General features: G+C 63.9%; 40 protein-coding genes and 1 pseudogene. 14 read left to right on the top strand and 27 right to left on the bottom strand.

What is annotated here, in order from left to right:
* Positions 1-123 precede the first annotated feature (123 nt).
* The 4 genes from ACYVH8_RS14110 to ACYVH8_RS14095 are packed head-to-tail and all read right to left on the bottom strand — an operon-like array spanning position 124 to position 7,666.
* Entirely contained in the window at positions 124-750 is a 627-nt protein-coding gene (locus tag ACYVH8_RS14110; protein ID WP_460489447.1) for a response regulator transcription factor, read from the bottom strand.
* 9 nt (positions 751-759) lie between these two features.
* On the bottom strand, positions 760-2,772 hold the full coding sequence (locus ACYVH8_RS14105; protein WP_460489446.1) for a two-component system sensor histidine kinase NtrB: 2,013 nt from the start codon (positions 2,770-2,772) through the stop codon (positions 760-762).
* A complete protein-coding gene (locus ACYVH8_RS14100; RefSeq protein WP_460489445.1) occupies positions 2,769-3,599 on the bottom strand; it encodes a carbon-nitrogen hydrolase family protein in 831 nt (276 codons plus the stop codon). The genes ACYVH8_RS14105 and ACYVH8_RS14100 overlap by 4 nt, the downstream gene beginning before the upstream one ends.
* Positions 3,596-7,666: a YhdP family protein gene (locus ACYVH8_RS14095; RefSeq protein ID WP_460489444.1), complete on the bottom strand. Its 4,071-nt coding sequence runs from the start codon at positions 7,664-7,666 to the stop codon at positions 3,596-3,598. The genes ACYVH8_RS14100 and ACYVH8_RS14095 overlap by 4 nt, the downstream gene beginning before the upstream one ends.
* A gap of 94 nt (positions 7,667-7,760) precedes the next feature.
* Between ACYVH8_RS14095 and glnE the strand changes: the two genes are divergently transcribed.
* Entirely contained in the window at positions 7,761-10,529 is a 2,769-nt protein-coding gene (glnE, locus tag ACYVH8_RS14090) for a bifunctional [glutamate--ammonia ligase]-adenylyl-L-tyrosine phosphorylase/[glutamate--ammonia-ligase] adenylyltransferase (RefSeq protein ID WP_460489443.1), read from the top strand.
* Between the two features lie 9 nt (positions 10,530-10,538).
* Here glnE and rfaE2 read toward each other — a convergent pair whose 3' ends face one another.
* Positions 10,539-11,060, bottom strand: coding sequence for a D-glycero-beta-D-manno-heptose 1-phosphate adenylyltransferase (gene rfaE2, locus ACYVH8_RS14085; RefSeq protein WP_460489442.1), 522 nt, complete (start codon positions 11,058-11,060; stop codon positions 10,539-10,541).
* A gap of 125 nt (positions 11,061-11,185) precedes the next feature.
* On the opposite strand from rfaE2, the gene ACYVH8_RS14080 reads away from it, so the two are divergent.
* Positions 11,186-12,427, top strand: a complete 1,242-nt coding sequence (locus ACYVH8_RS14080) for an HD-GYP domain-containing protein (RefSeq protein WP_460489441.1) — start codon at positions 11,186-11,188, stop codon at positions 12,425-12,427.
* On the opposite strand, the gene ACYVH8_RS14075 is transcribed toward ACYVH8_RS14080, so the two are convergent.
* Both ACYVH8_RS14075 and ACYVH8_RS14070 read right to left on the bottom strand, forming a co-directional pair.
* Positions 12,413-13,270 carry a ferritin family protein gene (locus ACYVH8_RS14075; protein WP_460489440.1) on the bottom strand — a complete coding sequence of 286 codons (858 nt, stop codon included), beginning with the start codon at positions 13,268-13,270 and terminating at the stop codon, positions 12,413-12,415. The genes ACYVH8_RS14080 and ACYVH8_RS14075 overlap by 15 nt on opposite strands.
* 102 nt (positions 13,271-13,372) lie before the next feature.
* On the bottom strand, positions 13,373-13,987 hold the full coding sequence (locus ACYVH8_RS14070; RefSeq protein WP_460489439.1) for a glutathione S-transferase C-terminal domain-containing protein: 615 nt from the start codon (positions 13,985-13,987) through the stop codon (positions 13,373-13,375).
* Positions 13,988-14,081: 94 nt separating this feature from the next.
* Here ACYVH8_RS14070 and purB point away from each other — a divergent pair, with 94 nt between their 5' ends.
* The gene (purB, locus tag ACYVH8_RS14065; RefSeq protein WP_460489438.1) at positions 14,082-15,461 is read left to right on the top strand and encodes an adenylosuccinate lyase; all 1,380 of its coding nucleotides are present in this window, start codon (positions 14,082-14,084) and stop codon (positions 15,459-15,461) included.
* 101 nt (positions 15,462-15,562) lie between these two features.
* Entirely contained in the window at positions 15,563-16,123 is a 561-nt protein-coding gene (locus tag ACYVH8_RS14060; protein WP_460489437.1) for a YaeQ family protein, read from the top strand.
* Between the two features lie 14 nt (positions 16,124-16,137).
* Here ACYVH8_RS14060 and ACYVH8_RS14055 read toward each other — a convergent pair whose 3' ends face one another.
* Positions 16,138-16,569, bottom strand: a complete 432-nt coding sequence (locus ACYVH8_RS14055; RefSeq protein WP_460489436.1) for a DUF3717 domain-containing protein — start codon at positions 16,567-16,569, stop codon at positions 16,138-16,140.
* 380 nt (positions 16,570-16,949) lie between these two features.
* On the opposite strand from ACYVH8_RS14055, the gene ACYVH8_RS14050 reads away from it, so the two are divergent.
* Genes ACYVH8_RS14050 through ACYVH8_RS14040 form a run of 3 tightly spaced genes read left to right on the top strand, consistent with a single transcriptional unit; the run spans position 16,950 to position 18,554 of the window.
* Positions 16,950-17,648, top strand: a complete 699-nt coding sequence (locus ACYVH8_RS14050) for a TerC family protein (RefSeq protein WP_460489435.1) — start codon at positions 16,950-16,952, stop codon at positions 17,646-17,648.
* Between the two features lie 50 nt (positions 17,649-17,698).
* On the top strand, positions 17,699-18,157 hold the full coding sequence (locus ACYVH8_RS14045) for a hypothetical protein (RefSeq protein WP_460489434.1): 459 nt from the start codon (positions 17,699-17,701) through the stop codon (positions 18,155-18,157).
* Between the two features lie 43 nt (positions 18,158-18,200).
* On the top strand, positions 18,201-18,554 hold the full coding sequence (locus tag ACYVH8_RS14040; RefSeq protein ID WP_460489433.1) for a phage holin family protein: 354 nt from the start codon (positions 18,201-18,203) through the stop codon (positions 18,552-18,554).
* Here ACYVH8_RS14040 and ACYVH8_RS14035 read toward each other — a convergent pair.
* Both ACYVH8_RS14035 and tfpZ read right to left on the bottom strand, forming a co-directional pair.
* Positions 18,522-19,994, bottom strand: a complete 1,473-nt coding sequence (locus tag ACYVH8_RS14035) for a M48 family metalloprotease (protein WP_460489432.1) — start codon at positions 19,992-19,994, stop codon at positions 18,522-18,524. The genes ACYVH8_RS14040 and ACYVH8_RS14035 overlap by 33 nt on opposite strands.
* A gap of 59 nt (positions 19,995-20,053) precedes the next feature.
* Positions 20,054-20,827: a TfpX/TfpZ family type IV pilin accessory protein gene (gene tfpZ, locus ACYVH8_RS14030; protein ID WP_460489431.1), complete on the bottom strand. Its 774-nt coding sequence runs from the start codon at positions 20,825-20,827 to the stop codon at positions 20,054-20,056.
* A gap of 51 nt (positions 20,828-20,878) precedes the next feature.
* Between tfpZ and moaC the strand changes: the two genes are divergently transcribed.
* On the top strand, positions 20,879-21,367 hold the full coding sequence (gene moaC, locus ACYVH8_RS14025; protein WP_460489430.1) for a cyclic pyranopterin monophosphate synthase MoaC: 489 nt from the start codon (positions 20,879-20,881) through the stop codon (positions 21,365-21,367).
* Positions 21,368-21,377: 10 nt separating this feature from the next.
* Here moaC and ACYVH8_RS14020 read toward each other — a convergent pair whose 3' ends face one another.
* From ACYVH8_RS14020 to sucC, 10 genes are all read right to left on the bottom strand, one after another.
* On the bottom strand, positions 21,378-22,943 hold the full coding sequence (locus ACYVH8_RS14020; protein ID WP_460489429.1) for a PglL family O-oligosaccharyltransferase: 1,566 nt from the start codon (positions 22,941-22,943) through the stop codon (positions 21,378-21,380).
* Complete coding sequence (locus ACYVH8_RS14015) at positions 22,886-24,586, bottom strand: PglL family O-oligosaccharyltransferase (protein ID WP_460489428.1); 1,701 nt, start codon at positions 24,584-24,586, stop codon at positions 22,886-22,888. The genes ACYVH8_RS14020 and ACYVH8_RS14015 overlap by 58 nt, the downstream gene beginning before the upstream one ends.
* A gap of 70 nt (positions 24,587-24,656) precedes the next feature.
* Positions 24,657-25,145 (bottom strand): pilin, encoded by a 489-nt coding sequence (locus tag ACYVH8_RS14010; protein ID WP_460489427.1) that lies wholly within the window; start codon positions 25,143-25,145, stop codon positions 24,657-24,659.
* A gap of 187 nt (positions 25,146-25,332) precedes the next feature.
* Positions 25,333-27,753, bottom strand: coding sequence for a GspE/PulE family protein (locus tag ACYVH8_RS14005; protein WP_460489426.1), 2,421 nt, complete (start codon positions 27,751-27,753; stop codon positions 25,333-25,335).
* A complete protein-coding gene (locus tag ACYVH8_RS14000; RefSeq protein WP_460489425.1) occupies positions 27,750-28,541 on the bottom strand; it encodes an MBL fold metallo-hydrolase in 792 nt (263 codons plus the stop codon). Before ACYVH8_RS14000 ends, ACYVH8_RS14005 begins: the two co-directional genes overlap by 4 nt.
* A 64-nt stretch (positions 28,542-28,605) precedes the next feature.
* Positions 28,606-29,229: an FHA domain-containing protein gene (locus ACYVH8_RS13995; protein WP_460489424.1), complete on the bottom strand. Its 624-nt coding sequence runs from the start codon at positions 29,227-29,229 to the stop codon at positions 28,606-28,608.
* A gap of 41 nt (positions 29,230-29,270) precedes the next feature.
* Positions 29,271-30,056 carry a Stp1/IreP family PP2C-type Ser/Thr phosphatase gene (locus ACYVH8_RS13990; RefSeq protein WP_460489423.1) on the bottom strand — a complete coding sequence of 262 codons (786 nt, stop codon included), beginning with the start codon at positions 30,054-30,056 and terminating at the stop codon, positions 29,271-29,273.
* Between the two features lie 407 nt (positions 30,057-30,463).
* On the bottom strand, positions 30,464-31,150 hold the full coding sequence (locus tag ACYVH8_RS13985) for a TerC family protein (RefSeq protein WP_460489422.1): 687 nt from the start codon (positions 31,148-31,150) through the stop codon (positions 30,464-30,466).
* Between the two features lie 134 nt (positions 31,151-31,284).
* Positions 31,285-32,178, bottom strand: coding sequence for a succinate--CoA ligase subunit alpha (sucD, locus tag ACYVH8_RS13980; RefSeq protein WP_460489421.1), 894 nt, complete (start codon positions 32,176-32,178; stop codon positions 31,285-31,287).
* 19 nt (positions 32,179-32,197) lie between these two features.
* The gene (gene sucC, locus ACYVH8_RS13975) at positions 32,198-33,367 is read right to left on the bottom strand and encodes an ADP-forming succinate--CoA ligase subunit beta (protein WP_460489420.1); all 1,170 of its coding nucleotides are present in this window, start codon (positions 33,365-33,367) and stop codon (positions 32,198-32,200) included.
* Positions 33,368-33,532: 165 nt separating this feature from the next.
* Here sucC and argC point away from each other — a divergent pair, with 165 nt between their 5' ends.
* Positions 33,533-34,465 carry an N-acetyl-gamma-glutamyl-phosphate reductase gene (gene argC, locus ACYVH8_RS13970; RefSeq protein ID WP_460489419.1) on the top strand — a complete coding sequence of 311 codons (933 nt, stop codon included), beginning with the start codon at positions 33,533-33,535 and terminating at the stop codon, positions 34,463-34,465.
* Here the strand turns inward: argC and recX are convergent, their stop codons facing one another.
* Together recX and recA are read right to left on the bottom strand one after the other, a co-directional pair.
* Complete coding sequence (recX, locus tag ACYVH8_RS13965) at positions 34,466-34,936, bottom strand: recombination regulator RecX (protein WP_460489418.1); 471 nt, start codon at positions 34,934-34,936, stop codon at positions 34,466-34,468.
* Positions 34,937-34,958: 22 nt separating this feature from the next.
* On the bottom strand, positions 34,959-36,014 hold the full coding sequence (recA, locus tag ACYVH8_RS13960) for a recombinase RecA (protein WP_460489417.1): 1,056 nt from the start codon (positions 36,012-36,014) through the stop codon (positions 34,959-34,961).
* Between the two features lie 141 nt (positions 36,015-36,155).
* On the opposite strand from recA, the gene ACYVH8_RS13955 reads away from it, so the two are divergent.
* The 3 genes from ACYVH8_RS13955 to ACYVH8_RS13945 all read left to right on the top strand — a co-directional run bounded on the left by ACYVH8_RS13955 (position 36,156) and on the right by ACYVH8_RS13945 (position 38,896).
* Positions 36,156-36,635 carry a MarR family winged helix-turn-helix transcriptional regulator gene (locus ACYVH8_RS13955; protein WP_460489416.1) on the top strand — a complete coding sequence of 160 codons (480 nt, stop codon included), beginning with the start codon at positions 36,156-36,158 and terminating at the stop codon, positions 36,633-36,635.
* Between the two features lie 61 nt (positions 36,636-36,696).
* The gene (locus tag ACYVH8_RS13950) at positions 36,697-37,371 is read left to right on the top strand and encodes a response regulator (protein ID WP_460489415.1); all 675 of its coding nucleotides are present in this window, start codon (positions 36,697-36,699) and stop codon (positions 37,369-37,371) included.
* Positions 37,372-37,456: 85 nt separating this feature from the next.
* Positions 37,457-38,896 carry a sensor histidine kinase gene (locus ACYVH8_RS13945; RefSeq protein ID WP_460489414.1) on the top strand — a complete coding sequence of 480 codons (1,440 nt, stop codon included), beginning with the start codon at positions 37,457-37,459 and terminating at the stop codon, positions 38,894-38,896.
* 15 nt (positions 38,897-38,911) lie between these two features.
* On the opposite strand, the gene ACYVH8_RS13940 is transcribed toward ACYVH8_RS13945, so the two are convergent.
* The 3 genes from ACYVH8_RS13940 to ACYVH8_RS13930 are packed head-to-tail and all read right to left on the bottom strand — an operon-like array spanning position 38,912 to position 40,751.
* Entirely contained in the window at positions 38,912-39,571 is a 660-nt protein-coding gene (locus ACYVH8_RS13940) for an SPOR domain-containing protein (RefSeq protein WP_460489413.1), read from the bottom strand.
* A 10-nt stretch (positions 39,572-39,581) separates the two neighbouring features.
* Positions 39,582-40,340, bottom strand: coding sequence for a biotin--[acetyl-CoA-carboxylase] ligase (locus ACYVH8_RS13935; protein ID WP_460489412.1), 759 nt, complete (start codon positions 40,338-40,340; stop codon positions 39,582-39,584).
* 3 nt (positions 40,341-40,343) lie between these two features.
* Positions 40,344-40,751 (bottom strand): SET domain-containing protein, encoded by a 408-nt coding sequence (locus tag ACYVH8_RS13930; protein ID WP_460489411.1) that lies wholly within the window; start codon positions 40,749-40,751, stop codon positions 40,344-40,346.
* A gap of 170 nt (positions 40,752-40,921) precedes the next feature.
* Between ACYVH8_RS13930 and ACYVH8_RS13925 the strand changes: the two genes are divergently transcribed.
* Both ACYVH8_RS13925 and ACYVH8_RS13920 read left to right on the top strand, forming a co-directional pair.
* Positions 40,922-43,894: a DNA topoisomerase III gene (locus ACYVH8_RS13925; protein ID WP_460489410.1), complete on the top strand. Its 2,973-nt coding sequence runs from the start codon at positions 40,922-40,924 to the stop codon at positions 43,892-43,894.
* Between the two features lie 22 nt (positions 43,895-43,916).
* The gene (locus ACYVH8_RS13920; RefSeq protein ID WP_460489409.1) at positions 43,917-44,762 is read left to right on the top strand and encodes a protein NO VEIN domain-containing protein; all 846 of its coding nucleotides are present in this window, start codon (positions 43,917-43,919) and stop codon (positions 44,760-44,762) included.
* 78 nt (positions 44,763-44,840) lie between these two features.
* Here the strand turns inward: ACYVH8_RS13920 and ACYVH8_RS13915 are convergent, their stop codons facing one another.
* The gene (locus tag ACYVH8_RS13915; RefSeq protein WP_460489408.1) at positions 44,841-45,974 is read right to left on the bottom strand and encodes an ABC transporter substrate-binding protein; all 1,134 of its coding nucleotides are present in this window, start codon (positions 45,972-45,974) and stop codon (positions 44,841-44,843) included.
* A gap of 140 nt (positions 45,975-46,114) precedes the next feature.
* Positions 46,115-46,386, bottom strand: a pseudogene (locus ACYVH8_RS13910) (type I glyceraldehyde-3-phosphate dehydrogenase); the annotation flags it as partial.

Genomic DNA, 46,386 nt, shown 5'->3' with positions numbered 1-46,386 from the left:
CTACGTCGCCCATCACAACATCGAACCCAAGCCGTTTATCTGGACCAAGAGCGCGCGCGACATCCTGCAAAAGGTCATTCGAGCCAATAGCCGATTAAGTTCCAGACAGAATGAAACACTACACTAGTTTTCACGCAGCAGATTGGCCAGCTCGACGGCCGACTTGACTTCCATCTTGTCGAAGACACGGGCGCGGTGCACCTCCACCGTGCGCACGCTGATGTCGAGCTGGTCGGCGATACGCTTGTTGGGCAGACCTTCGACCACCAGTTGCATCACGGCACGCTCACGGTCGGTCAGTTCTGCCAGGCGCAGGCGCAGACGTGCGCGCACCTGCTGGGCCTGCACGATGGCCGCCGACTGGGCCAGCGCCTGTTCGATGCGGTCGACCAGCGCATTGTCGGAAAACGGCTTCTCGCAAAAGTCGAAGGCGCCACGTTTGACGGCGCTCACCGCCGTGGGCACATCGGCATGACCGGTCAGGAAGATCACCGGCAGCACCAGGTGCAGGCCGCGCTCGACCAGGCGGTCGAACAGGGCCAGGCCACTCATGCCGGGCATGCGCACGTCCGGCAGCAGGCAGGCCGGACGCGAGGGCAGATGGGCGCCCTCGATCATCTCGAGAAAGGCCTCGGCGCTGTCAAACACCTGGCTGCCCAGGCGGCGTGAGCGCAGCAGCCAGGCCAGCGCTTCGCGCACGCTGGCGTCATCGTCCACGATGTATACGGAGGCGTCGATCACGGGTTGCATGGCGCGATGTTAAGGCAGGAGCGGCCCGGGACCCGCAAGCAGCGTGAAGCTGAAGACCGTGCCCTGGGGCTGCTTGGGCGCAAAAGCCAGGGTGCCGCCATGCTGTTCGATCACGGTGCGGCACAGGCTCAGGCCCAGGCCCATGCCTTCGGCCTTGGTGGTGAAAAAGGGCGTGAACAGCTGCTGCGCCACCTCGGGCGTGATGCCCAGTCCGACGTCGGTGACGGAAAACTCGATCCAGCGTGCGTCTTCCGGTGAGCGCTTCACGCCCAGCTGCAGCACGCGCCGACGGATCTCGGGCCGGTCCATGGCCTGCATGCCATTGCGCGCGAGGTTGAGCAGCACCTGCTCGACCATGGTGCGGTCGCACAGCACCGGCGGCAGGCCCGGGTCCAGGCGCAACTGCACCTGCACACCCAGCTTGCGCGCCTGCAGATTGACCAGGGGCAGGATGGCATCGAGCAGGACCTGCGGCGCCACGGTCTCGCGCGCCTGATCGCGCCGGCGCACGAAGTCGTGCACGCTCTTGATGATCTTGCCGGCACGTTCGGCCTGCTCGGCGATGCGGTGCATGGCCAGTTCGACGTCGGACACGGTATGCGCCCCCTGCTGCAGCAGATTGCGCATGCCGGTGGCGTAACTCGCGATGGCCGCCAGCGGCTGGTTCAGTTCATGGCTGAGCAGCGAAGCCATCTCGCCTACCATGGTCAGGCGGGCCGTGGCCTGCAGGCGGTCCTGGCTGGCGCGGGACAGCTCCTCGATGCGGCGCTGCTCGCGGATGTCGAGGAAAGCGCTCATCCAGCCGGTCTGAACATTTTGTGCGTTGATCAGCGGCGCCTCGATGATGAGCACCGGGAAACGCGTGCCGTCCTTGTGCATGAAGACGGATTCATACCCCTCGCGCGGCGGCACATTGCCGGCCAGCCGGATTTCCTGGCGCTTCTGGTACTCGTCGGCCAGCTCGGGCGGCCAGTAGGGGAAATTCATGCTCTGCCCCGTGAGCTCCTCGGCACTGAAGCCCACCATCTGGCAGAAGGCCGGGTTGACGTAGGTGATACGACCCCGCAGGTCGCGCGCGCGCAGGCCCGTGACGAGCGAGTCCTCCATGGCCTTGCGAAAGGCCAGCGCGTCGGCCAGGTCGCTCTCGGCCTTGAGCCGGCGGCGCATGTCCTTGCCGAGCAGCAGCAGGATGGAAACCAGGGCGATCGACATGGTCGTGACCAGGGCCGTGAGCACATTGGGGAAGACCTCGGGCGCGCCACGCCAGCTGTCCATGCGCAGCACCAGGGTCGTGCCCGGCAGGTCCAGCAGCTGCTGGGCCGAGAACACGCGGCTGGTGCGGCGTGCCGTGCCGCGCATGGCCAGGCGTGTGCCATCGCCTTCGGTGAAAGACACCTCCTGGCTGCGCGTGAGCTGGCGCGCCAGATCGTCCAGCAGGTCCTGCAGGGAATAGGTGGCCACCAGATAACCCATGACCACGCCGGCACTGGCCAGCGGCAGGCACACCTCCATGACCTCCAGCCCCAGGCCATCGGTCATGGGCACGAAATAGCTGCCCGAATAGGCCGGCCCGCTGATGCGCCGCGCGACATTGCAGACCTGGGTCACCTCGGATTGCACGCTGTCGCGGCCCAGCCGGGCAAACACCGGCGGACGGTAAGGCGTGCCGGCCTGGGCCAGGATGTGGTGCTGGCTGTCGCGCCATTCGATGCGCAGCAACTCGCGCCGCGCCCGCAGCAGGGTCGTGGCCTCGGCCGCCCAGGCCGCCGGTTTGGGTTCGCCGAACTGCAGGGCCTGCAGGCTCTGCAGATTGCGCGTCAGGCGCGAACGGATGTCACCAACCGCGTCGGCCGCGTCCCGCTCCAGGCGGCTTTGCACCTGACTGGCCTCGTAACGCCCGGCCAGCCACACCAGCGTGATCAGCAGGGCCACCACCAGCGCGGCCAGCGCCGACCACAGCACACGGCGGCGCCAGTGAGCCCGCCAGCGCTCCCGGCGCGATTCGAGCAGAGGGATGTTCACAGGACGCGGTGCTCCAGGGCCGGCAGTTGCTGGCGGCACTGCCGCAGCTGGACCGCATCGAGCTCGGCCAGCACCACGCCCTCGCCTTCCGGTCGCACGCCCAGCACGCGCCCCCAGGGATCCACCAGCATGGAATGGCCCCAGGTGCGCCGCCCGTTTTCGTGCAGGCCGCCCTGCGCCGCTGCAGCAACGAAGGCCAGGTTCTCGATGGCGCGCGCGCGCAGCAGCAACTCCCAGTGCGCCTGGCCGGTGGTGTGCGTGAAGGCGCTGGGCACCAGCAGCAGTTCGGCGCCGGCCTGGGCATGGGCGCGGTAGAGCTCGGGAAAACGCAGGTCGTAGCAGACGCTCAAGCCCACGCGCCAGTGGTGGCCGTCACGCGAGGGCAGATCGAACGTGACGGGCTCGCGCCCGGGGTGCAGGGTGCGGGCCTCGTCGTAGCGTTCGCGCCCGTTGTCGAAGCGGAAGAGGTGGATCTTGTCGTAACGCGCCACCCGCTCACCACCGGCTGCGTAGACCAGCGTGCTGTTGTAGGCGCGCGGCGGTTCATCACCCGCCGGCGCGCCGTCATCCAGCGGCAGGGTGCCGCCGACGATCCACAAATCCAGTTCGCGTGCGGCCCGTGCCAGGAAGTCCTGGATCGGCCCCTGGCCCAGAGATTCGCGCAGGGCCAGCTTGTCGCTGTCCTGCCGGCCCAGCAGACAGAAGTATTCGGGCAGCACGGCCAACTCGGCGCCCTGGCGCGCCGCCGCTTCGAGCAGCGCCCGCGCGCGCAGCAGATTGGCGTCGCGCTCGACGCCGGAAACCATCTGGAGGGCCGCCAGCTTCATGGCGTGTTTCCGGCCGGCCGGCCGGGCGCGGGTGCGGGTGTCTCGACCTTGTTCATCTGCGGGTCGCTCCAGCTGCCGGTGATGCGGAACTCCTGCGTGGTTGCGGCGATCATCGGCCCCCGCAGCAAGACCTGGGCGAGGAAGGTGCCCAGACCAACCGCCGGGTTGATCCAGGTGGCGATCAGCGAGGCGGTGCCGGCGTTGATCTCGGGCACCACCACCACACGCAGATCCTGCGTCTCGCGCGCCAGATCGGCCTGGCCGTCCATCAGAACGGCGGCGTTGACGCCCTTCATCTGCAGATTATTGGTCCGGGCGATGCCCTGCTCGATCTGGACGTCGCCCCGCACGAAGTCGAAGGAAAAACCTTCGGTGAACACGTCACGGAAATCCAGCGCCAGGCGCCGCGGCAGGGCCTGCAGACTGAGCACGCCCATGAGCTTGGCGATGCCGGGTTCGGCCTTGAGGAATTGACCCGTCTCGACATTGATGTTGAAACCGCCCCCCAGGCTCGGATAGTCCAGCCCCAGGGGTGAGCCGATCCAGCTGGCCTGGCCCTCCATGCGGCCCTTGCCTGCACGGATCAGGCCGGGCATGCCCAGGCGCGTCAACAAGCCGCCGGCATCCGCCATATCGAGCCTGAAGTTCATGACGGTGCGCCGCCGCTCCGTGCGCACGGCGCCCGGGGTCGATCGCGGTAGGCTCACGCGGCCCTCCGGCTCGCTGGCCTCCTGGTACACGGCCCAGTTCCCGCTGGCCGTGAACTCGGCTTCAGGCATGCTGATGTTGAGTTTGCTCAAGCGCCATTCGCGCGTCCCGGTATCGCGTTGCGCCAGGCCGCGGTTGACGGCCTCGATCTCCACGCGTCCCAGGTTCTTGCCACGCAGCTCCAGGTTGTTGATCACCACATCGAGCGCCGGGATGCTGACCGGCTGTTCGTCCAGCAGGTTTTCCATGCCGCTGGCGTTCTCCTGGGCCAGCACCAGGCGCGCCAGGCGCGCGTAGACGCTACCGGCACCAACGCTGGTAGGCATGCGGTATTCGAGGTAACCGCTGAGTTCGCGCGCGTCCAGGTTGACGCGCCAGGTCTGGCCTTCGCGTGTACCGCCAGCCACCAGCTGGCTGAACTTCTGGCCGCCCATCCGCAGCGTGGTGCCCTGCACCATCAGGCTGGTGGGCAGGTAATCGTGCAAGGCCGCCGGTACGGGCGGGCCGCTGGGCGGCGCTACCGAGCTGCCAGGAGACGCGGCCGCCGCCAGACGCCAGGCATCGAGATCGAGGTCTTCAAAATGGATGCTGGCCACCACGCCGGCCTCCGGCATGGGCAGGCTCTCGCCCGCCGGCAAGCCGACGCCGATGGTGCCGCGCAGGACCTGCGTCGTCTCCACGCCGTGTTCACGCACATAACGCATGGCTAGCAGGCGCCCGAGGTCGAGCTGCAGCAGATCCTGGCGTGCGCCCTGGGCTGCCCCCGGCTCGGCGCTCATCAGCGTGGCCTGCAGGCGCAGGGGCAAGGCTGCTTCGGCCGGCTTGGCCAGAGGTGCCGGCAGGTTCAACGCGAGGCCCTGCAGGGTGGACGTGAGCTGGAATTCGGGCACACCCTGGCGCAAGCCGAATTCGGCCGCGTAAGTCGTGCTGCCGTTCATCTGCCGCGCCAGACGGGCCACGACACCGAGCTGCGTTTCCTGGCGCAGACCCTGGGCCGTCAGGGTGCCCTGCAGACGCAAGCGCGGTGCGCCATCGGCCGACGTCCCCGGCACGGCGATGGTGCCCCCCTCGGCGCGAACATCCCCCCCCAGCAGGCGGCCCTGCACACCCGCCAGTGCAAAACCACGTTCGCTGAAATGCAGGATGCCGCGGGTACGGGTCAGACGCGGGAGTTCGGCAGCAAGCTGCAACTCGTTGCCGGCCAGCTTCACCTGCCCCTGCACCACCGAGTCATCCAGGTGCAGCAGGGGCAGGTCGAGTCGCAATTGCCCCTCGGTATTGCCCGTGGCGCGGGCCTGACCCAGCACGCCGCCGGTCATCGCGTCCAGCGGCGAGGCCACGATGAGCCCGCGCAAGAGATCGTCAAGCGGGCCACCCAGTTGCATGCTGGTCAGCACCCGCGCATCGTGGCCCATGTCCGGAATGCGGGCCTCACCCTGGCTGATGCGCAGCTGCGGCGCGCCTTCGAGCCGGGCGTTGATGTTGCGCAACTGCAGGCTGGCGTGGTCGATCAGCAGGTCACCGCGCACATCGGTCAGCGCCGGCCAGGGTTTCTGCCCGGCGGGCTGCAAGCCTGTTGGCACGTAGACAAAACGTGTGTCCTGCACGCTGGCCGTGATGCGGAACTCGCCCTGCCCGGGGCTGCTGAAGGGGAAATCACGCAGATCGCCCCGGACCCGGAAACGCGCCCCGCCGGCCCAGCCCTGGGGCAAGGCCTTGCGCAGATAGTCCCGGACATCGGCGTCGATCGCCTGAGGCAGGTAACGATGCAGGGCCGACAGTTCGGCCCTGCTCATGCTGCCCTGCAGGTCCAGCACGCCGGGCAGGCTGGCGCCGGGCGCATCTCCTGTGTGCCATTTGAGCTGGAACTCGCCCTGGGCCTCGGTGTTGGCAAAGCGCGCATTGTTGATCTGCAGGCTGGTCTGACCACCTTGCAGCTTCCACTGCAGCTCGGCCGCCAGTTGGTCCAGCGCGATGCGCGGCTGCTCGAACACACCCGGCAGCTCCAGATGCCCCTGCTGCACCACCACACTGGCGCGGCCGCCGTCCTGGTTCAGATCGAAATCGACGGTCAGGCCACGCACACCGGGCGAGCCCAAGGTGCCGGGCGGCGTCGCACCCTCGGCCAGCGGCTGCAGTTGCGGGCGCGCGGCCACGTCCAGCTGGCGCAGCCGGCCGCGCGCATCGAAGCGCTCGGGCGCCTCCCAGGGTCCCTGCCAGCGGGCCTGCAACTGCTCGACCTGTCCCTTGGGTGCATACAGCACCAGTGCTTCATGCACGCGTCGCCCCAGCGGCAGCCTTTGGGCCAACTGGGCCAGGGTCGCAAGGTCGATGCCGCTGGCGCGGATCTCTCCACGCGCCTTCACCTCGCCCCCCGGATCGGCATAGCTGAGACGCACATCGCCGCCGGGCCAGCGCAGACCGTCGACCGTGTCGAACTTCAGACCCTGGGTAGAAACCTCGAAGCCGCCGTCGAGTCTGCGCCCGCCCAGGCGGCCGCTGAGACGGGTCAGGTCCAGCGCCGGCAGCTCGGGCCCCAGCCTGAGGCCCAGCCGCGACAGCGTCACATCCGCCGTGACATTGCTCACACGACCCTGGTCCACATCCACCCAGGCGCGCAGGGCGCCGCTGCCGCCCGCCACATCCAGCTGCAGTGGAACATGGCGGCGCAACTGGGCCATATCGACGCGCTCGAACACCGCATAAAACTGCCCGTACCAGCGCTGCCACTCGCCGGCCCGGGTGAACAGCAGGGGCTGGTGAAAGCGCCCGCGCAGGCTGAAGCGGCCACCGAGTTCGGCCGGCGGCGTGGCATCCAGCCTGAATTCATGCCGGCGCGCGCCGTTGTGCATGCGCAGATCGACCTCCTGCAGCTGCAGCTGCGGCGTCCCGCGAAGTTCATCACGCCACTGCACACGCCCCCCGCGGATGAGCCATTCCGTCTGCGAGAACACCCAGTCGGCCGCACGGCCATCCTCCTGCTGCTGCGGAATTTCGATACCGGCCACAAAGATCCGGCCGTCGGCCGCACGCCAGACATCGAGTTCGGGCCGTTCGATGGCCAGCTGCTCGAAACCCAGGTTCCAGAGCGAACGCGGCGAGATCGTGGCCGTCACGCGCGGCAGCTGCAAGGCCGCCTTGCCTTCGCGGTCCAGCAGCCGCACATCGCTCAGCTCGAAAGAGGGGAACAGGCGGTCGGCGTGTGCGACGATGGCGCCGATGCGCACCGGCACGCCCAGGGCCTGGCTGGCCCGGCTTTCCAGCTCCGGGCGCAATTCGCCGATTCGCGGCACAATGACCAGGTGCAACGTCGCCCAGGCGGCGCTGAAGATCAGCCAGGCCAAGAGGATCAGCCACAAAAGGGCACGCGTCGAAATCGTCAGGATTTTGAGCGGCAGGGATGGGCGGCGCGGCAGGGTATCCATTGTGAAGATCGAGAGCTCGACAGGAATTATGACCCGCAACGATGCATGCGGCCTGATGCAGGGCGCGACCAAGCCGCCGACCGCATCCCCCGTCTGCGCCGACCATTCCCGTTTCGTCCAGCGCATACGGCGCCGTCATGCCGGGCTGCTGGCACAGCTGCGCCCTGGCCGCCCCGGTCTCCTGGCCCTGCAAGCGCTTTTGACCCAGTTGCGCAGCTCGGGTCATGACAGCGGCGCAGCCTTGCGCACGATCCGTCAGCTGGTCATGGAGCGTCTGGTCGTCCTGGACTGCGAGCAGCAGGCCTCTTTGCACGACATCACGGCCAGCATGACCGAGTTGGCCGAATTCGCGCTTGACGTGGCCTGCACCGAAGTCATGCAGGCCCTGGACGACAGCCATGGCATGCCGCTGACACCGGCCGGCAACCGCGCGCTGTTCTGGGTGGTGGGCATGGGCAAGCTTGGCGCGCGCGAGCTCAACGTCTCCAGTGACATCGACCTGATCTACGTCTACGACCAGGACGGCGAGACCGCCGGCAATGCCGAGGGCCGCAACCGCATCTCCAACCACGAGTACTTTGCCAAGGCGGTGCGCGCCATCTACAACCTGCTGGGAGACACCACGGAACACGGTTTCGTGTTCCGTGTCGACCTGGCCCTGCGGCCCAACGGCAACTCGGGTCCGCCGGCGGTGTCCCTGGGCGCCCTGGAGGAATATTTCCACGTGCAGGGCCGCGAATGGGAGCGTTTTGCCTGGCTCAAGAGCCGCATCGTGGCGCCCAAGCGCCAGTTGCAGGACGGCTCGGTCATGGCCTTGCGCAGCCTGGTGGTGCCCTTCGTTTTCCGTCGTTACCTGGACTACAACGTTTTCGATTCGCTGCGCGTGCTGCACCGGCAGATCCGCGAACACGCGGCCAAACGCAGCGCCGGCCACCCCGAGCGCAGCAACGACGTCAAGCTCTCACGCGGCGGCATTCGCGAGATCGAATTCACCGTGCAGCTGTTGCAGGTGGTGCGTGGCGGCCAATACCCCGAACTGCGCACACGCCCCACGCTGGATGCCCTGCAACGCCTGGTCAAGGCCGGACTCATGCCGCAGGCCACGGCCGAAGCGCTGGCCCAGGCTTACGAATTCCTGCGCCGGGTCGAACACCGCATCCAGTACCTGGACGACCAGCAGACCCACGTGCTGCCCACGCGCGACGAGGATCTGGACTGGATCGCACGCAGCATGGGCTACCCCGATGCCTGTCGCTTTCTGACCCAGCTCGACGCCCACCGCGAAGTCGTGGCCCAGGAGTTCGACATCCTGCTAGGCGGCTCGGGCCAGAAGGAGTGCAAGGGCTGCGGCAACGGGAACGGCAAGAACGGCAGCGGCCCCGCCACGCCCGATTTCGACGGCCTGCTGGAGCGCCTGCCGCCGCAGTTTCGCGAACGGATCAACGCCTGGCGCGCGCACCCGCGCGTGCTGGCCCTGCGTGAAGAGTCACGCGCCCGCCTGATCCGTCTGGTGGTGCGCACGGCCGACTGGCTGCGCGAAGAGCGCGCCAGCGAAGAAGCCGCCTGCCGCCTGGTGGACTGGATGGAACCGCTGCTGCGACGCGAGAGCTACCTGGCCATGCTGCTGGAACGCCCGGCCGTGCACGAACGCCTGCTGCGCCTGCTGGGCGCGGCGCGCTGGCCGGCGCGTTACCTGCTGCAGCACCCGGGTGTGATCGACGAACTCGCCAGCCGCACCATGATGGACGAGCGCTTCGATCCGCTCGCCTTCGAGGCCGAACTCGACGTCCGCCAGAAGGCCCTGCAGGCCGCCGGCGACGACGACGAGGAGTCCCTGCTCAACCTGCTGCGCCGGGCCCACCATGCCGAGGTCTTCCGCACCCTGGCGCGCGACGTCGAGAGCGTGCTGACGGTGGAGCAGGTGGCCGATGATCTCTCGGCACTGGCCGATGCCGTGCTGCGCATCACCACCCGCTGGTGCTGGGCGCGCATGAAAAAGAAGCACCGCGAAGAGCCGCAATTCGCCATCATCGGCTACGGCAAGCTCGGCGGCAAGGAACTGGGCTACGGCAGCGACCTGGACATCGTCTTCGTCTACGAGGACGAACACGAGGACGCCCCCGAGAGTTATGTCCTGCTGGTGCGCAAGCTGATCAACTGGCTGACCGTCAAGACCGGCGAAGGAGATCTCTACGAGATCGACACGGCCCTGCGCCCCAACGGCAACTCAGGCCTGCTGATCACCACCTTCGAGGCCTACGCCAACTACCAGCAGCAGCGCGGCAGCAACACCGCCTGGACCTGGGAGCATCAGGCCATGACGCGCGCACGCTTCGTGCTGGGCAACGATGATTTGCGCCGACGCTTCGACGACGTGCGCCGGGCCGTGATCACCGCGCCGCGCGACGCGTTGGCACTGCGTCAGGAGATCGTCGCCATGCGCGACCGGGTGCGCCATGCGCACCCGGTGCGCGGCGAGCAATTCGACGTCAAGCACAGCGTGGGCGGCATGGTCGACGCCGAGTTTGCGGTGCAGTGCCTGGTGCTGTCGCAGTCGATGCACCACCCGGAACTGGTGGCCAACGTCGGCAATATTGGCCTGCTGCGTGTGGCCGAAACCGTGGGCCTGCTGCCGCCCGGGGCGGGCAGCGCGGCCGCCGACGCCTACCGTGAACTGCGGCGCGTGCAGCACCGCGCGCGTCTCAACGAAGAGCCGACCCAGGTCGCGGTCGAGTCCGTGGCCGCAGAACGCGCTGCCGTGCTGGCCTTGTGGACGAACGTGTTCGGCCCGGCCTGAAGTCCACGATCAGACAACGCCGCGGATCTTGCGCACCAGGGCCGTGGTGGAATAACCGTCGACAAAAGGCAGGGCCAGCGCCTGGCCACCCCAGGACGCCACCAGGGCCGTCTCGGGCAGCTTGCGCATGTCGTAGTCACCGCCCTTGACCAGGATGTCCGGGCGGATCTCCGCAATCAGGGCCTGGGGCGTGTCCTCGTCGAACCAGGTCACCAGGTCGACCGCGCCGAGTGCCGCCACCATGGCCGCACGGTCCTGCTCATTGTTGAGCGGCCGCTCGGGCCCTTTGCCCAATCGGCGCGCCGAAGCATCGGTGTTGAGCGCCACAACCAGGCTGGCCCCCAGGGCACGTGCCTGCGCCAGGTAGATGGCGTGGCCGCGGTGCATGACATCAAACACACCATTGGTGAAGACCAGGGGCCTGGGCAGGCTTGCCCGCCGTGTGGCCAGCCCGCTGCGCGGACACAGCTTGTCAAGAAAAGCCGGCAAGGGGAAAGGGCTGGACGGGTTCGGGGCGTGCGCTTGCGTCATGGCCCGCATCCTAGCAGTCGCTGCGCAGGCCGGCACAGCGGGCGGGGTATCGGGGGAAAACGGCGGCTCTTCACCCCCTAATCCCCCGTCCCCACCCAATCCGCAGGGGCATAATTGCCAGACCCATGTCGACCAAACTTGTCGCTGTCAGCCTTGATTCACTGCGGATCGGTGAGCCCCTGCCTTTTCCGCTGATGGACGCCGACGGCACCTTGTTGGCCAGCAAGGGTTACGTGATCGCCTCGCGCAGCGAACTGCAGTCTCTGGTCGGTCGTGGTATTTCACTCTACATCGACCTCGTCGACTCCGAAGCCCACCACCGAGCCTATGTGGGCATGCTGCATGATCTGGTGCGCAAGGAAAAAACCCTGGGCCAGATCGCCGGCACCCACATCTCGCGCGCCGAACTCGATGCGGGACGCGCCGACCCGGACCTGGCCGATGGCCCGGTCGACTGGCTGGACTACCAGGTCCAGGCCAACAGCATCCTGCGCGACTGCGGTGCACCGCAGTTCCTGCAGCGCCTGGTGCGCCTGCAAAAGCAGCTGCGCCAGCAGTCCATCGGCAACGCGGATGGCGCCCTGTTCGCGCTCTTCCACCTTTCGGCCAGCGAGATCCGCATGTACAGCGCCACGCATGCCATGCTGGTCAGCGTGATGTGCGGCCTGGCAGCACGCGAGGTGCTCAACTGGCCGGCGGAACAGGAGCAGGTCTTGTGCCTGGCGGCGCTGACCATGAACATCGGCATGACCGAGCTGCAGGACAAGCTGGCCCAGCAGTTGACCCCGCCCTCGCCGGAGCAACGCCAGCAGATCGACCAGCACTCGCTGCGCTCGGTGGCGCTGCTGCAGAAGATCGGTGTCAACGATGCCGGCTGGCTGGAGGCCGTGCGCCACCATCACAGCGTTCCGCCGGGGCCGCTGGCCGCAAAATCGGAGGGGCAGCGCATGGCGCGCCTGATCCAGCGCGCCGACATGTTCGGCGCGCGGCTGGCGCCTCGAGCCTCGCGCACCCCTACCGCCCCGGCAGCGGCCATGCAAGCCAGCTACTTCGACGAAAACCGGCAGGTGGACGAAGCAGGCGCGGCCCTGATCAAGGCCGTGGGCATCTATTCACCGGGTTCCTTCGTGCGGCTGCACACCGATGAGGTGGCGACCGTGATCCGGCGCGGAGTCAACACCACCACACCCAAGGTGGCCGTGCTGATCAACCGGGAAGGCATACCGGTGGCCGAGCCGGTGATACGCGACACCAGCGCGCGCGACTACCGCATCGTGGCCAGCGTACCGCACCGCGAGGTCAAGGTTCAGCTCAACCTGCAGCGCATGCTGGCGCTGACGACCACCACCAGCTCAGACCGCGCCTGAAGAGACGAGCGGCGCCGCCGGCACCATCAACTCCTTGCGGAAACGGTTGAGCTCCTGCACGGTCTGGAAACTGCGGCCGAGCAGCAGGCTCAGGTTGTGCAGGATGCGCTCGACCACCTTGCTTTCCCAGGCGGCGTCAAAGTTGATCTGCCGGTCCAGCCAGTGCTCCAGCCACTCGGGGTTGGGCAGGCGGCTCTGGATCGTGTCGCGCGGGAACAGGTTCTTGTTGACGTGCAGATTGGTCGGGTGCAGGGCCTGGGCCGTGCGCCGGGCGCTGGCCATCAGCACACCCACCTTGGCAAACGCCGTCTTGGCTTCAGCGCCAAAACGACCTATGGCGCGGCGCATGTACTTGAGGTAGGCGCCACCATGCCGGGCTTCGTCCTGGCTCAGTGTGGTGTAGATGTGCTTGATGACCGGCTCGGTGTGCCATTCGGCGGCGCGCCGATACCAGTGGTTGAGCCGGATTTCGCCGCAGAAGTGCAGCATCAGCGTCTCCAGCGCAGGCGCCGGGTCGAATTCGAAGCGGATATCGTGCAGCTCCTGCTCGGTGGGAACGAGCTCGGGTCGGAAGCGCCGCAGATACTCCATGAGGACCAGGGAGTGCTTCTGCTCCTCGAAGAACCAGATCGACATGAAGGCGGAAAAGTCGCTGTCGTCGCGGTTGTCGCGCAGGAACATCTCGGTGGCCGGCAGGGCCGCCCACTCGGTGATGGCATTCATCTTGATGGTCTGGGCCTGCTCATCGCTGAGCAGGGAGGCGTCGAACTTGTCCCAGGGGATGTCCTTCTCCATGTCCCAGCGCACGGCCTCCAGCTGTTTGAACAGTTCAGGGTAAAGCATGGCGTTCCTTCGTGGTGAGACGATTTTAGGACAGCACGATGACAAATGCCTGACGGGGCTGCGTTTCCGCACGCCAGCCCGGGGAAATGGCGCCGCGCCGCCTCAGTGCGGCAGGGTGTCGGCAAAGCTGGGGCGCTGCATGAGCTTGTCCTGCAGGCGCACCAGACCGGGATGCGCATCACGCCAGGCAATCTGGGGGAAACGGAAATCCAGATAACCCAGGGCAGAACCGACGGCCACATCGGCCAGGCTGAAGTGGGTCCCCGAGCAGAAGGGCTTGTCGCCCAGGCCCTGGCTCATGGCATCCAGGCTGGCTGCGATCTTGCCGAGCTGGCGGTCTATCCAGGCCGGGCTGCGCTGGGCCTCGCTGCGCTGGGGCCAGATTGCCTCCATGCGAGCCAGCAGGGCGGCGTCCATGACGCCGTCGGCCAGGGCCTCCCAGGTCTTGGCTTCGGCACGCTCGCGACCGACCGGGGGGATCAGCTTGCCCACCGGCGACAGGGTGTCCAGGTATTCGACGATCACGCGCGAATCAAACAGGGCTTCCCCGCCTTCCATGATCAGGCAGGGGATCTTGCCCAGGGGATTGGCGTCCACGATGCGGGTCTGTTCCGACCACACATCCTCCAGCACAAAGGTGTATTCCAGTTTTTTCTCGGCCATCACGATGCGCACCTTGCGCACGTAGGGGCTGGTATGGGAGCCGATCAGTTTCATGGGTCTTTTGGTAGTCCAGGGGGCGGATTCTAACGATTCGCACCCGGTCTGCCCGTTTCCTCCGCGTCACAGGCCGTCAAACTACAATCCGGGCATGACTTTCTCCACGATTTCGGCCCTGTCCCCGCTGGACGGGCGTTACGCCGCCAAGCTCGCCGCCTTGCGCCCGCTGATGAGCGAACAGGGTTACATGCACCGGCGCGTCCAGGTCGAAGTGGCCTGGTTCATCAGCCTGAGCGACGCCGGTTTCAAGGAGTTCCCGCCGCTGTCGCCCGGCGCTCGCACCTATCTGCTCAATCTGGTGAAAAACTTCTCCGAAGCCGATGGCCAAGCCATCAAGGAGATCGAGAAGACCACCAACCACGACGTCAAGGCCGTCGAATACTGGATCAAGTCCCGCTTCGAAGCCCGGCCCGAACTGGAAAAGGCCAGCGAATTCGTGCATTTCGCCTGCACCAGCGAGGACATCAACAACACCAGCCATGCCCTGCAGCTGCGCAGCGCGCGCGACACCGTATTGCTGCCGGCACTGGACAAGCTGCTGCTCAAGCTGCGCGACATGGCCCAGGCCCATGCCGAGGTGCCCATGCTCAGCCGCACCCACGGCCAGACGGCCAGCCCCACCACCGTGGGCAAGGAAATCGCCAATGTGGTGGTCCGCCTGCAGACCGCCTGCGACCGCATTGCCGCCGTCAAGATTCTGGGCAAGATGAACGGCGCCGTGGGCAACTACAACGCGCACCTGGCCGCCTGGCCCGCGTTCGACTGGGAAGCCTTCGCCCGCCGCGTGGTGGAAACACCCGAACCCCTGGGCCTGGGCCTGAGCTTCCAGCCCTACAGCATCCAGATCGAGCCGCACGACTACATGGCCGAGCTGTTCGATGCCATTGCGCGCGCCAACACCATCCTGATCGACTTCTCGCGTGACATCTGGGGTTATGTCTCGCTGGGCTACTTCAAGCAGAAGCTCAAGGCCGGTGAGATCGGGTCCTCGACCATGCCGCACAAGGTCAACCCGATCGACTTCGAAAACGCCGAAGGCAATCTGGGGCTGGCCAATGCCCTGCTGCGCCACCTCAGCGAGAAACTGCCGGTCAGCCGCTGGCAACGCGACCTGACCGACTCCACCGTGCTGCGCAATATGGGCGTGGCCATGGGCTACGCCGTGCTGGCCTACCAGTCGCTGTCCATCGGACTGGGCAAGCTCGAACTCAACAGCGAGGCATTGGCCGCCGATCTTGACGCGGCCTGGGAAGTGCTGGCCGAACCGATCCAGACCGTGATGCGCCGTTATGGCGTGCAGGGCGCCTACGAGAAGCTCAAGGAGGCCACGCGCGGCCAGACCGTGACGGCCGAAGACCTGCACCAGCTGATCCGCGGCCTGGCGATCCCCGAGACTGACAAGCAGCGCCTGCTGGCCATGACCCCGGGCAGTTACACCGGCAAGGCGGCCGAACTCGCGAAACGGGTTTAACCCCCTGAGCGGCTGACGCCGCTTCCCCCCAAGGGGGACAACGCCAGCGGCCCGGCAAAGCCGGTTCCGCGGCGTTCCCCGCAATAACCCTTCGCATCACCATGGCCATCAAATCCACCATCTTCAAGGCCAATCTGCAGATCGCCGACATCGATCACGGTTATTACGCAGACCATGCGCTGACACTGGCACGCCACCCCAGCGAAACCGATGAACGCATGATGATCCGGCTGGTGGCGCTGGCGCTGCAGGCCCACCAGTTGCAAACCCTGTGCGGCGGCGACGGCACGCTGGCCTTCGGCGCCGGACTGTCGGACCCCGACGAACCCGACGCCTGGCTGCGCGACTACACCGGTCAGACCCGGCTGTGGATCGAGGTCGGCCAACCCGAGGACAAGCCCCTGGCCAAGGCCTGCAGCAAGTCCGATGCAGTGGTGGTCTATTGCTTCGCCCACGCCGCCGAGGTCTGGTGGCGCGGCATCGAGAACAAGCTCACGCGCCTGGACAAGCTGCAGGTCTGGCGTGTTCCCTCCGAAACGTCCCAAGCCCTGGCCGCCATGGCCGAGCGCAGCATGCAACTGCAGGCCACGATTCAAGAAGGAGCGCTGATGCTGGGTAATGACCGGCATCAGGTGGACATCGAAGCGTTGCGCTGGAAGTGAGCGCGGGACTGGCTCTAGGCTTCGGTGGACGTCACCATATGCCCCTCGGCCGCCCGTTCGGCATAGCGATTAAAGCGCCAAGCCCCACCGTGCAGCGTGATGCGGCGCCAGGTCTGCCGCTTTTGCGCAGGCCGCATCTCGGTCCATAGCTGCACCTCGTCAAAGGTCCGGCCACACCCCTTGCACTCCGGGTCGCCCTGGCTGGTGGAACAGATCGCGATGCAGGGCGTGTCGGGCGTGCTGTCGTACCACTGCATCCAGGCTTGCATGGCCGATGCAGGCATGCTGAGCTCGTCGGCCTCCTGCTCGCGGAAATAGACCATCAGGGCATAGACCTCGGCCAGCGCTCGCACCGGTTGGGCCAGTGTGATGCCGTCGGGTGAAGGTTCGCGTTCGCGCCAGTAGTTGATGGCCGCTTCGATATCAGTGATGTGTATGCCTGCCATGGTCCCTTCGGATGGGACAGGGATCATAGCGTCTGCCCGCCCGTCGTTGTTCCAGCGCTTCACCTCAAAAACCATATCAGTTGCATGGTTGACACCATCCGTGCTTCAATGTGTCTCACGAAGGGGAGTAGCTCCCACTTGCTGCAGCACAGGGAGGTAGCCACCAAGGCTATCGTTGCAACGAGTATCAACAAGTCGTCATTACGAAGCATGACTTCCGGCTTGTTGGGCAAATATCTGCATGACACCATGCCGAGCAAGACCTTCGATTGGAGCCTGTTTCAGGTTTCGTCGAAGCACGTCTTGGACCATCTCGGCCCCAAGACTCCATTGACGTCAGCTGATCCAGGTTGTTGATCGAAACAACTCGGAGTTTTGTCATGGAGTTTTTATCCGCCCCGTGGTGGTCAGCGCTGCTGGCCATCATCCTCATCGACCTCGTGCTCGCCGGCGACAACGCCATCGTGATCGCGTTGGCCGCGCGCAGCCTGCCCTCCCACCTGCAAAGAAAAGCCATCGTCTGGGGCACGGTGGGCGCCATCGTCGTCCGCTCCCTGATGACGATAGGCGTGGTCTGGCTGCTGCAGATCCCCGGCCTCATGCTGGTCGGTGGCCTGGGCCTGGTCTGGATCGCCTACAAGTTGCTGACCGACAGTGAAGGCGACGAAAGCCACGGCCCCGTTGCCCAGACCTTCTGGAGCGCCATGAAAACCATCATCGTGGCCGATGCCTTGATGGGCGTGGACAACGTGCTGGGCGTGGCCGGCGCCGCACACGGCTCCTTCGACCTGGTGGTCCTGGGCCTGCTCATCAGCGTGCCCATCGTGGTGTTTGGCAGCACGATGGTCCTCAAACTGGTACAGCGCTTCCCCATCATCATCCAGCTCGGCGCTGCCGTGCTGGCCTTCACGGCAGCCAAGATGGTCGTCAACGAACCGCTGCTCGACCCGGTGTTTGATCCGCACACCGGTGCTCGCTGGGCCCTCTATGCACTCGCCGTTGTTGGCGTCCTGGCCGCCGGATGGTGGAACACCCGCCGTCAGACGACACAGGCCAGCCATTCGGGCCAGGCCGCCTGAGAGACCCGCACACCTGTTTCCCCCGTCCCTTAATCAACAAGGAGTAGATCATGGACAAAATCATTGTGTATGTGGACGATGCAGAGTACGCACAGCACCAGCTGGTGCCCATGGAGGGCAAGCTGCCCGGTCAGCGCCAGCCCACCCACTGGATCGTGGTGGCCTGCCCGCCCCGCATGACCCGGCACATCAGCAAATGGGTCAACCATACGGCGCGCGAGAACTGGCGCAACAAATGGGCTGAAAAGCTGTTCGCACAGATCACCCCCGGACTGCAGGCCCTCGGTGACCAGGTCACGCCGGTGTTATCCCACGGTCCGTTGCTGGAGATGACGCGCGAACTGCTGGAGAAGCACGGTGTCGCGCGCGTCCTGGATGCCCGGCGCCCGAAATTCGGCCAGGACATGGCACCCGTCACGCCCGATCAGCCCGCCAGCCAGGATGCGCGCTGGGCCGTCCCGGGCGCCGTGGCCGGCATGGGCGCCTTCCTGGTGCTGGCCAGCGAATAAGTCCTTCGGCCTCCTTCATGCGCGGGTGCTATGCTTCCCCGCCATGAAACTCCTGGCCAAATGGCTGCTGAGCGCGACCGCCTTGCTGGCGGTCGCGCATCTTTACAGTGGCGTCGAACTGCACAGCTTCACCACCGCATTGCTGGCGGCTTTTGTGATCGGGCTTTTTAATGTCTTCCTGCGGCCCGTCCTCATCCTGCTGACGCTGCCGGTCACGCTGGTGACCCTGGGCCTGTTCTTGTTCGTGATCAATGCCCTGCTGTTCTGGGCTGCGGCGAGCTTGCTGGACCACTTCCAGGTGCGCGACTTCGCGGCAGCCCTGCTGGGTTCGCTGCTGTACTCGGTTTTCAGCCTGGTGATCGACTCAGCGCTCGAGCGCCTGTTCCCGCAGCAATGACTCGATTTCTCGACTGCGCGTGTCGATGATCGACGCCTCGATGTGATCCACGTTGGGGCCCTGCCGGGCCAGTTCCTGCGCCGCACGCAGGCGGTCGCGCGCGGCCGCATAGTCCAGGCGAGCTGCATGGACCTCGGCCTCGGCCCGCACAGCCCGCAGGGTCTGGCCCTGGGCCGCATAGGCTGCTGAAAGCAGCTGCCAGGCCTGCGCATCACGCGGTCGGCTGGCCAGCCAGACCTGCAACTGCTCAGCAGCCTCGCGTGCCTGACCGGTCTGCGTCCAGGCGCGCGCGCGCAGGAAAAGCAAGGGCCGGGTCACCGTCTGGCCCGCCTCGGGCGTCTCCGCTGCCAGGAGCTCGCTGGCACGCCGCGGATTTGCCATTGCCAACGCCAACTCAGCACCCAGCATGCGCGTCTGGTAAGCGGCCCGTGCGTCGCCGCGCACCAGGGCCTGCAGGCGCTCCAGCCAGCGCTGTGCCTGCTCGAACTCACGCAAACCCATGGCGCCCAGGACCGCTGCGTAGTACACACCGGCCTGCTGCGCAGGCGGCATGGCCGCCGCCGTCGCGCCCTGCGCCGACAGCAGCGCCGCGCGCAAACTGTCGACCTCCGGATTGGCCAGCATGCGCGCGCGCGCCGACAGCATCGCATGCGCCATCGTCAGCTGGGGCGGGGCCGCCCGCTCCTGCAACTGCTGGCGCGACTGCATGTCGGCGATGCGTTCGGTGGTCAGCGGATGGCTGCGCAGGTAGGGAAAAGCACCCGTGTCATTGAAGCGGTTGGCCTGCTGCAGCTTTTCGAACATGCCGACAAAACCCCGGGCATCGAAACCGGCCTGCGTCATCACGCCATAACCCACGCGATCGGCTTCACGCTCCATGTCACGCGAGAAATTGAGCTGGCCCTGGACCGCCGCCGCCTGCCCCCCGACGATCATGGCGCCGGCCGCACCGGGGTTGCTCGCTGCGGCCAGCGCCCCCAGGATCATGGCGCCGAGCAGCCAGGGCGCCTGGTTGCTCTGGCGGCTGATGATGCGCACGATATGCCGTTGTGTCACGTGGCTGAGCTCGTGCGCCAGCACCGAAGCGAGTTCGTCTTCGCTGCTCACCACCGCGATGAGACCCAGATGCACCCCCATATAACCCCCGGGCAGCGCAAAGGCATTGACGCTGCGCTCCCGTCCGAGCACCACATCCCAGGCAAAACGCTGGTCCAGCTCCGGCGGCAACTCACCGCGCTGGCGCGCCGCGGCCATCAGGCGCAACCAGATGCCCTGGACGTATTCACCCAGGATGGCATCGTCGATGTAATCCGGATCGCGGTAGAGCTCGCGTGCAATGCGATCGCCCAGCCGTCGTTCGGCGCTGATGCTCATTTCCGCACCATCACCCAGGGACGGCAGGGCGGTCTGGGCGGCAACAGGGGCCAGCACTTGCGCCATGGCAAGAATCACTGCTACCCAGGGCCGCCCTCTCCAGGCGTGAGGAGTCTGCTGTCTTTTCAAAACGAGTCCAAGGCTACAAACCCACGCACCTCGGCACTCTGCGCATCGAGCAGCACCGTCCAGAAAGAATTTCGCGCGACCATAGGCAGGTACACCAAGTCCTCCACACGCTTGCCGGTTTGCGCCACACCAGCATCGATCACTGAGCCCTGCTGCGTAAAGCGCTTTCTCAATTCTCCCAAGGGCTTGGCGGCCGCCAGCACGCGCGGTCGTGCCGGGAGATAGTCCTGCCAGAGATCGGGGCGGGCACTCAGCGATACCCCACTTAATGCCATCAGTGTGGCCGTGCTCTCCTCGTTCACATCACGGAAAGGCCGCAGAGCCAGTACCGTGGGCCCGGTGAATGGCATTTTTCGCACCTCCTTTGCAGCCTGGTCCAGAAGCTCTTCCGGGACCTCGATGGCATGCACCACTCGAAACCGGTCGTATTCGAAGACCAGATGCACCGGCCGGGCCACGCTGACCGTCCACAGCCCGTAAGTCAATGCGGCCATCTGGATCAATCCCACCACCGTCAGATCCCGCACCAGTTCACGACGCGGCTTGTTGCGGTTGAAAACGGCCAGGGTGATCAGCGGGCCGAGAATGACATCGACCGTGATGATGATCAAAAACAGCTCACGCCCCCCCGAGGTTTCGCGATAAGGATAGGGATACCAGAGTCCGAACACCAGCAACGCTGCCAGGCTGGCGGCGACCAAACTAAGACCTAGATGGATCGCGCCGGCTTTGAATCGGTCTTGCCACTGAAATGCTCGGGTCGCTGTCATGGACGTATGATGCTTGTGTAATGTAGAGGTTTCGTAAATCCGGGATTTTCCATGAGTTCTCTGACCCACTTTGACGCCCAGGGCCAGGCCCACATGGTGGATGTGGCGACCAAAGCCAGCACCCACCGCATCGCTGTAGCGGCCGGCCGCATCGAGATGCAAGCGGCTACTCTGGCAATTATCCAGTCAGGGACTGCCAAGAAGGGCGATGTGCTGGGCATTGCCCGCATCGCAGGCATCCAGGCCGCCAAGAAGACCAGTGACCTGATTCCCCTGTGTCACCCGCTGGCGCTAACCCGCGTGACAGTCGGCTTTTCGGTTCACCCTGCTGCCACTGCTGCGCCAGCGCATGTACTCTGTACCGCCCAGGTGGAAACCGTTGGCCCAACTGGTGTCGAGATGGAGGCCTTGACTGCCGTGCAAGTAGCCCTGCTGACCATCTATGACATGTGCAAGGCCGTGGACCGCAGCATGATCATGACTGGTGTGCATCTGCTGGAAAAGCACGGCGGCAAGTCCGGCAGCTATTCAGCCTCTTGAAAAGTCATCTTCACTGCAGGGTTTGCTCATATCTATGCCGCGCAGACCAGCGCGCATAGTCTTGCGGATAAGCCGCCTTGTAGCGCGATAAATAAAAACGCGCTTCTTCGTCCCTTTCCAATACGACGGCGCTTTCGATCAGCTTTTCCACTACCCTAGACTCTGGGGAAAAATGCAATAGCTTCAAACCCAGCTCATGGAGATGCGCAGCATTTTCTATGGTCATTGACGTCAAGGTGTATTCGGCAAACCGAACTTGGTCGGCAAACAACCAAGAACCACGGATTTTCTCCAGCGTATTTTCTCTATAGGCTTCAGCTCTTTGCTCGGGGGGTAGATATATCTGGCTGATGCGGTGGTATTCCCAGGCCGCGTACATCGAAACGCCCACCAGGCACAAGCCCCCAAGAAGCGCTCCTATCTTTGCGATTCTTTGAGATTGGCTACTTCGCCCTTCCAGTGTTTTTCCTATTCTCGGCCATAGCAGCAGACCCACACACATCACCAGCGCCAACTGAAATGGTCCGTACCACAAGGGATACTCCAGCATGCTGTGCAGCAGAATCAGGATCAGGATCCCCCAAGCCAGTTGGCGATTGCTGTTCGCTTCACGCCAGGGTCGTTCGTACAGTATCAGCCCGATTGATGCACCGCACACCAACAGCGCAACTGGAACGCCCAACTCTACCGCCAGATGCAGGGGAAGATTGTGCGCGTTATCCAGCAGCTCGCAAAATCGTGGCCCTTGGTAAACATTCATGAAGTGCGCGTAATCGAGTTCGCCCCAACCCCAACCCAACCAAGGTTTCTGCCCGATCAGTTGCAACACATTGCTCCAGAGCGTCAAACGACTGGTGCACACTTCTCCTGGGCTCTGAAATCTTCCAATGATGCTGACAGTATCGGATCCACTCAGCAAAGGGAGGAAGAGGCTTGCCAGTGCATAGCCAAGTAACGCTGCTATCAGTATCCGCCTGGTGCATTGATCTTTCGGTTTCCAATACAACGCCAGTGCAGCAGTCAATAGCAATTGCACCAAACCGGTTCTAGATACGGATGCGGCGTTTGCAACAGCGAACAGAACCGCCATGACTTGCAGCAGCCATGGGCGTAAGCAGTGAGGCCTGTTCAATGCCGGTTGTCCACCCCACCAAAGCAGGGTCATCAATCCTATATTGGTCAGAGTAGCGAATTGATTGCGCTGTCTCAGGTTTCCATAGGCTTCGCCAACATCAACCGAGCTCCTGAAGGCATCAAGCGCTACACCGAAATACTGGAGCAGACCGATTACCGAGCTGACCAGTGCCGCAGCAAGCCATGCACTTGCCGGCAAGGCGTCAAGATTCCCTTCGGATGGCCTTTGAAGCCTCCAGACCGCACAACACAGCAGCAGCCCCAGGCAGCCCAAACTGAACAGTACCGACACCAGCGATGGACTCGGCCCATTCTGAGGCGGTATGAGCCAGGGCGCCACCAGAACAGGCAACATGCCCCAGCCGAGATGAAACGGTCCCGTCTTCACGGAAGCTTCAGTTTTTTCAGTTGCGGATATTTTTCTTTCGCCATCAATTCCCAAGTTACCTTGACGGCCTCGTAATGTTTGTCGCCATGCATGGCACGTATCACCTGCATCTGGCGTACGGCTTCTTCCGGATGTCCATTCAAGGCAAGAGACAGTGCATAACGATTCTGAATAGCCGTCCACGGAAAGCGACCGGCAGCGCGGCGCAGCAAGTCGATGTCACTTGTCGACATCCCGGGAGCAGGTCTGGTACGGGTGGCCTTCAGCATCGCGTCCAGCTGAGTCAGAAGCATCGACTCCGGCACCGCGTATTCACTGGGCGTTTGGCCCACGCGCAAGGCCTCGAACCGCGCCACCCGGAAATCTTCTTCAATCGCCACATACTCCACGGCACTCCAGGCCATGAGCAGGAAGAGCAGGAATGCGCTTGCACTCGCATAGGACACCCTGATTTTCAGTACAGCCCCTTGCGCGGCACCAGCTTCCAGCACCCCGATCGCCAATAACACTGGGATCAGGAAATAGACGTACGAATGAGGAAACTCCAGCATGCTATGCACCACCAGCGGGATGGTCAAAGCCATACAGTACCAACCTGCCGGCGTATGCACCCACGTCATCCGGCGCCAGAACCATCGGGCGGACACGACCACCACTACCAGCGTCAGTGGAAAGCCAATGCCGACCGCCAGATCCAACAGCACATTGTGGGCGTAAGTGAAAGGTGCACTCTCGCGGTGAAGATGCAGAACCGCGTTATGCGCTTGAGACACCTCACGCAAACCCCAGCCCAGCCAGGGATGTTGCAGCGCCGCCTCCAACAGCTGCGCCCACACCACGCTGCGCACACCGACGCCGGCATGGGCCCGACTGACACCCTCGGTGCTGGCGTAGTGCCAAGCCGAGATGAATATTGGCCAAGCCCAGACCAGAAGCAGGAGTCCGATCCAGGCATACACGACAGCACGTACTGACTGCACATCAGCAAACACCTTGCGGCGCAAGAGCCACCAGCCTGTCAGCACCACGGCACTCAAGAGGCCGGTCCTCGACTCTGTCATGGCCAGCCCCAGGATCAGCAATGGTTGCATCACCACCGCCAGCCTCGAGCTCAAGCGGTCGGTCTTGTGCAGCCAAACCACCGACGCCACACCCATCAATATCAAGGTCGCCATGTGATTCGGCTGCCCGATATTCCCGCCCGGTCTGCGGTATCCCTCCGTTCGCGAAACCCAGTCTGCCGTATTCCATACGTCGAAGGCCTGGGCCAGCATGATGCTTACGGATAAGAGTGCCCCCGCCAGCACCGTCATGGCAAGCTGCTCGAGATTCACTTCGCTCGCCCTTTCCTGTGACGTTAGCGCAGGCTCAGCGCCCCACTGATAGCCAACTGTGAGCGCCATGCAACATGCACCCATATAGAGTGCGATCATCAGTGCATCGCCGAAATACACGATCTGTCCCAGACCGAACTGAATTAGCGCATACACGCCCAGCGCCAGCGGTAGCCATATGAGCCGTGGAACTGCAAGCTGCGACTCCCCCATCACACCCCTTTTTCCCAGCAACTGCACGGCCACGAACCAGGCCAGAGCGGCCAGCGCCAGCAACTCACTGTGCCAACTCGCCCAGGGCAGGACATGCATGGGCTGCAGCCAACTGGCAAGCAGGAGCAGGAAGCCCGGTAGATATTTCATTTGTCTAGTATCCCGCCAGAAAGCAAAACGCCCCCAAGGGGGGCGTTTCAGAACTCAGATCTGATCTGAATCAGTTACCGCGGCAGGAACCCGGCAGGAACTTCGCATCGACCGTGGTGCCGTCGCCCGGGAGACCACAACGCCAAGCATAAATACTGACACCGAAGTCGGCATTGGTCAAAGGCGTGTTGGCAGCTTTCAGGGGACGCAACGTCACGACACCACCGGCGGTCGTGCCATTGCTGGTGTTCTTCACGCCTTGCGTCGTGACAGTAACCTTGCCGGTGTTGTCGGTAGCCACGCTAGCAACGTACTGCGACGTGGGAGTGGACGACTCACAGCCCCAGGCGCCGGCAGCCGGCAACTGGCTGGAAGCCGACTGGACGGTTTCGGTGATGGAGGTGCGGCAGCCCGAAGCAGCCAAAATGGCTTCAGACATCTTGGCACGGACTGTGTAGTCCTGGTAAGCCGGCAGGGCGACGGCGGCCAGAATGCCGATGATCGCAACCACGATCATCAGTTCGATCAGGGTGAAACCCTTTTGCAGTGAACGCTTCATGTAAAGCTCCTTGGTTAAAGAAATGGATACAGCGGGGCTGTATGTCTTGGATCAGCAGTTTCCGTGCCAAGCCGGAACCGTGAATTATGTTGTTGTTTTGCGGTGAAATCCAGGAAATGCGGCAGATTTCAGCTTCATTTCTGTCTCACCAGCCCTTGGGGCTGACATTTTTGTTCGACCAGGCTTGTCATTTGATGCAAACCTGCCGCACCTGCTTCAGGTCCGTCACGCCCAGCATGATCTTTTCCATGCCATCCATTTTCAGGGTCCGCATGCCGCTTTCCACCGCGGCGGCGAAGATCTCTGCCACCCGGGCGCGCTCCTGCACCAGCTTTTTGATGTTGTCGTCGGCAATCAGCAGTTCGTGCAAGCCCAGCCGGCCTTTGTAGCCGGTCTTGTTGCATTTGTCGCAACCCACCGGCTTATAGAAGCGCAGTTTGCCGTCCTCGCCGTAGTTGACCACCCACTCTTCGTAGAGTTTCTGGGCTTCTCCGCTGAAGTCGGCCTTCCAGGCCTTGGTGTTGCGCAGCTCCTGGGCGTATTCGGAGATGAAGCTGTTGACCTCTGATGTGCTCGGGTTGTAGGGCTCCTTGCAGTCGCACAGCTTCTTGGCCAGACGCTGGGCCAGGATGCCCAGCAGGGCGTCGGCAAAATTGAACGGGTCCATGCCCATGTCCAGCAGACGTGTGATGGACTCCGGCGCGGAGTTGGTGTGCAGGGTCGAGAACACCAGGTGACCTGTGAGCGAAGCCTCCACGCCCATGGACACGGTCTCCTTGTCGCGCGACTCGCCCACCATGATGATGTCCGGGTCGGCGCGCAGGAAGGCGCGCATGATCAGCGCGAAGTCGATACCGGCTTTCTTGTTGATCTGCACCTGGCGCAGACCCTTTTGCGTGATTTCCACCGGGTCCTCGGCCGTCCAGATCTTGGTGTCCGGCGTGTTGAGGAATTTCAGGATGGAGTGCAGCGTGGTGGTCTTGCCGGAACCCGTCGGGCCACAGACGTAGAACAGCCCGTAAGGCTTGCTGACCGTGGACTCCAGCCGCTCGCGGTTGTGCGGCGTCAAGCCCAGCTTCTCCAACGGTATCGGCTCGCCGGCGGCCAGAATACGCATGACCACGTCTTCCACACCACCGGCAGAGGGGATGGTCGCCACCCGCAACTCGATGTCCAGCGGGCCGTACTTCTTGAACTTGATCTTGCCGTCCTGGGGCTTGCGGCGCTCGGAGATATCGAGGTCGCACATGATCTTCAGACGCGTGACCATGGCCTGGCGGAAGTGGGCCGGCACCTCGATGTAAGGCATCAGCGTGCCGTCGATACGGAAACGGATGCCGGTCTTGAGCTTGCCCGGCATGGGCTCGATGTGGATATCGGAGGCCTTTTGCTGATAAGCCTCGATGATGACCTTGTTGACGAACTTGACCAGCTCGTTGTCAGCTGCGGCCGACTCCAGCGAATCGTCGTTATTGCCCTCGTCGTCGAGCGGGCCGCCCATGTCGGCCAGCAACTGGTCGATCGAAGTGCCATCGGCCGTCGCGCCGAAGAGTTGCTCCAGTGTCTGCTCGAACTCGGTCTGTGTCGTGACGCGGTAGGAAAACTTGTTGATGCGCGAGAACACCTGCGGCACCACACGCGCACCGCGGGTGGCCTCGGGGTCCAGGCAGATGATGACCAGGCCCTCAGGCGATTCTTCCAGGGGGATCCAGCCCTGGCCTTCGGCGAACTCGCGCTTGAGCGAGCCGTGCAGCATTTCAGAACGGATACGCCCGGCGTTAAACGGCTCGTAAGGCACGCCGAAAAACTTGGCCAGCGAGGGGCCGATCTGGGCCGGCGTGATCTGGTGTTTGCTCAGCAGCAAATACTCAACCGGCTGGCCCTCGTTGCGCGCTTCCTGCACACAGTCCTGCAACTGAACGCCACTCAACAGGCCATCGGCGACCAAGCCGTCATACTTGGTGGCCCGGATGCGCTGCGGCTCATCCACCTTCTGCAGGCGCTGACGGATGGCTGTGGCCAGCGTCTTGCACAGCTGTATGACACCCTTGACGTCCAGCTCGCTGAACGACTGGTCGCTCTTGTTATTGATGACCTGCAACACACCATACAGATTGCCCCCCTCGATGATGGGGGACACCAGCATCTGCTTGGTCCGGTAGCCGGAGCGCTTGTCGACTTCCTTGAGAAAGGCCAGCGAGGGATGAATCTGCTTGAGGGTGTCCTCGTCATAGACATCCGCCAGATTCAGCAGCTTGCGGCTGAAGGCCACATAGCCAGCAATACTCTGGGGGCTGATCGGCAGCTTGAGTTCTCGGCTGCTGGTCAGGCCGGTCTTGATCTTGGAGACGATGGAGGTTTCGTCATCGCTGATCGCATACAGGGTCAGCCGGTCGGCGTTGAACAGCTTGCAGATCTCGGGGCTGACCTCGAGCATGATCTGTTCGACGTTTTCGGTCTCATGAATGCGCAAGACCACCTGCTTGAGCTGGCGCACAAACAGCGCTTCAAAAGACTTGTCCTGCTTGTCCGATGCCGGCTGCTGAGAATCGCGGAAAGCCTGCTCCGCCGGCGTGCCTGCGCCCGGTGGTTTCATGACGGCACTCATAGATCAAACTCCTGCCCGGCCTGCAACCAGCGTATGTCATGCGCCAGCTTCCTGGCGCTGGGACGAGCACTTTCCAGCTTGCGAATTTCAGACATGATCAGCTCGGTTTCGGCAGGTTTGGTATGCGTGATATAGATCGGATAGCTCCTGCCGGCAGAGATGCAATCCAGCTCTTCAGCCAGCACGGCCGGAGACAGATGCCGGCTTGTTTCTGCCAGCTGGCTCTCACGGCTGCTGAAGGCGGTTTCGATCACCAGCATGCTGACGTCGAGCTGGTTGATCCGGCGCCAGAAGGCAGGATTACGCTCCGTATCCCCGGAAAAAACCCAGCAAGCCTGCTGCACCATCACGGCGTAGCCTACAGCCGGCACCGTGTGCACGGCCGGCAGCACCTCGATCCGTTTGCCGCCGATGTGCAGTTCCTGCCCAACCCGGATTTCCTGGAATCTGATGAAGGGCGCCTCGACTGTTGGCAGGCGCGTGAAATCCGGCCAGATCACGTCATTGAAGATGTGTGCCTTGAGGGCCGCGATGGTGCCCGCAAGGGCATAGACCTGCACCGGGCTGCTGCGCCGCGCCGCGATCGCGTCCAGCATCAGCGGCAAAGCGGCGACGTGGTCCAGGTGCGCATGCGTCAGCAGCACATGGTCGATGCCCAGCATCTCGTCCAGGGTCAGATCGCCGACACCGGTTCCGGCATCGACCAGAACATCGCCATCGACTACAAAGGACGTGGTGCGGCATTCCCTGGCAATAGCGCCTGAGCAGCCCAACACACGCACCTTCATGACCCCTCCTTTGTCTGCCTGCGACAGGCGCAGGCCTGCCGGGTTCAGCAGGCCCGCGACAGACTCAACTCTGGATAAATTGCATCTTTGTACCCGCCAGCTCGATCATGTCACCGCTTTTGAGCGCCACGGGTTCGCTGCCTATCGGCGCGCCATTGAGCATGGGGATGCCCGAGCCTTCGACATGCGCCACGACATAGCCATGCGCCCGACGCGAGATGGAGGCCACCGCCACACCCGGCTTGCCAACGGTCGTCACGGCCTTCGTCAGAGGCACCTCACGGCCCGAAGCCGTGCCCGAAAGCACACGCAAAGCTCCGCTGAGTCCTGCGCCTTCGGCCAGCGCCGCCGGTGTTTCACCCGGCTTGAACAGCATGGTCTTGTCGAAACCAGGCGCCTCGACCTCGTTGACAAACTTGATCTTGTACTTGCCGACCTCGATGGTGTCGCCATTTTGCAGGGCCTGCTTCTTCACGGCCTTGCCATTGACATACGTACCATTGGTGCTGTTGAGATCTTCCAGCATGACCTCGTTGCCCGACATCTGAAGGGCCGCATGCTCGCCACTGACCGCCAGATTGTCGATCACCACATCGTTGTATGGTCGCCTCCCGAGGGTCGTGCGCTCCTTGGTCAACTGCACTTCCTTGATGACAACACCGTCGATCGATACGATCATTTTCGGCATGCCGACTCCTATTCCTGTTGCTCGTTATAAATATACCTTTGTTATTTTCCCAGCAAACGCGCCATTAGACCGCGCTTTTCTGCCCCGACCTCGACCTGAACCAACAGGACTGTGATATTGTCCCGGCCCCCATGCGCATTGGCCGTGTCGACCAGGGCATTGGCCCGCTGCTCAGGGGGCAGAGGCTGTTGAAGTATTTTCGCAATTTCCTGGTCCCGGACCATGTCGGACAGGCCATCCGAGCACATCAGGTAGACGTCTCCTGGTTCGACGCTGTGCTCGTGCACCTCCAGCAGCACAGCATCGTCCACGCCCAGGGCGCGCGTGACCAGGTTCTTGTTCATGGACAAGGCCGCCTGCTCGGGCGTCAGCAGGCCCGCATCGATCTGCTCCTGCAGCAGGGAGTGGTCCCGGGTGATCTGCACCAGTTCACCCTGTCTCAGCCGATAGCAACGCGAATCGCCGATATGCCCGATCACCAGATCAGCGCCCCGGAACACGCCGGTCACCAGCGTGGTCCCCATGCCGGAGTAGTGCGCATTGGCGCGTGCGGCCTGGTAGACCGCCGCATTGGCGGTGCTCACGCAGATTTCGAGCGCTCGCCGGATGTCCTGCACCGTCGCCGCTGCCCCCGTCTCGGCCAGCCAGCGGTTCATTTCGGTGTTGATGATCGAAGTAGCCATGCTGCTGGCCACCTCGCCCGCGTTATAGCCCCCCATGCCGTCTGCCAGGACGGCCACCCCGGTGGCCTCGTCAAAACTTACGGCATCTTCGTTGTTTTGTCGTGTCAGCCCGGGGTCGGTCTGGGCATAAAACCTGTAAATCATCGCTTCAGTCGTCATGGCTCAATGATTTACCTGGAATAAAGGCCATGTCGAGCAGCCTTGCCGTACGAAGAGGGACAGCCGACCAGGGCACGACAAAGGCCGGCCTCGATTCCGGTTGAGGCCATCTGCTGGAAAATGAAGTTGCCAATTCGTGCCTGTTCAGATCCGCGGGGCTCACGCTGTTGAGGATCGGGAGCCCACCATGAAACCAGCGTACCGAGCGTACGCCATACAAGCCTCTGACCTTAGCAGAGCAATTCCCTGCCGGCAAGATCGTAGTGGGCCGGGTTTTGTCGTTTTTTCGCAAAACCCCGGCCCGACCCTGAAGCAGGGTGGGGCCGGCCCGGAACCCAGGCACGAGAAAAACCCGCGCCCGGCCACAAGCACCGGGGGCAGCGGGGCAGGAATCAGCTCGTTGCGGGTTTGTGCCGTTTTTGCAGCGCACGCCCCAGCAAGACAACGAAGACCGCGCCGGCCGCCGCCGCCGCATAGTGCAGCCAGGGGTTCCCCGCAGCCACGTCCTTGAGCGCCACGTCGCTGACGATGGTTTCACCACCCACCCAACCGATCAAGGCCGCCCCCAGCGTCACGATGATGGGGAAACGCTCCATGAGCTTGATCATCAAGGTGCTGCCGAAAATCACCAGGGGAATGCTGATGGCCAGACCGAGCAGCAGCAAGACGTCGTTGCCCTTGGCCGCTGCAGCGACGGCGATCACGTTGTCCAGGCTCATCACCAGATCCGCAATCAGGATGGTGCGCACCGCAGCCATCAGGCCGCCGCCCTCCTTGCCATGACCCGCCTCTTCATCGTCGTCTTCGCTGAGCAGCTGCACGCCGATGTAGAGCAGCAGGACGCCACCTACGACCTGCAGGAAAGACAGCTGCAGCAGATGCGCCGCCACCACGGTCAGGGCGATCCGCAGCACCACCGCAGCGGCGGAGCCAAACAGGATGGCCTTCTTCTGCTGATGCGGCGGCAGCGAGCGGGCCGCCAAGGCAATCACCACGGCGTTATCGCCCGAGAGAATGATGTTGATCCAGATGATCTTCATCAGACCGATCCAGAAATTGACATCCTGAAGCATTTCCATCCAAGTTCTCCTGTTATCTGTTATCTGCTTATCGTTAAACAAGAAACGCCCCAGACGACAGGTCTGGGGCGCCTCCTAGCTTCTCATGGCAAGTTTACCGGCAGGCGCCGGTATTCACCGATTCGTAGTTTTGCTTACAGCAGCGCCTTCAGCAGCTTGCCCATCTCGGACGGGTTGCGCGTGATCTTGAAACCACACTCTTCCATGACCGCCAGCTTGGCATCAGCCGTGTCGGCGCCACCGGAAATCAGCGCACCGGCGTGGCCCATGCGCTTGCCGGGGGGCGCCGTGACGCCGGCGATGAAGCCGACCACGGGTTTTTTCATGTTGGCCTTGCACCAGCGGGCGGCTTCGGCCTCGTCCGGACCTCCGATCTCGCCGATCATGATGACGGCATCCGTATCCGGATCGTCGTTGAAGGCCTTCATGACGTCGATGTGCTTGAGGCCGTTGATCGGGTCGCCGCCGATACCCACGGCGCTGGACTGACCCAGGCCGATCTCGGTGAGCTGTGCCACGGCTTCATAGGTCAGCGTGCCGGAACGCGAGACCACGCCGATGCGACCCTTGCGGTGGATGTGACCAGGCATGATGCCGATCTTGATTTCATCCGGCGTGATCAGGCCAGGACAGTTGGGGCCCAGCAGCAGGGTCTTCTTGCCGCCGGCGGCTTCCTTGGCTTTCATCTTGTTGCGCACCATGAGCATGTCACGCACCGGGATGCCTTCGGTGATGCAGATGGCCAGGTCCAGATCGGCTTCCACAGCCTCCCAGATCGCATCGGCGGCACCCGCCGGCGGCACATAGATCACGGAAACCGTGGCGCCGGTCTGCTTGGCCGCTTCCTTGACGGAGGCGTAGATCGGGATGTTGAAGATGGCCTCGCCGGCCTTCTTGGGGTTGACGCCGGCCACGAAGCAGTTCTTGCCGTTGGCGTATTCCTGGCATTTTTCCGTATGGAACTGGCCGGTCTTGCCGGTGATGCCCTGGGTGATGACTTTGGTGTCTTTGTTGATGTAGATCGACATGACGTTTCCTTGGGTAGCTTTACTTGGCCGCCTTGACGGCTGCGACCACCTTCTGGGCGGCTTCGGCCATGGTGTCGGCACTGATGATGGGCAGACCGGACTCGGCCAGCATCTTCTTGCCCAGCTCTTCGTTGGTGCCCTTCATGCGCACTACCAGCGGCACGCTCAGGTTCACGGCACGACAGGCCGTGATCACACCGGTGGCGATGGTGTCGCACTTCATGATGCCGCCGAAGATGTTGACCAGGATGGCCTTGACCTTGTCGTTCTTGAGCATGATCTTGAAGGCTTCCGTGACCTTCTCGGGGGTGGCGCCGCCGCCCACGTCCAGAAAGTTGGCCGGCTCGGCGCCGAACAGCTTGATGGTGTCCATGGTGGCCATGGCCAGACCGGCGCCGTTCACCAGACAGCCGATGTTGCCGTCCAAGGAGATATAGGCCAGGTCGAACTTGGAGGCCTCGATCTCGGCCGGATCTTCTTCGTCGAGGTCACGGAAAGCCACGATCTCGGGGTGACGGAACAGGGCGTTGGAATCGAAGTTGAACTTGGCGTCCAGGGCAATAACCTTGCCCTTGCCGTCGCGGTTCAGGGGGTTGATCTCGACCAGCGAGGCATCGGTCTCCATGTAGCACTTGTAGAGCTTCTGGCAGATATCGATGAACTGGGCTTGCGAGTCGGCGGGCAGGCCCACGCCCTTGGCCAGCTCCTGGCCTTGCGCCTGGGTCAGGCCGGTGGCCGGATCCACGAACAGCGTGATGATCTTCTCGGGCGTGGAATGCGCCACCTCTTCGATGTCCATACCGCCTTCGCTGGAGGCGATGAAGGCCACCTTCTGGGTGCCCCGGTCGGTCACCACGGACAGGTAGTATTCCTTCTGGATGTCGGCGCCGTCTTCGATGTAGAGACGGCGCACCTTCTGGCCCTCGGGGCCGGTCTGGTGGGTCTTGAGCTGCATGCCCAGAATCTCACCGGCCAGGCGCTTGACGTCGTCGATGGACTTGGCCACCTTGACCCCGCCGCCCTTGCCACGGCCCCCGGCATGGATCTGCGCCTTGACGACCCAGACGGGGCCGCCAAGCTTCTGGGCGGCCTCGACCGCCTCCTGGACTGTGAAGGCCGGAATGCCGCGGGGCACAGGCACACCAAACTGACGCAAGATTTCCTTGCCTTGGTACTCGTGGATCTTCATGAGGGCTCTCTCAGGAAATGAATTTTTGTCCTGCCATGGAACCGGCATGTCCCTTGGCCGATGCTGGATTCAGCACAGCCTTGGAATGTATCATGTTGCTATGCACCAAAACTTGCGGGACAACCATCATATTGATCGGGCCGATCAATCAGTCCCGCCTTCACCATGACCCGACACAAAGTCTTCATTGATGGCGAAGCCGGCACCACCGGCCTGCAGATCCGCGAGCGGCTGCAGACCATGCCGCAGATCGAACTGCTGAGCATCGCACCCGAACGCCGCAAGGACCCGGCCGCCAAGCGCGAACTGCTGGCCGGCGCCGACCTGGTCATCCTCTGCCTGCATGATGAAGCAGCGGTCGAAACCGTGGCCCTGGTCGATGCGCTGGAAAAGAGCTCCGGCCAGCCCGGCCCCAAGATTATCGATGCCTCGACCGCCCACCGGGTTGCCCCGGGCTGGGTCTATGGTTTCCCTGAGCTCACGCGCAGCCAGGCACAGGCCGTGGCCCAGGCGCGCCGTGTGGCCAACCCCGGTTGCTACCCCACAGGCGGCATCGCCCTGCTGCGGCCCCTGGTCGATGCCGGCCTGCTGCCGCCCGACTACCCGGTGGTGATGTCGGGTTATTCCGGCTACTCCGGTGGGGGCCGCCAGATGATCGAGGCCTATGAGGTCACAAAAACCGCACCGCCGCTGGAAGTTTATGGTCTGAGCCTGACGCACAAGCACGTGCCTGAGCTGCAGCGTTACAGCGGCCTCGAACGCCGCCCTATCTTCGTACCAGCCGTAGGCAATTTCTACGCCGGCATGATCGACCAGATCGGCCTGCAGTTCGACCTGATGAAAGGGGTCGGCCACGCCCAGCAGCTGGACGATGCGCTGCGCTCGCACTACGCCGGCAGCGAATGGGTCAGCGTGGTGCCGCCGGCGGCCGGCGGCCGGCTGGAGCCGACCGCGCTCAATGGCACGAACCAGATGGAACTCAGCGTCTATGGCAACGATGCGCTGGGCCAGGCCGTGCTGGTCGCGCGGCTGGACAATCTGGGCAAGGGTGCCAGCGGCGCCGCGGTACAGAACCTCAAGCTGATGCTGGGCTTGTAATCAGGCTTCTTCGTCGGCCGGATCGCCGCCCAGCACACGGCGCACCACCTCCCCAGCAAAGCCGCGTGCCAGCAGAAACCGCGTCTGCCGCGCCCGCTCCTGGGGCGTCTGCGGCAGGGCATCGAATTTTCTTTGCCAGACTTCGCGCGCACGTGCCAACTCGCTGTCCTTGAGGCCGGACAGGGCCAGCGCTATCAATTCGCCGTCCAGCCCCTTGTCCTGCAATTCCTGGCGTATGCGAGTCGCCCCGAGGCGGCTCGCGCGCCGGTTCAGCACCGACTCGGCCACCCGCTCCTCACTGATAAAGCCCCGGGCCTGCAGTTCGTCGAGCGCCTGCGCCAGGGCGCCGGGCTCCTCCTCGTGAGGCTGGAGCTTGCGCTCGAGCTCACGCCGCGAGTGCTCGCGTTGGCTCAGCAGGCGCAGCGCCCGCCCCTTGAGCGTGGGCTGGAACGACAACCGTGCCGCGGCCATGGCCCGCTCCCCCTTAACGGCCTTATTCGGCGGTGGCTTCCGCAGCCGCGTTGAGCAGCGGAATGCCCAGGGACTCACGCACCTTGTTTTCGATCTCCTGCGCCAGCTCGACGTTCTCGCGCAGGAACTCGCGGGCGTTGTCGCGGCCCTGACCGATCTTCTCGCCGTTGTAGGCGTACCAGGCGCCGGATTTCTCGATAATCTTGGCGTTCACGCCCATGTCGATGATCTCGCCCTCGCGGCTGATGCCCTCGCCGAAGAGGATGTCGAACTCGGCCGTCTTGAAGGGCGGCGCCACCTTGTTCTTGACGATCTTGACCTTGGTTTCATTGCCGATGGCCTCCTCACCCTTCTTGATGGTGCCGGTGCGGCGGATGTCGATGCGCACCGAGGCGTAGAACTTGAGCGCGTTGCCACCCGTGGTGGTCTCGGGGCTGCCGAACATCACGCCGATCTTCATGCGGATCTGGTTGATGAAGATCACCATGCAGTTGGTCTTCTTGATGGTGGCGGTCAGCTTGCGCAGGGCCTGGCTCATTAGGCGGGCCTGCAGACCAGGCAGACTGTCACCCATCTCGCCCTCGATTTCGGCCTTGGGCGTGAGCGCGGCCACCGAGTCGATCACGATCAGGTCCACGGCGCCGGAGCGCACCAGGCTGTCGACGATCTCAAGCGCCTGCTCGCCGGTATCAGGCTGGGAGATCAGCAGATCGGGCAGGTTCACGCCCAGCTTCTGCGCGTACTGCACGTCCAGCGCATGCTCGGCGTCCACGAAGGCGCAGGTGCCGCCGATCTTCTGCATCTCGGCGATGACCTGCAGCGTCAGCGTGGTCTTGCCGGACGACTCAGGGCCATAGATCTCGACCACCCGGCCACGCGGCAGACCGCCCACGCCCAGGGCGATGTCCAGGCCCAGCGAGCCCGTGGAGACGACCTGGATATCCTCGATGGCCTCGCCCTCGCCCAGACGCATGATGGTGCCCTTGCCGAACTGCTTCTCGATCTGGGCCAGTGCGGCCTGCAGGGCCTTGGCTTTTTCACTGTTGGCGACGCTGATGGATTTGCCGGATACGTCCATGACTGCTCCTTGATGGGGGTTGATTCCTTATCCAGTGTTTTTAATTACAGGCTGGATGCTTGATCAGTAATTTATCTGCCTTGTAGTTTCAAGTAAAGCCTTTAATTAGTCATTTTGGTTTACTATTTCAGAATGACAGCCATGACGCTTTCCGCACCGATCGAGGACGGCTGGCGCCAGACCCATCTGGGACGGCTGCTGGGCCATGCCATGCGCCGTTTTGACGAGCGCGTGCTGCATCTGATGGCACACGATGCCGAGGTCCCCCTGGCCCTGTCCAATCTGGCCGCGCGCGGAAAGATCAGCGCGGCCCACATCCACATCACACGCCACCTGGCGCTGGAAGGTGCGCGCCTGAATGAACTGGCCGAGCAGGCCGGCATGAGCAAACAGGCCATGGGCAAACTGGTCGACCAGTGCGAAGCCTGGGGCCTGGTCAGGCGCGAGGCCGATGCCCGCGATGGCCGGGCCAAACGGGTGTGCTTCACGCCGGCCGGTCTGGCCTGGCTGCATGCCTTCCAGCGCGCCGTCATGCAAGCGGAAGCGGAACTGAAACAGGCCGTCAGCCCCGAGGTGGCGGCTGTCATCGCGCTGGGCCTGGAGGCCTACGCCAGCGCCTAGAATTGCCCTGACACACCACGCCGAGCCGGCGCCCACAGCCGGCAAGCTCCAGGAGACATGCATGCGGATACTGATCGCCGAGGATGACCAGGTGCTGGCCGACGGCCTGCTGCGCACCCTGCGCAGTTCCGGCGCAGCCGTGAACCACGTGGCCAGCGGCACCGAGGCCGATGCAGCCCTCATGACCAACAGCGAGTTCGATCTGCTGATCCTGGACCTGGGTCTGCCCAAGATGCACGGTCTGGAGGTGCTCAAGAAGCTGCGCGCGCGCGGCTCCAGCCTGCCGGTGCTCATCCTCACGGCCGCCGACAGCGTGGACGAGCGCGTCAAGGGCCTGGACTACGGCGCCGACGACTACATGGCCAAGCCCTTCTCACTGCAGGAGCTCGAAGCCCGTGTGCGCGCCCTGGTGCGCCGCGGCATGGGCGGCGCCAGCAGCCACATCAAGCACGGCCCGCTGGTCTACGACCAGGCCGGCCGCGTGGCCACCATCGACGGCAAGATGGTCGAACTCTCGGCGCGCGAACTCGGCCTGCTGGAGGTGCTCCTGCAGCGCAGCGGTCGCCTGGTCAGCAAGGACCAACTGGTCGAACGCCTGTGCGAATGGGGCGAGGAGGTGAGCAACAACGCCATCGAGGTCTACATCCACCGCCTGCGCAAGAAGATCGAGAAGGGTCCGATCCGCATCGCCACCGTGCGCGGCCTGGGCTACTGTCTGGAAAAAATCCCCGGTTGAGCGTACTGCGCTGTGCGTTGAGCGGAAGCCCCATCCACGCCATGCACCGCGCTCAACGCACAACGCCCGACGCTGAGCCTCTTTCATGAAACTCTTCCAGCGCGAGCAACGCTCCCTTTTTGGCGAGATCCTCGACTGGATGCTCACGCCGCTGCTGCTGCTGTGGCCGATCAGCCTGGTGCTGACCTGGTTGGTGGCTCAGGGCATCGCCGGCAAACCTTTCGACCGCACGCTCGAATACAACGTCAACGCCCTGGCCCAGCTGGTCTCAGTCAACCAGCAGCACGTGCAATTCAACCTGCCCCTGCCCGCACGCGACCTGCTGCGTGCCGATGACATCGACACGGTCTACTACCAGGTCCTGGGCGTGCGCGGCGAGTACCTTGGCGGCGAGCGCGACTTCCCTCTGCCGCCCGAGGATGTGCCGGTGTCCGGCGGCGAGGTGCGCCTGAGGGACGACACCTTTCACGGCCAGGACATCCGGGTCGCTTACATGTGGGTTCCGCTGGATGCTTTGGCCACGAAAACCGTGCTGGTCCAGGTCGCTGAAACCCTGGACAAGCGCTCGGTGCTGGCGGCCGAGATCATCAAGGGCGTGATGCTGCCGCAGTTCGTGACCCTGCCGCTGGCCGTGCTGCTGGTCTGGCTGGCCCTGGTGCAGGCCATCAAGCCGCTCAACCGCCTGGAAGAACGCATACGGGCCCGCCGCCCCGACGACCTCAGCCCCCTGGATGCACAGGCGGTGCCACTGGAAGTGGCGCCTCTGGTGTCCTCGGTCAACGATCTGCTGCTGCGGCTGAAGGATTCGATCGGCGCGCAAAAACGCTTTCTGGCCGACGCCGCGCACCAGCTCAAGACCCCGCTGGCCGGCCTGCGCATGCAGGCCGACCTGGCCCAGCGCGAAGGCACCAGCACCGAAGAGCTCAAGCTCTCGCTGCGGCAGATCGGTCGCGCCAGCATCCGCGCCACCCATACCGTCAACCAGTTGCTGGCGCTGGCACGCGCCGAAGCCGGCACCACGGCCATGAGCCGCCAGCCCTGCGACCTGGCCCGGCTCACCATGGAAGTCGTGCAGGACAGCGTGCCGCGCGCCATGGACAAGCACATTGACCTGGGCTACGAAGGCGCCCAGCCGGGCATGCCCGGCGTCATGCTCGAGGGCAACCCCACCCTGCTCAAGGAACTGGTGCGCAACCTGCTGGACAACGCCATCAGCTACACGCCGTCCAGCATCGACAGACCCGGTGTCATCACGGCGCGCGTGCTGGCCGACCCTTTTGGCAAGATCGTGGTGCTGCAGGTGGAAGATTCGGGGCCGGGCATCGCGCTGGCCGAGCGCGAACTGGTCTTCCAGCCCTTCTACCGGGCCCTGGGCAATGATGTAGATGGCTCGGGCCTGGGCCTGCCGATCGCACAGGAGATTGCACAACAGCATCACGCCCGCATCGGCGTGGAGGACACACGACCCGGCCAGACACCGCCGGGCGCGCTTTTCACGGTGCGCTTCGATCTGACCTCGGAGTGAGCGGGCCCGGCGCCCTTATTTGCAGCTGCGCAGCGTCTTGTCGCCCAGCGCGGACCTGAGCTCTTCCAGCCTGGGGCGCAAAGCTTCGTCGACGGTCGGAATGCGCAGCTGACTCTGCCGGGTTTCAAGCCGCTCCTGCACCACGCGAGCGGTGCGCACGCCCCGCTTTTGCAAGGCCGCCAGCTCGGCTTGCGCCTGGGCCTGGGTCTCGAAACGGCCCAGCGAGAGGCCCAGCTGCAATTCCGCGTTGTCCAGGGACTGCAGCTTGAGCTTCATCTTCTCCAGCTCCGCGCGCTTTTTATTCTGCGCGGCGACGTTGGGGAACTTGCCCATGTACACGATCCAGCGCGCCGGCTCGATCAGCAGCTCAAGCGACCAGGCGCTGGCTGGCAAGGTGGCTTCCAGCGCCTTGCGCACAGTCTCGGTCTGGATCTCGTCGAACAGGCCGGCCTGCAGACATTCAGGCGGCCTGGGGGGCGTCAGCGCGACCTGCTCGGCCCGGCGTCCCTCATCGGCCGGCAGGATGCGGATAGCCTCGGGGCGGATCTGTTGTGTCAGGCGCTGCGGTTCGCTCTGGTCGGCCGGCGCCCAGCCGTAGGCGCGCAACATGCCCTGCGACCAGGCGAAATAGCCAGCATTGAGCAGGACCAGCAGCAGAACGAGGAGGCGCAGCATGGAACGGTCTTCACTTCGAGGGGCGGACGCTGACTTCGGCGCTGGAGATTTTCTTCAGCCCGCCGGAAGTATGCATCAGCAGAGCACCGCTGCCGTCCACGCCCCGGGCCTGGCCCGTCGTGCCATCGCTCAGGTCCACCTCGCGCCCGGCCAGGGCATCGCGCGCAGCATAGGCGGACAGGAAAGGCGCCCAGCCCTGGGCCTCGAAGCGCCGCACATCCCTGGCCAAGGGTGCGGCGACGCGCTCCAACGCCAGCGGAGCGGTGATGCCCGGCTCAAGCTCCTGCAGCCAGGCCGGCGGCGTGGCCAGGCCGGCGCCATCGCGTGGCGTGATGTTGATGCCCACACCGATCACCGCGTAGCGCGTATCGTTGATCTGCGTGGTCTCGATCAGGATGCCGGCCAGCTTGCGATCGGCCAGCCAGACGTCATTGGGCCACTTGAGTTGCAGCTCCGGGTGCAGACTCTGCACCACGCTCAGGCCCACGGCGAGCGACAGGCCCGACCAGTCGGCCATCTTCAGGGGCAGGCCCAGCGAGAACATCAGCACCTCCCCGGGCAACGCACCGCTGTTCCACTGCCGCCCCAGGCGACCGCGACCCGCGGTCTGTTCCTCGGTCACCAGCAGCACCGGCTCCAGCCGGCCGGCACGCGCGCGGCGCATCAGCTCGGTGTTGGTCGAATCGACCTGCGGCAGCACCTCGACCGTGAAGCCGGGCAGGGCCGGCGCCACCGCCTCCCAGATCGCTTCCGCGGGCCACCGCAGCATGGCTCAGCGCTTGCCGCGTTTCGGAGCCAGCAGGGTGCCGCGGCAGTTCTTGCTGCCGCACCAGCAGGGGTACTCGGCCTTGAGCTTGGGGGTATAGGGCTCGTCGATGATCAGGCCGTAGTCGTAGTTGAGCTCCTCGCCGGCCTTGATCTTGCGCAGGGACTTGATGAAGACGCGACCCTCTTCCTCGTCAGCCTCGCAGTTCGGGGCGCAGGCGTGGTTGATCCAGCGCGAGGAGTTGCCACCGACCTTGGCGTCGATGACGTGGTCTTCGTCGACGTGGAAATAGAAGGTGTGGTTGGGATCCTTGGGGTCGTGGGGATGGCGGCGCAGCGCCTCTTTCCAATTGATGATCTCGCCCACGTACTCGATGATGATTTCGCCCTTGGGAATGTCCTGGACTGCAAACACCCCCTTGCCATGTACGCCGGAGCGTCGGGTTTGGATACGGCGACCGGACTCGGAAACGGAATTCTTGGACACTGCTGAAAAATTTGGTAAGGTGAACTCGTATGGGCGCGCGCGGGCGCGCCCGTGTATGCGTGCGCGTACGCGCACGCGAGAAACTGGATTGTAGTCAGATGAAAAACGTAGTTTTGACCAAAAGCACAGCTTTCGCCAAAAACGCAGTTACCGGTAAAACCCTGGTCATTGCCGAAAAGCCCTCGGTCGCCCAGGACATCGTGCGGGCGCTCACGGCCACCGCCGGCAAGTTCGAGAAACACGACGAATTTTTCGAGAGCGAGGGCTACGTCGTCACGAGTGCCGTCGGCCACCTGGTCGAGATCCAGGCGCCCGAGCAGTACGACGTGAAGCGCGGCAAGTGGAGCTTTGCCCACCTGCCGGTGATTCCGCCGCACTTCGATCTGAAGCCCGTCGACAAGACCAAGACCCGCCTGAACGCCGTGGTCAAGCTGGCCAAGCGCAAGGACGTGGGACAGCTCATCAACGCCTGCGACGCGGGCCGCGAGGGCGAGCTGATCTTCCGCCTGATCGAGCAATATGCGGGCGGCGCCAAACCTTTGGGCAAGCCGGTCTCGCGCCTCTGGCTGCAAAGCATGACGCCCCAGGCCATCCGTGATGGTTTCGACAAGCTGCGCAGCGACAAGCAGATGCTGCCCCTGGCCGATGCCGCGCGCAGCCGCTCCGAGGCCGACTGGCTGGTGGGCATCAACGGCACGCGTGCCATGACGGCCTTCAATTCACGCGACGGCGGCTTCTTCCTGACCACCGTGGGCCGCGTGCAGACGCCGACCCTGGCCGTGGTGGTGGAACGCGAGGAGCAGATCCGCAAGTTCATCAGCCGCAACTACTGGGAGGTGCACGCGAGCTTCGGCGCGAAGGCCGGTGACTACCCCGGCAAGTGGTTCGACCCCAAGTGGAAAAAGACCGAGGACGATGCCGAGAAGCGCGCCGACCGTGTCTGGAGCGAGAAGGAGGCCACCGCCATTGCCGACGCCGTGCGCGGCCAGACCGCCACCGTCACGGAAGAGAGCAAGCCCAGCACCCAGGCCTCGCCCATGCTGTTCGACCTGACCAGCCTGCAGCGCGAAGCCAACGGCAAGTTCGGCTTCTCGGCCAAGACCACCCTGTCCATTGCGCAAAGCCTGTACGAACGCCACAAGGCATTGACCTACCCGCGTACCGATTCCCGCCACCTGCCCGAGGACTACCTGGCCGTGGCCAAGGACACCTTCGGCATGCTGGCCGACTCCGGCCTCAAGCACCTGGCGCCGCACGCGGCCACCGCCATCAAGGGGGGCTACGTCAAGCCCAACAAGCGCATCTTCGACAACGCCAAGGTCAGCGACCACTTTGCCATCATTCCCACGCTGCAGGCGCCCAGTGGCCTGAGCGAGGCCGAGCAGAAGCTCTACGACCTGGTGGCACGCCGTTTCATGGCGGTGTTCTTCCCCAGCGCGGAGTACCAGGTCACCACCCGCATCACAGTCGCCGCCGGCCACAACTTCAAGAGCGAAGGCAAGGTGCTGGTCAAGCCGGGCTGGCTGGCCATCTACGGCAAGGAGGCCGAGGACGAAATGGCCCCCGGCGAAGGCAGCAGCAAGGTGCTGGTGCCGGTGCAGGCCGGCGAGAAGGTCAAGACCAACGCCGTCGACCCCAAAGGGCTGAAGACGCGTCCCCCGGCCCGTTATTCGGAAGCCACGCTGCTGTCCGCCATGGAAGGCGCCGGCAAGCTGATCGAGGACGACGAGCTGCGCGAGGCCATGCACGAGAAGGGCCTGGGCACGCCGGCCACGCGCGCGGCCATCATCGAAGGCCTGCTGAACGAAAAATACATGCTGCGCGAGGGACGCGAACTGATTCCCACGGCCAAGGCCTTCCAGCTCATGACCCTGCTGCGCGGCCTGGGCGTGGAAGAGCTCTCCAAGCCCGAACTGACCGGCGAGTGGGAATACAAGCTCTCCGAGATGGAGCATGGCCGGCTCTCACGCGCCGAGTTCATGCGCGAGATCGCGGCCATGACCGAGCACATCGTCAAGAAGGCCAAGGAATACGACCGCGACACCATCCCGGGCGACTACGCCACCCTGACCACGCCCTGCCCCAACTGCGGTGGTGTGGTCAGGGAAAACTACCGGCGTTACGCCTGCGTCGGCAAGAGCGGGGCCGCGGAAGGCTGCGGCTTCTCCTTCGGCAAGACCCCGGCCGGCCGCACCTTCGAAGTGGCGGAAGTAGAGGCTTTCCTGCGCGACAAGCGCATCGGCCCGCTGGATGGCTTCCGCTCCAAGGCCGGCTGGCCTTTCACAGCCGAGATGGTCATCAAGTTCGACGACGAGACGAAAAACTACAAGCTCGAATTCGACTTCGGCAATGACAACGCCGAGGAAACCGGCGAGCTGGTGGACTTCTCAGCCAAGGAATCCCTGGGCGCCTGCCCCAAATGCGGCGGCGCCGTCTACGAGCACGGCAAGAACTACGTCTGCGAAAAGACCGTGCCCACGCTCGCCCAACCCACGCCGAGCTGCGACTTCAAGAGCGGCCAGATCATCCTGCAGCAGCCCATCGAACGCGAGCAGATGGTCAAGCTGCTGAGCACCGGCAAGACCGACCTGCTGGACAAATTCGTCTCCATGCGCACACGCCGCCCCTTCAAGGCTTTCCTGGCCTGGAGCGCGGAGGAGAACAAGGTCGCCTTCGAGTTCGCACCGTCCAAGTTCCCGCCGCGCAAGACCGCCGCCAGCGCAACGGCCAAGACGACAGGCCCGGCCGCCAAGAAGGCGGCGGCCAAGAAAGTAACTGCCAAAAAGGCGCCAGCCAAAAAAGCCGCCGCAAAAACCACGGCCGCCAAAGCGCCGCGCAAGACCGCCGCCGGCCTGACCCCCAGCGCCGAACTGGCCGCGGTGATCGGCAGCGCACCGGTGGCACGCACGGCGGTGGTCAAGAAGCTGTGGGACTACATCAAGGCCCAGGGCCTGCAGGACCCCAAGGACAAGCGCAGCATCAAGGCAGACGCCAAGCTCAAGCCGGTCTTCGGCAAGGACAAGGTGACGATGTTCGAGATTGCGGGCCTCATCGGCAAGCACTTGAGCTGAAAACACGCCACACGTTCTCGACATGAGCAACGCTGACTGGAGCCGCATCGAGGTTGAGGCCATCGTTGATGACTATCTCTCGATGCTGGCGTCAGAGCTTGCCGGTACGCCATACAACAAGACGGCTCATCGGCAGGCACTCCAGTCTTTGTTGAAAAACCGCTCGGATGCGTCCATCGAATTCAAACACGCCAATATCAGTGCCGCACTCCTGGACGCGGGCTTTCGCCCTATCAATGGCTACAAACCTCGGTTCAACTACCAATCGCTGCTGGTTGAAGTTCTGGCTGAACAGCTAGACAAACGACCCGACTTGTTCACGCTGGCTGCCGCTGACGCGGACCGTCCCATCGTTGTCCCGGAAGTCGAGGATATCCTTGCCGTACTGACTGAGCGCCCGCAATCCCGAACCGAAGCGCACAGGGTAGCGGAGCCTTCCGTACCGATCATCCGCCTGCCCACCAACTACATCGAACGCGAAGCCCGGAACCGCTCTCTGGGCAATGCTGGCGAGCTGTTCGCAATGAACTTTGAACGCGCCCGCCTGGTACATGCAGGCAGGGAAGCATTGGCCGCAAAGATCGAACACACGGCCAAGGTTCGCGGTGACCATGCAGGCTACGACATTCTTTCGTTCGAAGCTTCGGGTGCCGAACGCTTGATTGAAGTGAAGACGACGAAATATGGCGTGGACACACCTTTCTTCGTGACGCGCAATGAAAAGGCAACTTCGGAACGTCACGCCTCGCAGTACCAGCTTTATCGACTGTTCGCATTTCGGGAATCTCCACGGCTTTACACCCTGCCTGGAGCTATCGACATGACCTGCAACTTATCCGCGGCGACCTTTCTCGCCAGCCCCAAATAAGAACACGCCCGAAGGCGTGTTCTTATTTGGGGCAAGAGCAGGAACGATATCTGTCACGCAGCTACCCGTGGGGTCTATTCAACGCACGAAGCGGCCGTCCCGCCCGATGATGGTCAGGTCGGTGTACTTCGAGCCCGAGTGGTCGCGCGGCGAGTAATTGATTTCGAAGCCGCCGAGATTGACATCCTTCATGGACTCCAGCCCCGTGATGAGGGCTTCCCGCGTAAGGTTCTTGCCGGCCCGGCGCACACCTTCCACAAAAACCTTGCCGATCAGGAAGCCTTCCATGCTGGAGAAGTCGAACTCGTTCTGGCCCGCCTCCTTCATGCGCTGCTGATACTCGCGCACCACGGGGGATGAGGGTATGTAGGGAAAGGGCACCACCTGCGAGATCACCACACCCATGCCAGCCGGCCCGAGATCGTCGGCCAGGGCCTTGGAGCCCACGAAACTTACGTTGAAGAACTGGCCGCCGTAACCCCTGGTGCGCGCCTGCTTGATGAACTCAGCGCACGCCTTGTAGGCGCCGATCTGCACCACGGCTTCGGGCTGCGCCGGCAGGATGGCGTTCAGTGCGGCCGCCACATCCACCGTATTGCGCTCCACCGTGGCCGTGGCGGCCGGCTGGAGCTGCCGTTTGCTCAGCGCACGCATCATGCCCTCCAGGCCGGCCTTGCCGTAGGCATCGTTCTGGTAAAAAACGGCGATCTTCTTCACGCCCAGCGTGGTCAGGTGCTGCACGATGCGCTCGGTCTCGTCAAAATAACTGGACCGCACATGGAAAACATAACGGTTGAAGGGCTCGCGCAATCCCTGGGCGCCGGTGAACATGCCCACGATGGGCACCTTGGCGGCCGTGAAAACCGGCAGCGCCGCCAGTCCGGTGGGTGTGCCCACCGAGCCGACCAGGGCAAAGACTTGGTCCTGCTCAATGAGGCCCTTGACTGCCACCACGGCCTTGTCGGGTTCGTAGCCATCGTCGCGCGTGAGCAGGCGCAGGGTCCGCCCGTTGACGCCACCCTGCTCGTTCACCGCCTTGAAATAGGCCTGGATGCCGACCTTCAGGCGCTGCCCCAGCTGGGCGGCCGGACCGCTCATGGCGGCGAACTGCCCAACCATGATTTCCTTGTCGCTGACCCCTGTTGTTTCCGCCCTGCCGGCCAGCCCCGCCAGCATCAGACCCGACATCGCCAGAACCTGCACAAACCTCATCGGTCACCCTCCAGTTGCACGGTCCACCCGCGCGAACCTATGATTTGCAGATCATAGATGGCCGACACCGGGCGTCAACCCCTCACGGTATGCAGGGGCGCCGTGCCGGTCCGGGCTGCTGTACCGGACACGGAACCGGTTTACTTGGCCACCACGCGCGCCATCTCCAGGCACTTGTTGGAGTAGCCCCACTCGTTGTCGTACCAGGCCACGACCTTGATGAAGGTCTTGTCCAGGGCGATGCCGGCCTCGGCGTCGAACACCGAGGTGCAGACTTCGCCGCGAAAGTCGGTGGCCACCACCTTGTCCTCGGTGTAGCCCAGCACGCCCTTGAGCGCGCCCTGGCTCTGGGCCTTCATCTCGGCGCAGATCTCCTTGTAGTCGGCTTCCTTGTTCAGCTCCACGGTCAGGT

The organism is Curvibacter fontanus, assembly GCF_054780335.1.
Note: the sequence above shows the minus strand (reverse complement) of the source record. Positions and strands in the feature narration are given on the sequence as shown.

What these genes read in the sequence shown, in the direction of transcription:
- ACYVH8_RS13995 (WP_460489424.1), bottom strand. Translation starts at nt 29,229, where the DNA reads ATGCCGAAAATGATCGTATCGATCGACGGTGTTGTCATCAAGGAAGTG.
- sucD (WP_460489421.1), bottom strand. Translation starts at nt 32,178, where the DNA reads ATGTCGATCTACATCAACAAAGACACCAAAGTCATCACCCAGGGCATC.
- ACYVH8_RS13950 (WP_460489415.1), top strand. Translation starts at nt 36,697, where the DNA reads ATGCGGATACTGATCGCCGAGGATGACCAGGTGCTGGCCGACGGCCTG.
- glnE (WP_460489443.1), top strand. Translation starts at nt 7,761, where the DNA reads ATGACCCGCAACGATGCATGCGGCCTGATGCAGGGCGCGACCAAGCCG.
- ACYVH8_RS14050 (WP_460489435.1), top strand. Translation starts at nt 16,950, where the DNA reads ATGGAGTTTTTATCCGCCCCGTGGTGGTCAGCGCTGCTGGCCATCATC.
- ACYVH8_RS13915 (WP_460489408.1), bottom strand. Translation starts at nt 45,974, where the DNA reads ATGAGGTTTGTGCAGGTTCTGGCGATGTCGGGTCTGATGCTGGCGGGG.
- ACYVH8_RS14005 (WP_460489426.1), bottom strand. Translation starts at nt 27,753, where the DNA reads ATGAGTGCCGTCATGAAACCACCGGGCGCAGGCACGCCGGCGGAGCAG.
- ACYVH8_RS13955 (WP_460489416.1), top strand. Translation starts at nt 36,156, where the DNA reads ATGACGCTTTCCGCACCGATCGAGGACGGCTGGCGCCAGACCCATCTG.
- ACYVH8_RS13990 (WP_460489423.1), bottom strand. Translation starts at nt 30,056, where the DNA reads ATGATTTACAGGTTTTATGCCCAGACCGACCCCGGGCTGACACGACAA.
- argC (WP_460489419.1), top strand. Translation starts at nt 33,533, where the DNA reads ATGACCCGACACAAAGTCTTCATTGATGGCGAAGCCGGCACCACCGGC.
- rfaE2 (WP_460489442.1), bottom strand. Translation starts at nt 11,060, where the DNA reads ATGACGCAAGCGCACGCCCCGAACCCGTCCAGCCCTTTCCCCTTGCCG.
- ACYVH8_RS13945 (WP_460489414.1), top strand. Translation starts at nt 37,457, where the DNA reads ATGAAACTCTTCCAGCGCGAGCAACGCTCCCTTTTTGGCGAGATCCTC.
- ACYVH8_RS14040 (WP_460489433.1), top strand. Translation starts at nt 18,201, where the DNA reads ATGAAACTCCTGGCCAAATGGCTGCTGAGCGCGACCGCCTTGCTGGCG.
- ACYVH8_RS14080 (WP_460489441.1), top strand. Translation starts at nt 11,186, where the DNA reads ATGTCGACCAAACTTGTCGCTGTCAGCCTTGATTCACTGCGGATCGGT.
- recX (WP_460489418.1), bottom strand. Translation starts at nt 34,936, where the DNA reads ATGGCCGCGGCACGGTTGTCGTTCCAGCCCACGCTCAAGGGGCGGGCG.
- ACYVH8_RS13985 (WP_460489422.1), bottom strand. Translation starts at nt 31,150, where the DNA reads ATGGAAATGCTTCAGGATGTCAATTTCTGGATCGGTCTGATGAAGATC.
- ACYVH8_RS13920 (WP_460489409.1), top strand. Translation starts at nt 43,917, where the DNA reads ATGAGCAACGCTGACTGGAGCCGCATCGAGGTTGAGGCCATCGTTGAT.
- tfpZ (WP_460489431.1), bottom strand. Translation starts at nt 20,827, where the DNA reads ATGACAGCGACCCGAGCATTTCAGTGGCAAGACCGATTCAAAGCCGGC.
- ACYVH8_RS14100 (WP_460489445.1), bottom strand. Translation starts at nt 3,599, where the DNA reads ATGAAGCTGGCGGCCCTCCAGATGGTTTCCGGCGTCGAGCGCGACGCC.
- ACYVH8_RS14015 (WP_460489428.1), bottom strand. Translation starts at nt 24,586, where the DNA reads ATGAAATATCTACCGGGCTTCCTGCTCCTGCTTGCCAGTTGGCTGCAG.
- ACYVH8_RS14035 (WP_460489432.1), bottom strand. Translation starts at nt 19,994, where the DNA reads ATGGCGCAAGTGCTGGCCCCTGTTGCCGCCCAGACCGCCCTGCCGTCC.
- ACYVH8_RS14070 (WP_460489439.1), bottom strand. Translation starts at nt 13,987, where the DNA reads ATGAAACTGATCGGCTCCCATACCAGCCCCTACGTGCGCAAGGTGCGC.
- ACYVH8_RS13935 (WP_460489412.1), bottom strand. Translation starts at nt 40,340, where the DNA reads ATGCTGCGGTGGCCCGCGGAAGCGATCTGGGAGGCGGTGGCGCCGGCC.
- sucC (WP_460489420.1), bottom strand. Translation starts at nt 33,367, where the DNA reads ATGAAGATCCACGAGTACCAAGGCAAGGAAATCTTGCGTCAGTTTGGT.
- purB (WP_460489438.1), top strand. Translation starts at nt 14,082, where the DNA reads ATGACTTTCTCCACGATTTCGGCCCTGTCCCCGCTGGACGGGCGTTAC.
- ACYVH8_RS13940 (WP_460489413.1), bottom strand. Translation starts at nt 39,571, where the DNA reads ATGCTGCGCCTCCTCGTTCTGCTGCTGGTCCTGCTCAATGCTGGCTAT.
- recA (WP_460489417.1), bottom strand. Translation starts at nt 36,014, where the DNA reads ATGGACGTATCCGGCAAATCCATCAGCGTCGCCAACAGTGAAAAAGCC.
- ACYVH8_RS14060 (WP_460489437.1), top strand. Translation starts at nt 15,563, where the DNA reads ATGGCCATCAAATCCACCATCTTCAAGGCCAATCTGCAGATCGCCGAC.
- ACYVH8_RS14055 (WP_460489436.1), bottom strand. Translation starts at nt 16,569, where the DNA reads ATGGCAGGCATACACATCACTGATATCGAAGCGGCCATCAACTACTGG.
- ACYVH8_RS14045 (WP_460489434.1), top strand. Translation starts at nt 17,699, where the DNA reads ATGGACAAAATCATTGTGTATGTGGACGATGCAGAGTACGCACAGCAC.
- ACYVH8_RS14010 (WP_460489427.1), bottom strand. Translation starts at nt 25,145, where the DNA reads ATGAAGCGTTCACTGCAAAAGGGTTTCACCCTGATCGAACTGATGATC.
- moaC (WP_460489430.1), top strand. Translation starts at nt 20,879, where the DNA reads ATGAGTTCTCTGACCCACTTTGACGCCCAGGGCCAGGCCCACATGGTG.
- ACYVH8_RS14110 (WP_460489447.1), bottom strand. Translation starts at nt 750, where the DNA reads ATGCAACCCGTGATCGACGCCTCCGTATACATCGTGGACGATGACGCC.
- ACYVH8_RS14000 (WP_460489425.1), bottom strand. Translation starts at nt 28,541, where the DNA reads ATGAAGGTGCGTGTGTTGGGCTGCTCAGGCGCTATTGCCAGGGAATGC.
- ACYVH8_RS14075 (WP_460489440.1), bottom strand. Translation starts at nt 13,270, where the DNA reads ATGCTTTACCCTGAACTGTTCAAACAGCTGGAGGCCGTGCGCTGGGAC.
- ACYVH8_RS13925 (WP_460489410.1), top strand. Translation starts at nt 40,922, where the DNA reads ATGAAAAACGTAGTTTTGACCAAAAGCACAGCTTTCGCCAAAAACGCA.